The 55,178-nt window shown below is 67.6% G+C and carries 58 protein-coding genes and 1 pseudogene (1 of these 59 cut by a window edge); 29 read left to right on the top strand and 30 right to left on the bottom strand.

All coding sequences use genetic code 11. The features are described from left to right. The 3 genes in view from RHA1_RS18700 to RHA1_RS18710 are tightly spaced (at most 21 nt apart) and all read right to left on the bottom strand, a layout consistent with a single transcriptional unit that may run on beyond the window. Positions 1-337, bottom strand: partial view of a carbon-nitrogen family hydrolase gene (locus RHA1_RS18700; RefSeq protein WP_007296223.1) — the 5' portion only. The gene continues 476 nt to the left of window position 1, outside the view; only the first 337 of its 813 coding nucleotides appear in the window; the start codon lies at positions 335-337; its stop codon lies off the left edge, out of view. A 17-nt stretch (positions 338-354) separates the two neighbouring features. Continuing rightward, positions 355-999, bottom strand: coding sequence for a GntR family transcriptional regulator (locus RHA1_RS18705; RefSeq protein ID WP_011596402.1), 645 nt, complete (start codon positions 997-999; stop codon positions 355-357). A 21-nt stretch (positions 1,000-1,020) separates the two neighbouring features. Then, positions 1,021-2,388 (bottom strand): MFS transporter, encoded by a 1,368-nt coding sequence (locus RHA1_RS18710; RefSeq protein WP_011596403.1) that lies wholly within the window; start codon positions 2,386-2,388, stop codon positions 1,021-1,023. 328 nt (positions 2,389-2,716) lie between these two features. Between RHA1_RS18710 and RHA1_RS18715 the strand changes: the two genes are divergently transcribed. Continuing rightward, positions 2,717-4,330, top strand: coding sequence for an amidohydrolase (locus RHA1_RS18715; protein ID WP_050787327.1), 1,614 nt, complete (start codon positions 2,717-2,719; stop codon positions 4,328-4,330). A gap of 9 nt (positions 4,331-4,339) precedes the next feature. On the opposite strand, the gene RHA1_RS18720 is transcribed toward RHA1_RS18715, so the two are convergent. Further along, positions 4,340-4,969: a TetR/AcrR family transcriptional regulator gene (locus RHA1_RS18720; protein ID WP_007296219.1), complete on the bottom strand. Its 630-nt coding sequence runs from the start codon at positions 4,967-4,969 to the stop codon at positions 4,340-4,342. Positions 4,970-5,132: 163 nt separating this feature from the next. Here RHA1_RS18720 and RHA1_RS18725 point away from each other — a divergent pair, with 163 nt between their 5' ends. Further along, a complete protein-coding gene (locus RHA1_RS18725) occupies positions 5,133-6,638 on the top strand; it encodes an APC family permease (protein ID WP_011596405.1) in 1,506 nt (501 codons plus the stop codon). Here RHA1_RS18725 and RHA1_RS51200 read toward each other — a convergent pair. Next, a complete protein-coding gene (locus RHA1_RS51200; protein WP_192815106.1) occupies positions 6,635-6,940 on the bottom strand; it encodes a hypothetical protein in 306 nt (101 codons plus the stop codon). The two genes, RHA1_RS18725 and RHA1_RS51200, sit on opposite strands and share 4 nt — an antisense overlap. A 47-nt stretch (positions 6,941-6,987) precedes the next feature. On the opposite strand from RHA1_RS51200, the gene RHA1_RS18735 reads away from it, so the two are divergent. From RHA1_RS18735 to RHA1_RS18745, 3 genes are all read left to right on the top strand, one after another. Beyond that, positions 6,988-7,539 carry a TetR/AcrR family transcriptional regulator gene (locus RHA1_RS18735; protein ID WP_039950637.1) on the top strand — a complete coding sequence of 184 codons (552 nt, stop codon included), beginning with the start codon at positions 6,988-6,990 and terminating at the stop codon, positions 7,537-7,539. A gap of 125 nt (positions 7,540-7,664) precedes the next feature. Continuing rightward, positions 7,665-9,254 carry a GMC oxidoreductase gene (locus RHA1_RS18740; protein WP_011596408.1) on the top strand — a complete coding sequence of 530 codons (1,590 nt, stop codon included), beginning with the start codon at positions 7,665-7,667 and terminating at the stop codon, positions 9,252-9,254. 2 nt (positions 9,255-9,256) lie between these two features. Continuing rightward, complete coding sequence (locus tag RHA1_RS18745; protein WP_011596409.1) at positions 9,257-9,517, top strand: hypothetical protein; 261 nt, start codon at positions 9,257-9,259, stop codon at positions 9,515-9,517. A gap of 309 nt (positions 9,518-9,826) precedes the next feature. Here RHA1_RS18745 and RHA1_RS18750 read toward each other — a convergent pair whose 3' ends face one another. After that, the gene (locus tag RHA1_RS18750) at positions 9,827-10,909 is read right to left on the bottom strand and encodes a VOC family protein (protein WP_009476949.1); all 1,083 of its coding nucleotides are present in this window, start codon (positions 10,907-10,909) and stop codon (positions 9,827-9,829) included. Positions 10,910-11,131: 222 nt separating this feature from the next. Between RHA1_RS18750 and RHA1_RS18755 the strand changes: the two genes are divergently transcribed. The 5 genes from RHA1_RS18755 to RHA1_RS18775 all read left to right on the top strand — a co-directional run bounded on the left by RHA1_RS18755 (position 11,132) and on the right by RHA1_RS18775 (position 15,808). Next, positions 11,132-12,010 (top strand): acetaldehyde dehydrogenase (acetylating), encoded by an 879-nt coding sequence (locus RHA1_RS18755; protein ID WP_011596410.1) that lies wholly within the window; start codon positions 11,132-11,134, stop codon positions 12,008-12,010. Then, positions 12,007-13,038, top strand: coding sequence for a 4-hydroxy-2-oxovalerate aldolase (gene dmpG, locus RHA1_RS18760; protein WP_011596411.1), 1,032 nt, complete (start codon positions 12,007-12,009; stop codon positions 13,036-13,038). Before RHA1_RS18755 ends, dmpG begins: the two co-directional genes overlap by 4 nt. A 15-nt stretch (positions 13,039-13,053) precedes the next feature. After that, positions 13,054-14,532 carry an aldehyde dehydrogenase gene (locus RHA1_RS18765; protein ID WP_011596412.1) on the top strand — a complete coding sequence of 493 codons (1,479 nt, stop codon included), beginning with the start codon at positions 13,054-13,056 and terminating at the stop codon, positions 14,530-14,532. Positions 14,533-14,609: 77 nt separating this feature from the next. Beyond that, positions 14,610-15,362 carry an SDR family NAD(P)-dependent oxidoreductase gene (locus RHA1_RS18770; RefSeq protein WP_011596413.1) on the top strand — a complete coding sequence of 251 codons (753 nt, stop codon included), beginning with the start codon at positions 14,610-14,612 and terminating at the stop codon, positions 15,360-15,362. A 26-nt stretch (positions 15,363-15,388) separates the two neighbouring features. Continuing rightward, positions 15,389-15,808 carry a tautomerase family protein gene (locus RHA1_RS18775; RefSeq protein WP_011596414.1) on the top strand — a complete coding sequence of 140 codons (420 nt, stop codon included), beginning with the start codon at positions 15,389-15,391 and terminating at the stop codon, positions 15,806-15,808. Positions 15,809-15,874: 66 nt separating this feature from the next. Here RHA1_RS18775 and nphA read toward each other — a convergent pair whose 3' ends face one another. Further along, positions 15,875-16,405, bottom strand: a complete 531-nt coding sequence (gene nphA, locus RHA1_RS18780) for an NADH-dependent flavin reductase (RefSeq protein WP_011596415.1) — start codon at positions 16,403-16,405, stop codon at positions 15,875-15,877. A gap of 27 nt (positions 16,406-16,432) precedes the next feature. Beyond that, positions 16,433-17,995, bottom strand: a complete 1,563-nt coding sequence (locus RHA1_RS18785) for a 4-hydroxyphenylacetate 3-hydroxylase family protein (protein WP_009476953.1) — start codon at positions 17,993-17,995, stop codon at positions 16,433-16,435. A 165-nt stretch (positions 17,996-18,160) separates the two neighbouring features. Between RHA1_RS18785 and RHA1_RS18790 the strand changes: the two genes are divergently transcribed. After that, positions 18,161-19,168, top strand: coding sequence for an AraC family transcriptional regulator (locus RHA1_RS18790; RefSeq protein ID WP_011596416.1), 1,008 nt, complete (start codon positions 18,161-18,163; stop codon positions 19,166-19,168). A 22-nt stretch (positions 19,169-19,190) separates the two neighbouring features. On the opposite strand, the gene RHA1_RS18795 is transcribed toward RHA1_RS18790, so the two are convergent. The 3 genes from RHA1_RS18795 to RHA1_RS18805 are packed head-to-tail and all read right to left on the bottom strand — an operon-like array spanning position 19,191 to position 21,796. Then, positions 19,191-19,553: an EthD family reductase gene (locus RHA1_RS18795; RefSeq protein WP_011596417.1), complete on the bottom strand. Its 363-nt coding sequence runs from the start codon at positions 19,551-19,553 to the stop codon at positions 19,191-19,193. Continuing rightward, positions 19,550-20,578, bottom strand: a complete 1,029-nt coding sequence (locus RHA1_RS18800) for an NADH:ubiquinone reductase (Na(+)-transporting) subunit F (protein WP_011596418.1) — start codon at positions 20,576-20,578, stop codon at positions 19,550-19,552. The genes RHA1_RS18795 and RHA1_RS18800 overlap by 4 nt, the downstream gene beginning before the upstream one ends. Positions 20,579-20,581: 3 nt before the next feature. Next, complete coding sequence (locus RHA1_RS18805) at positions 20,582-21,796, bottom strand: cytochrome P450 (protein WP_011596419.1); 1,215 nt, start codon at positions 21,794-21,796, stop codon at positions 20,582-20,584. A gap of 124 nt (positions 21,797-21,920) precedes the next feature. Between RHA1_RS18805 and RHA1_RS18810 the strand changes: the two genes are divergently transcribed. Then, positions 21,921-22,943, top strand: coding sequence for an AraC family transcriptional regulator (locus RHA1_RS18810; protein ID WP_011596420.1), 1,023 nt, complete (start codon positions 21,921-21,923; stop codon positions 22,941-22,943). A 12-nt stretch (positions 22,944-22,955) separates the two neighbouring features. Here RHA1_RS18810 and RHA1_RS18815 read toward each other — a convergent pair whose 3' ends face one another. The 6 genes and pseudogenes from RHA1_RS18815 to RHA1_RS18840 all read right to left on the bottom strand — a co-directional run. Then, positions 22,956-24,224, bottom strand: coding sequence for an acyl-CoA dehydrogenase family protein (locus tag RHA1_RS18815; RefSeq protein WP_041811697.1), 1,269 nt, complete (start codon positions 24,222-24,224; stop codon positions 22,956-22,958). A gap of 90 nt (positions 24,225-24,314) precedes the next feature. Next, on the bottom strand, positions 24,315-24,551 hold the full coding sequence (locus RHA1_RS18820) for a tautomerase family protein (RefSeq protein ID WP_005572660.1): 237 nt from the start codon (positions 24,549-24,551) through the stop codon (positions 24,315-24,317). Beyond that, a complete protein-coding gene (locus tag RHA1_RS18825) occupies positions 24,551-25,342 on the bottom strand; it encodes a 2-keto-4-pentenoate hydratase (protein WP_009476962.1) in 792 nt (263 codons plus the stop codon). Before RHA1_RS18825 ends, RHA1_RS18820 begins: the two co-directional genes overlap by 1 nt. Further along, positions 25,342-26,136 (bottom strand): 2-keto-4-pentenoate hydratase, encoded by a 795-nt coding sequence (locus RHA1_RS18830; RefSeq protein WP_016884579.1) that lies wholly within the window; start codon positions 26,134-26,136, stop codon positions 25,342-25,344. Before RHA1_RS18830 ends, RHA1_RS18825 begins: the two co-directional genes overlap by 1 nt. Positions 26,137-26,184: 48 nt before the next feature. Further along, positions 26,185-27,000, bottom strand: coding sequence for an IclR family transcriptional regulator (locus RHA1_RS18835; protein WP_011596423.1), 816 nt, complete (start codon positions 26,998-27,000; stop codon positions 26,185-26,187). Between the two features lie 188 nt (positions 27,001-27,188). Next, a pseudogene (locus RHA1_RS18840) lies at positions 27,189-27,452 on the bottom strand (exodeoxyribonuclease III); the annotation flags it as partial. 13 nt (positions 27,453-27,465) lie between these two features. Here RHA1_RS18840 and RHA1_RS49500 point away from each other — a divergent pair. Next, positions 27,466-27,690, top strand: coding sequence for a hypothetical protein (locus tag RHA1_RS49500; RefSeq protein ID WP_011596425.1), 225 nt, complete (start codon positions 27,466-27,468; stop codon positions 27,688-27,690). Positions 27,691-27,754: 64 nt separating this feature from the next. Continuing rightward, a complete protein-coding gene (locus RHA1_RS18850; RefSeq protein ID WP_050787328.1) occupies positions 27,755-28,426 on the top strand; it encodes a nucleoside/nucleotide kinase family protein in 672 nt (223 codons plus the stop codon). Between the two features lie 6 nt (positions 28,427-28,432). Here the strand turns inward: RHA1_RS18850 and RHA1_RS18855 are convergent, their stop codons facing one another. Genes RHA1_RS18855 through RHA1_RS18870 form a run of 4 tightly spaced genes read right to left on the bottom strand, consistent with a single transcriptional unit; the run spans position 28,433 to position 32,444 of the window. Continuing rightward, the gene (locus RHA1_RS18855; protein ID WP_011596427.1) at positions 28,433-29,434 is read right to left on the bottom strand and encodes a Gfo/Idh/MocA family protein; all 1,002 of its coding nucleotides are present in this window, start codon (positions 29,432-29,434) and stop codon (positions 28,433-28,435) included. Position 29,435: 1 nt separating this feature from the next. After that, complete coding sequence (locus tag RHA1_RS18860) at positions 29,436-30,620, bottom strand: Gfo/Idh/MocA family protein (protein WP_011596428.1); 1,185 nt, start codon at positions 30,618-30,620, stop codon at positions 29,436-29,438. A gap of 8 nt (positions 30,621-30,628) precedes the next feature. Further along, positions 30,629-30,988, bottom strand: coding sequence for a universal stress protein (locus tag RHA1_RS18865; protein ID WP_011596429.1), 360 nt, complete (start codon positions 30,986-30,988; stop codon positions 30,629-30,631). 37 nt (positions 30,989-31,025) lie between these two features. Next, complete coding sequence (locus RHA1_RS18870; protein WP_011596430.1) at positions 31,026-32,444, bottom strand: sugar porter family MFS transporter; 1,419 nt, start codon at positions 32,442-32,444, stop codon at positions 31,026-31,028. Positions 32,445-32,621: 177 nt separating this feature from the next. On the opposite strand from RHA1_RS18870, the gene RHA1_RS18875 reads away from it, so the two are divergent. Further along, positions 32,622-33,260, top strand: coding sequence for a TetR family transcriptional regulator (locus tag RHA1_RS18875; RefSeq protein WP_011596431.1), 639 nt, complete (start codon positions 32,622-32,624; stop codon positions 33,258-33,260). Further along, positions 33,257-33,919, top strand: a complete 663-nt coding sequence (locus tag RHA1_RS18880) for an enoyl-CoA hydratase-related protein (RefSeq protein WP_011596432.1) — start codon at positions 33,257-33,259, stop codon at positions 33,917-33,919. The genes RHA1_RS18875 and RHA1_RS18880 overlap by 4 nt, the downstream gene beginning before the upstream one ends. A 36-nt stretch (positions 33,920-33,955) precedes the next feature. On the opposite strand, the gene RHA1_RS18885 is transcribed toward RHA1_RS18880, so the two are convergent. From RHA1_RS18885 to RHA1_RS18895, 3 genes are read right to left on the bottom strand one after another with little or no spacing between them, the layout of a single operon-like run. Continuing rightward, complete coding sequence (locus RHA1_RS18885; protein ID WP_011596433.1) at positions 33,956-35,155, bottom strand: acetyl-CoA C-acetyltransferase; 1,200 nt, start codon at positions 35,153-35,155, stop codon at positions 33,956-33,958. A gap of 32 nt (positions 35,156-35,187) precedes the next feature. Further along, positions 35,188-35,850, bottom strand: coding sequence for a 3-oxoacid CoA-transferase subunit B (locus RHA1_RS18890; RefSeq protein WP_011596434.1), 663 nt, complete (start codon positions 35,848-35,850; stop codon positions 35,188-35,190). Beyond that, positions 35,847-36,614: a CoA transferase subunit A gene (locus tag RHA1_RS18895; RefSeq protein ID WP_016884572.1), complete on the bottom strand. Its 768-nt coding sequence runs from the start codon at positions 36,612-36,614 to the stop codon at positions 35,847-35,849. The genes RHA1_RS18890 and RHA1_RS18895 overlap by 4 nt, the downstream gene beginning before the upstream one ends. Before the next feature lie 197 nt (positions 36,615-36,811). On the opposite strand from RHA1_RS18895, the gene RHA1_RS18900 reads away from it, so the two are divergent. Further along, positions 36,812-37,594, top strand: a complete 783-nt coding sequence (locus RHA1_RS18900; protein WP_011596436.1) for an IclR family transcriptional regulator — start codon at positions 36,812-36,814, stop codon at positions 37,592-37,594. 242 nt (positions 37,595-37,836) lie between these two features. On the opposite strand, the gene RHA1_RS18905 is transcribed toward RHA1_RS18900, so the two are convergent. The 4 genes from RHA1_RS18905 to RHA1_RS18920 form a co-directional block, all read right to left on the bottom strand. Next, complete coding sequence (locus tag RHA1_RS18905; RefSeq protein ID WP_005237803.1) at positions 37,837-38,076, bottom strand: DUF6400 family protein; 240 nt, start codon at positions 38,074-38,076, stop codon at positions 37,837-37,839. A 166-nt stretch (positions 38,077-38,242) separates the two neighbouring features. After that, a complete protein-coding gene (locus tag RHA1_RS18910; RefSeq protein ID WP_011596437.1) occupies positions 38,243-38,797 on the bottom strand; it encodes a YceI family protein in 555 nt (184 codons plus the stop codon). Between the two features lie 123 nt (positions 38,798-38,920). After that, on the bottom strand, positions 38,921-39,397 hold the full coding sequence (locus tag RHA1_RS18915) for a carboxymuconolactone decarboxylase family protein (RefSeq protein WP_011596438.1): 477 nt from the start codon (positions 39,395-39,397) through the stop codon (positions 38,921-38,923). 17 nt (positions 39,398-39,414) lie between these two features. Next, a complete protein-coding gene (locus RHA1_RS18920) occupies positions 39,415-39,876 on the bottom strand; it encodes a MarR family winged helix-turn-helix transcriptional regulator (protein ID WP_009476979.1) in 462 nt (153 codons plus the stop codon). A 100-nt stretch (positions 39,877-39,976) separates the two neighbouring features. Between RHA1_RS18920 and RHA1_RS18925 the strand changes: the two genes are divergently transcribed. Further along, positions 39,977-40,486, top strand: a complete 510-nt coding sequence (locus RHA1_RS18925; RefSeq protein WP_011596440.1) for a VOC family protein — start codon at positions 39,977-39,979, stop codon at positions 40,484-40,486. Positions 40,487-40,538: 52 nt separating this feature from the next. Further along, on the top strand, positions 40,539-41,327 hold the full coding sequence (locus RHA1_RS18930) for a pirin family protein (protein ID WP_011596441.1): 789 nt from the start codon (positions 40,539-40,541) through the stop codon (positions 41,325-41,327). Here RHA1_RS18930 and RHA1_RS18935 read toward each other — a convergent pair. Together RHA1_RS18935 and RHA1_RS18940 are read right to left on the bottom strand one after the other, a co-directional pair. Then, positions 41,290-43,998 (bottom strand): alpha-L-rhamnosidase, encoded by a 2,709-nt coding sequence (locus RHA1_RS18935; RefSeq protein WP_011596442.1) that lies wholly within the window; start codon positions 43,996-43,998, stop codon positions 41,290-41,292. The genes RHA1_RS18930 and RHA1_RS18935 overlap by 38 nt on opposite strands. Continuing rightward, a complete protein-coding gene (locus RHA1_RS18940) occupies positions 43,995-45,278 on the bottom strand; it encodes an MFS transporter (protein ID WP_011596443.1) in 1,284 nt (427 codons plus the stop codon). Before RHA1_RS18940 ends, RHA1_RS18935 begins: the two co-directional genes overlap by 4 nt. Positions 45,279-45,421: 143 nt before the next feature. Between RHA1_RS18940 and RHA1_RS18945 the strand changes: the two genes are divergently transcribed. From RHA1_RS18945 to RHA1_RS18990, 10 genes are all read left to right on the top strand, one after another. Continuing rightward, positions 45,422-46,096: a TetR/AcrR family transcriptional regulator gene (locus RHA1_RS18945; protein ID WP_050787329.1), complete on the top strand. Its 675-nt coding sequence runs from the start codon at positions 45,422-45,424 to the stop codon at positions 46,094-46,096. A gap of 73 nt (positions 46,097-46,169) precedes the next feature. After that, positions 46,170-47,114, top strand: a complete 945-nt coding sequence (locus tag RHA1_RS18950; RefSeq protein ID WP_011596445.1) for an alpha/beta hydrolase — start codon at positions 46,170-46,172, stop codon at positions 47,112-47,114. Further along, complete coding sequence (locus RHA1_RS18955; RefSeq protein WP_011596446.1) at positions 47,111-48,181, top strand: quercetin 2,3-dioxygenase; 1,071 nt, start codon at positions 47,111-47,113, stop codon at positions 48,179-48,181. The genes RHA1_RS18950 and RHA1_RS18955 overlap by 4 nt, the downstream gene beginning before the upstream one ends. 51 nt (positions 48,182-48,232) lie before the next feature. Beyond that, entirely contained in the window at positions 48,233-48,910 is a 678-nt protein-coding gene (locus RHA1_RS18960) for a FadR/GntR family transcriptional regulator (protein ID WP_011596447.1), read from the top strand. Between the two features lie 135 nt (positions 48,911-49,045). Next, on the top strand, positions 49,046-50,323 hold the full coding sequence (locus RHA1_RS18965) for an MFS transporter (RefSeq protein WP_011596448.1): 1,278 nt from the start codon (positions 49,046-49,048) through the stop codon (positions 50,321-50,323). Between the two features lie 41 nt (positions 50,324-50,364). Then, complete coding sequence (locus tag RHA1_RS18970) at positions 50,365-51,210, top strand: fumarylacetoacetate hydrolase family protein (RefSeq protein WP_011596449.1); 846 nt, start codon at positions 50,365-50,367, stop codon at positions 51,208-51,210. Beyond that, on the top strand, positions 51,207-52,841 hold the full coding sequence (locus RHA1_RS18975) for an FAD-dependent oxidoreductase (protein WP_011596450.1): 1,635 nt from the start codon (positions 51,207-51,209) through the stop codon (positions 52,839-52,841). Before RHA1_RS18970 ends, RHA1_RS18975 begins: the two co-directional genes overlap by 4 nt. A gap of 54 nt (positions 52,842-52,895) precedes the next feature. Beyond that, positions 52,896-54,029: a DUF3500 domain-containing protein gene (locus tag RHA1_RS18980; RefSeq protein ID WP_011596451.1), complete on the top strand. Its 1,134-nt coding sequence runs from the start codon at positions 52,896-52,898 to the stop codon at positions 54,027-54,029. A gap of 155 nt (positions 54,030-54,184) precedes the next feature. Then, positions 54,185-54,769, top strand: coding sequence for an Rv1733c family protein (locus RHA1_RS18985; protein ID WP_011596452.1), 585 nt, complete (start codon positions 54,185-54,187; stop codon positions 54,767-54,769). A 148-nt stretch (positions 54,770-54,917) separates the two neighbouring features. Continuing rightward, the gene (locus RHA1_RS18990) at positions 54,918-55,118 is read left to right on the top strand and encodes a hypothetical protein (protein WP_009476989.1); all 201 of its coding nucleotides are present in this window, start codon (positions 54,918-54,920) and stop codon (positions 55,116-55,118) included. The last annotated feature ends 60 nt before the right edge of the window (positions 55,119-55,178 follow it).

The raw sequence follows: 55,178 nt of genomic DNA on the forward strand, positions 1-55,178 counted from the left end.
CTTTGCTGTAGTGGTGGTGGATCTGTCCGTCCGGGCCGATCAGGACCGCCGTGTTGCGCAGTCTGCCCTCTTCACCCTGTTCGACGATGCTGCCGGCGTGGATGTAGCACTGCCGTTCGACGGCGACGGCTGCCAGAACCTGAACGGTACCGCCGCCGAGGGTTTCCGCAGCTGTCGAGTAGTCGTCGAAGTGGTTGTATCCGACGCGCCACAGCTCGGGCAGAACGATCAGGTCGACGCGCTCGGCGAGCCCGGTCAGGAGGTTGCGTACGCGCTCGAGTCGATGCGCGGGGGTCTCGGAATCGGGGCTCGCCAGTTGAGCCAGGGCTATCTTCATGGGTTTCCTTCGTGCCGTTAGATGTTCGGCCGTTTCATTGACCGCAGGGTGGTGTCGAGGTGTTCCCGCACCGCCTGTACCGCGGCCTGCGGATCACCTGCCGCGATCGCGTCGGCGATGGCGCGGTGCTCGACGAGAACCTGCTTCTTGCGGGTTTCATCGGCCATGACGATGCGGATACCCATCCGCATCTGACGGTCCCGCAGTGAGCTGTAGAAGTTGTTCATCAGTGGGTTGCCGGCCGCACGGATGATGGCCGTGTGGAATTCGAGGTCGTGCGCGATGAAGTCGACCGGGTCGGTGTCGTTCTCCTGGAGGTCCAGGAGAATCCGGAGCCGATCCGGTACCAGGCCCGGCTGGGGCGCCACTTCGGTGACCGACCATTCCTCGACCACCCGGCGGGCCTGCATGATGGCTTCGACGTCGCTGTCGGACAACGCCGGAATGAAGGCGCCCTTGTGGGGCACGCGCCGGATGAAGCCTTCGGCCTCGAGGCGTAACAGCGCCTCGCGCACCGGGGTTCGGGAAATTCCGGAGGACGCGGCGACCTGCGCCTCGGACAGAAACATCTCCTCGTCGCGGGGCAGGGTGATGATGGTGTTCTTCAGCCACTCGTAGGCCAGCTCCGGTGCCGTTGCCCCGGAGGTCTTCGATGTCGTCATGGCTTGCCCCTTCGAGGAGAGTCAGTGGTGGACGGACGCCGGCGTTTCCAGTGTCCGGGAGATCGCCTCGTCGCCCACGGCCGCGAGATCCACGGACTGCGTTTCCCGCGCGAGAAGTGAGGCGATCAGGGAGATGACTCCCATAGCTACGAGATAGGCACCGATGGCGTATCCGGTGCCGAACCGGGTGTAGAGCGCGATCGCGATGATCGGGGCCAGCGAGCCGGCAAGGACGGACGCGAGGTTGTAGGCCAGCGACACCCCGGAGTACCGGACCTCGGTGGGAAACAGTTCGGAGAAGAACGCGCCGATCACGGCGCTGTAGGCCGCGAAGATCAGCAGTCCCACCGCCACCGCGAGGGTGATCGCCGCCGGATTCTTCGTGTCCAGCAGAGCGAAGAACACGAACGCCCACACGATGGTGGCCGCGGACGCGCCGATGTAGATCGGTCGCCGGCCGATCCGGTCGGCGAGCACGGCGAACATCGGGATCGTCACCAGGGCGACGACCATGCCGATCATGACGGCGTTCAATCCGGTGCTGCGCTCGAGTTCGAGGATCTGGGTGATGTAGGTGATGACGAACAGCGAGAAGATGTAGAAGCCGGCGTTCTCGCCGAAGCGGGTGAAGGCCGCGAGGAGGATCTGGCGCCAGTGTCCCCGGACGGCCGCGGCGAGCGGCATGCCCTTCTTCTCGGCGGTCGCGGTGTCCCGGGACTGCTCGAAAAGCGGGGTCTCCGCGACGTACAGCCGCAGCACCAGACCGATGACCACCAGCAGTGCAGACAGCCCGAAGGCGATCCGCCATCCCCAGGACAGGAACGCGTCTTCCGACAGCGTGGAGCCGAGGACAGCCAGCACCCCGGCCGCCAGCAGGTTGCCCAGCGGCGGACCGAGATTGGGCCAGGCGGACCAGAACGCCCGCCTCTTCGAATCGCCGTGTTCGGAGACCAGCAGGACTGCGCCACCCCATTCGCCACCGAGGGCGAAGCCCTGCACCAGCCGCAGAAGCACGAGGATCAACGGTGCGGCGACGCCGATGGACGCGTACGTGGGCAGGAAGGCGATGAGGAAGGTCGACACGCCCATCAGCATCAGGCTGGCGATCAGGGTGGCCCGCCTGCCTTTGACGTCCCCGTAGTGCCCGAGTACCGCGGCGCCGAGGGGGCGCGCCACGAAGCCGACGGCGTAGGTGGCGAACGCGAGCATGGTGCCCACCAGGGGATCTTCGGTGGGGAAGAACAGCTTGTTGAACACCAGCGCCGCCGCTGTTCCGTACAGGAAGAAGTCGTACCACTCGACTGCGGTACCGGCGAGGCTCGAACCTGCAATGACGGGCAGACTGGTGTGGGGTCTGCGATTGATAGATTTGTTGTTGGCGGTTGCCATAGTCGACTCCTAGGTCGAATCGTCGCTACGTGACGAACTGCACGTCCTTGCGCCTACCTCCAAGTAGGCGACTCGAACGGTCGCGCAGATGGTGCTGCCTGGGCTCGGTGGCTGCTCCAACAGCTGCCGAGCCCGCTTTTTCTTGCCTTCATCCGACTGTGAAGCCGATCACGAAAAGGCTGTGCACCAGTTGTATACGACCGGTCTACGATTCGCAAGAGGGGCAGCTGAACTCCGGGTTTCCGCCCCGCGACCGGGCAACTCTTGACGCAGGCCCGGGCGCGGCCTAGCTTAATCGAATCATATTCGATTATTTGAAGGAGGTGCCGTGGACGCCGAACTGCTCGTCGTCGGAGGCACGGTGCGCACCGGTCATCCCGACAGTCCTGTCACCGACGCGCTCGCCGTGGCCGGCGGGCGCGTGGTCGCGCTGGGGGAGCGGGCTCGTGCCATGCAGTCGAGCCGCACCAAGTTGATCGACCTGCGTGGGGGCGCGTTGTTGCCGTCGTTCGGCGACGGGCACGTCCACCCGCTGATGGGCGGGCTCGGTCTGCGCGGCGCCTCGATCCGCGACTGCGGCAGCGTCGACGAGGTCCTGCGCGAGGTGCGCCGGTGGGCGGACGAGAATCCCGGAGCCGGTTGCGTATTCGGCGACGGGGTTTCTCCGACGCTCGCCGAGAGCGGGCGCTTCGAGGCCCGGTGGCTCGACAGTGTGGTGCCGGACCGGCCGGTGGTCCTGCGCACGATGGACCATCACACCGCGTGGGTCAACAGTGCGGCGCTGCGGTGTGCCGGACTGACCCGGGACACCCCGGATCCGGCAGGCGGAGAGATCGTGCGGACCGCCGACGGTGAGCTGCTCGGCACCCTGCGTGAATGGGGAGCGATCAATCCTGTTCTCGCGCTGGTGCCGGAGGTGACCCTCGACGATCGGGTCGATGCGCTGGCGACGGTGTCGAAGATGCTGGCCGCCGCGGGCATCACGTGGGTGCAGGACGCGTGGACCGAACTCGACGACGTCGAGGTCTGGTTGACCGCCGCGGACGGCGGGAGGCTGTCGACCCGTGCCAACCTCGCGTTTCGTGCCACCCCGGAGACCTGGGAGGCCGACTTGGAGGCGTTCGTCCTGGCGCGGCGGAAGGTCGAGGAACGGGGCGGCGACGCGATCAGGGCGGGAACGGTCAAGTTCTTCGCCGACGGGGTGATCGAGGCCGGTACGGCAGCGCTTCTCGCGCCCTACACGGACTGTCCGCACTCCCACGGCATCAGCAACTGGACGACGGACGAACTGTCTCGGGCTGCGGCCGAAGTGGACCGGCTCGGGTTCCAGATCCACATCCATGCCATCGGCGACGCCGGGGTGCGCATGGCGCTCGATGCGATCGAGCACGTCGACCGCAGCAACGGTCCGCGTGATCGGCGCGCCACGATCGCGCATCTGCAGTTGGTCGACGGTGACGACCTCGACCGGTTCACGTCCCTCGGGGCGGTCGCCAACTTCCAGCCGCTGTGGGCCCAGCTCGACGCCCTGATGACGGAATTGACGATTCCGCGGATCGGGGCCGAACGAAGCGCGCAGCAGTATCGCATCGGAACCCTCACCGAGCGAGGTGCACGGGTGGCCTTCGGCAGTGACTGGCCCATCACCGCCTACGAGCCGATCAAGGGAATTGCCACCGCGATTCACCGCCAGACCCCGTCCGGCGTACCGACCGAAGGATGGTTGCCGCGCGAACGCGTCGGCCTCGAACGGGCCCTCGCCGCATACTCGGCCGGCGTCGCCTATCAGGGATTCGAGGAGAACCTGTGGGGCTGCCTCCGGCCGGGAATGCGGGCCGACATGATTCAGCTGCCGGTCGACCCCTACGACCTGTCGTCCACGCAGGCGCTCAGTGAGCTTGCCGTGACCCGAACCTGGTTGGGCGGCACGCAGGTTCACTGAGGTTCGGCGCTACCGCTGCACCGCGCCGCATTCCTGCAGGAGGTGGTGAAAGCCCGCCAGCAGGGCCGCCAGGCCGAGTTCGAACGCCTGCTCGGCCCTCTCCGGGCCGCGGGGTGCGGCGGCAAGCGCCCGCGTCAGGGCGTCGTCGGTCGTCGTCGAATCCGCTTCGATCATGACCTCCGGCGCGGCCGCGTCCAGGGCGGCCCCGAGGAGAAAATTCTCCGCGGCGGTGATGACGGCCATGATGTGGTCGTCCGGGAAGCCGGCGCCGCGCAGTCCGGCCGCCGCCGAGTGGTACACCGAGAGCGAGCCGGGATCGCGCACCGTCTCGGTGGCCAGGAGGCGGATGGCGGTGGGGTGCCTGCTGAACGCTGCCCGATACGACCGGGCCCATTCGGAGAAGGCCTCATCCCAGGGCAGGCGCTCGAAGGCCGATCCGTCGATTTCCCGGACGACGCGGTGGCGAACCAGTTCGACGACGGCCGCGCGGCCTTTGGCATGGTGATAGATCGACGACACCTGCACGTTCAGGTGCCGGGCGAGGTCCGGCATTCTGAAGTCGCCGTCACGATCGACCAGTTCGAGCGCCGCCTCCGCGATGCGTTCGCGGTCCAGGCGTGCGACGCGAGGTCTGCCCATCGGTGCACCCACCTCTCCAATCGAAATTCATTCGATTATGCCCTTGTGGCGCCGGTCACAACGCTCTAGTCTAATCGAAACACATTCGATTAGAACCTCGTCGCGTATCCGCGCCCCCGGTTTCCCCGCCGCCGCGCCCTTGCCCTGACTGGAGAAGTCCCTCATGAAGAAATCCGCACCCGGACCCGCCTCCGGCACGCAGCTGGAAGGCGGCGCCCTCGGCACCTCCGGCATCGTGTTCTTCGTCGTGGCGGCCGCCGCGCCGTTGCTGGTGATGGCGGGGGTGGCTCCCCTGGCCCTGAACGTCGCGGGAATCGGGGCGCCCGGCGGGTACATCCTGGCCGGACTCGCGCTGGGCGTGTTCGCGATCGGCTTCACCGCGATGAGCAAGTACATCCACAACGCGGGAGCGTTCTACTCGTACATCTCGATCGGACTCGGCCCCCGCTGGGGCCTCGCGGCCGCGGTCCTCGCCCTCGTCTCCTACAACGCCCTCGAGATCGGGATCTTCGGCGCCCTCGGGTATTTCACCCAGTCCACCATGGCGGATCTGGTCGGACTGAATCTTCCGTGGGGACTGTGGTCGCTGATCGGCGTCGGGCTCGTCTGGTTCCTGGGGTCGCGGTCGGTCCATGTCGGCGCACGGTTCCTGATCCTGCTGCTCTCCGCTGAGACGGGGATCCTCGTCCTGCTCGCGGCCGCCGTCCTTCTCCGGGGCGGCGCCGAGGGGCTCGGCGCCGAGTCGTTCGCTCCCGCCCACGTCTTCAGCCCCGGCCTGGGTGGGGTGCTGACCCTGGCGTTCGCCGCGTTCATCGGGTTCGAAGCGACCGCCCTGTATCGGGAGGAAGCGAAAGATCCCTCCCGGACGATCCCCCGGGCGACCTACCTGGCGGTCGCATTCCTCGGCCTCTTCTACGCCTTCATGGTGTGGATCATCATCCAGGCCTACGGCCCGGATCAGGCGCTCGCGCTCGCAGCCTCCGATCCCGCCGCCATGTACTTCGACGCCATCGAGAACTACGTCGGCGGCTGGGCGAGCACGCTCATGGAACTGCTGATCATCACGAGCATCCTCGCCAGCCTGCTCGCTTTCCACAACGCGATCACCCGCTACGCCTTCGCGCTGTCGCGCGAGCACGTACTGCCCCGGGTCCTCGGCAGACTGCACCCGGTCTACAAGTCGCCGTACGTGGCGAGCGCCGTGCAAAGTCTGCTTGCGATGGTCGTGATCGTCGGATTCGCGCTCGCCGGCGCCGACCCCTACCTTCAGCTCCTGCTCTGGGTGAATTCGCCCGGCGTCGTCGGCATCGTCGTACTCCAGGCCATGGCAGCCGCAGCCGTACTCGCATTCTTCTGGCGGGATCGCCGCGGGCATTCGGTGTGGAGGGTGCGGGTAGCGCCGGCAGCAGCCCTCGCCATGTTGAGCTACGCGACGTGGTTGATCGTGGCCAAGATGGACTTGCTCACGGCCGCGGGACCCGCCGTGAACACCGTCCTCGTCGCCGTCACACCGGTAAGCCTGGCGATCGGGCTGGTGCTCGGTGCGCGGCTCGCGCGACGCGATCCCGATCTCTTTGCCCAGCTGGGCACCACCGACGTGGACGCCGAACTGTCGGTTCCGCCCGACGAAGTGAGCAACAGTCCGATCCAGCCCCGCAAGGCCACCTAGCCGTGCCTGCGCAGAAATCGGATCAGTTCGAGGTGGACGTCCGGCGTTACCGTCGGTGGCGCGATCGACGACGAGAAGCCGAACGACACCGCGCCCGGCAGCCGAGACCGGGCAAAGAGATCGACGACATCCTCGACTTCGCCCGGGCCTGGGCACCATTCGGCGGCCCCCCGGAGGAGGAGACCCTCGTCAACTTCGGGATGTGCCAAACTCGATTCACGGAACGGCTCTGGCAAGTCATCGGCCAATTCGGCTGCGGGCGAGCCGACGAGACCGAACTGAAAAGGGTCTATCCGCAGCACGAATAGCGACGGTGCGGGTCCACGGGATCGTGATCGATAATGGTCGCATGCGGTCGCGGAGGAAGATCTTGGACGCCACGCTCGACTTGATCGCGAGTGACGGCTTCGAGGGGGTCACCATCGCGGCGGCGGCGCAGGGTGCGGGCGTCACGCGACAGACCGTGTACTCCAACTTCGGGTCGCGCGAAGAGCTGGTGTCGCAGGCGATCGCCGGTCTCGCCGTCGAGGTGCTGGGCGGGATCCACTCGCGATCGAACGCCACCGACACCACGTGCGGGTACGTCGTCGAACTCATCGTCGCGGGCCGGGCCGCCGTGCGCGCGCATCCGGTGTTGGCTACCCTGCTCCAGGCGGAACGGGGAAACCCTGTCTTCGACACGGGCATGATGTCCCGCGCGAAACCCGTAGCGCGCGAACTGCTCGCGCCCCTCGTCGAGCGCGATCCCGGCGTGGAGTCGAGCCTGGACGACATCGTGGAGATCGCACTTCGGCTGGCGCTGTCGGTCGTCCTCTTCGACGACGACGCCGTTCACACCGACGACGACCTTCGCCGGTTTCTCACCCGCTGGCTGGCGCCGGCGATGCCGTCCAGCTCGTAACTGCAGTCACAGTTACTTCTTGACACATCTCGCTCAGAGTGTCTAGTTTGAGCTCGCCTAAGAGAAATGCTCCACGCTGATCTTTCGACATCTCGCCGAGTCCGTCTGTGATCTGGGGGAAATCTGTGTCTGCACTCAATCGCCGCTCCTTTCTGGCCGGGGCCGCTGCCGCGGGGGTCGCGTTGGCGAGTCCGCGCATCGCGCAGGCCGGGACCGGAGGCCGCCGGACTACCGTGCCGCTCACCCGCGAAGATCACCGAGTCATCGTCGTCGGGTCGGGGTTCGGCGGCGGCGTCGCGGCGCTCCGGCTCGCGGAGGCCGGCGTGCCTGTTCTGGTGCTCGAGCGTGGAATACGCTGGCCCACAGGGCCGGACGCGGACACCTTTCCCCGTGCGACCGCCCCGGACAAGCGCATCCTCTGGTACCGGTCCAGTCCGCAACTGTTCGGTGAGCCGGTGGCGCTGGAGCCGTACACCGGTCTGCTCGAGGCGGTGCCCGGCGACAACATGACCGCACTGTGTGCCGCCGGCGTCGGCGGTGGTTCCCTCGTCTACCAAGGGATGACGTTGCAACCGGCCGAGGCCGTCTTCAACACGCACCTGCCCGAAGCGCTCGACTGGGCCACCATGGACCGGGTTCACTACCCGCGGGTCGCGCGGATGTTGCGGCTCGCTGTCGCCCCCGACGAGTTGATCGACAGCCCGAATTACCAGGCCGCGAGGGTGTTCGCGCAGAACGTGCAGCGCGCCGGGCTCCCGGTGTCGAAGATCCCGATGCCGATCGACTGGAACTTCGCGCTCGACGAACTCCGCGGCCGGATGAAACCCTCGTACACCAACGGCGACGGCGCCCTCGGTGTCAACAACGGCGGCAAGCACTCGGTCGACGTCACCTACATTGCTGCCGCCGAAGACACCGGCCGGGTGACGGTGGAAACCCTGCACCAGGTCACCGATGTCGAGCGAGCCGCCGACGGCCGCTGGACGGTATACGTCGACCGGATCGATACGTCCGGCAACGTACTCGAGAACAAGATCCTCACCACGAATGCCCTCGTGATGGCCGCCGGAAGCGTGGGCACCACAAAGCTGCTGGTGCGTGCCGCGTCGACGGGCCGCATCCCGGATCTGCCGGACGAACTCGGAACCGGTTGGGGAACCAACGCCGACCGAATCTATGTCTGGACGAGCCTCGAAGAAGAATTCGGCGCTCCGCAGGGCGGCCCGGTCGTCTACGGCAGTTTGAACTGGGACGACCCCGCCACCGCCGTCACGGTCATCCAGGCGTCGATGCCACCACTGTCCCTCGACGCACGCAGCACCATGCTCGTCGGTTACGGCGTCAGTGAAGGCCGTGGGAGTTTCGTGTACGACTCGGCCACCGACGACGCGGTACTGCGCTGGCCGCGGGAAGGCGACACCGTCATCCAGAACGGCCGCATCGACCCGATGGTGCGGAAGATCGCCGGGCCGGGATCCATACTCACGGACACTAATTCGCTCTTCCCCTCAACCTGGCATCCGCTCGGCGGGGCATCGATTGGCTCGGTCTGCGATCTCGAGGGCCGGGTGCTCGGCCAGCGCGGACTGTATGTGCTCGACGGTGCCCTGATGCCCGGCAACACCGCGGCATGCAACCCGTCGATGACCATCGCCGCGGTCGCCGAACGCGCCCTGGACCACCTGGTCGCCCGAGACGTCGGCACGGTGATCTGACCATGCACACCACCCCTTCTCGTCTTCGCCGCTCGCACACACCGCACGCTGTCCGGGTCGCCGTCCTCACCGTCGTCAGCTGCATAGCCGCCGTGGTCGCGCTCACTGCCGGCGCTCATCCTGCACACGCCGCCCCCGGCGACGACGTCTACACTCCGCCAGCCGAATTCGCGTCGGCTCCGGGGTCGATCATCCGCACCGAACCGATGCCGTTGTTCGCCTCGGTGCCCGGAACGGACGGCACCTGGCCGGGCAGCGGGTGATGTACACGTCGCGGCTGCAGGACGGTTCCCCGACAGCGGTCACCGGGACCTTCATCGACGCCCCGCACCAACGACCTTCCGCCCACCGCACCGGGCACCACCATCCCCAACCACTTCGGCCCCGAACTCATCGACGGCTACGACACCAACGGCGCCGTGTCCTACATCGTCGACCGGTTGAACGACACCCCGATCGCCGAGGGCTGCAGAGTGAACGGACACCGGTGGGTCTTCGATCGCGAAGACGACGCGACGCCAGGGTGGTCACGGCACGAGGCCGCGACCACCCTGGCGCTCACCGAGGGTGCGTCAGAGCGACGCGTCGGCGACAGCGCGGGAGTGCTCCAACTCGTCGGGGACGGAGAGTTCCGCCGCGAGGGCGTCGGGATCGGGGGCACCGGGCCCGAAGTGGGCGTACTTTTCGATGTGCTGGTCCAGGGACAGCGGGCTCGGGGTGCCATAGGTGAAATACGACTCCCACGGCAGCTTGGCGCCTCCGACGGCCAGTCCGGTGTCGATGTCGGACATCTGCCAGGTCTTGGTCTCGGCGTCCGGGTCCAAGTGCAGGTAGCCGGCCTCGCCGAACAGCTCGATGCGGTTGCCGCCCGGTTCGAAGACGTACAGGAACTGGCTCTGCGTGATGCCGTGCTTGTCGGGGCCGGCTTCGATCTGAATGTCGTAGTCGCGGAACATCTCCACGGCGTCGATGTTGTGCTGCCCGGTGCCGTAGAAGAACGCGAGGTGGTGCAGCTTGCCGTGCCCGCCGGTCATGTCGCGCATGCAGGCGACCTCGTGACCGAGCAGGTTCGAGCTCATCCAAGCCCCGATCTCGACGTTGCCGTCGACGACCCGCTCGGTGGTCCGGAATCCGAGGTGCCGTTCGAAGGAGTCCTTCACCGCGGTCACGTCGGACGACATCAGGTTGAGGTGGTCGATGCGCTTGACGGGGATACCCTGCAGCGGCTTCTTGGACGGCCGGGTGAGGATCTTGCTCCGCAGTTCCGGGGGAGCGACGTACTTCTCGGCTTCCCACAACAGCTGCAGATTGTGCCCGTCGGGTGACTGGTACTCGAAGGTCTTGCCGTACCCGAACTGGTCTTCGCTCCACGTGCCGTCGACGTTGCCGTCTGTCAGTGACTTGGCCCGTCGCTCGAGTGCTTCGGGAGAACTCGTCCGCATCGCGGCGTGGCCCATCCCGGCCTCGGGTGCTTCGGTGATCTTCAGGCTCCACGGATACGGGTCCTCGTATCCGCGCAGGTACACCGACTGCCCTTCCCTGTGGGTCACGTACATCCCGAGGAACTTCGTGAAGAAGTCCAGCGTCTCCTGCGGTTTGGGGCTGAACAGTTCGGCACGGGCGAGGTGCGCGATGTCGAAACGAGCGTCACTCATGGCTTCTCCTGGTTTCCGACGTCCGGGCCTGCTGCACCGGTTGTGGTCGATGTCACGAGCGTGGCGGACGGGGTCCGGGGCGGTCAGCGCTTTTCGTGATAGCCGAACAGTGGTCGCGTGATGGCGCTCGCTGTCCGGCACAGCCGAATCGCCGGTCCCGGACCTGCGAATTCTTCCTAGCGTCGACCGCATCACCCCGCCTGCCCAGGGAAGGCCTAGAAGATGAGTCGATTGAAAGCCGCGATCGTCGGATCCGGGAACATCGGTACGGATCTGATGTACAAGCTGCTGCGGTCCGAGCACGTCGAACCCGTGTGCATGGTGGGCATCGACCCCGACAGCGAGGGATTGGCCCGGGCCCGCCAGGAGGGCCTCGAAGCCTCCGCCGGCGGACTCGACTGGCTGCTCGCTCAGCCGGAACTGCCGGACTTCGTCTTCGAAGCGACCTCGGCGAAGATCCACGCCGCCGCGGCGCCGCGCTACGCCGACGCCGGAATCACCGCCATCGACCTCACCCCGGCCTCGGTCGGCCCGTACGTCGTCCCCGCGGTCAACCTCGACGCGCACCTGAGCGCACCCAACGTGAACATGGTCAGCTGCGCCGGCCAGGCCACCATTCCGATCCTCTACGCCATCAACGAGGTCGCCGACGCCTCCTACGGCGAGATCGTCGCCGCCATCGCCTCCCACAGTGCCGGCCCCGGCACCCGGCAGAACCTCAGCGAATTCAGCGAGAAGACCGGCCGCGCCCTCGCCCAGGTCGCCGGCGCCGACCGCGCCAAGGCGATCTCGGTGATCAACCCGGCCGAACCGCCGATGAACATGCGCGACACCGTCTACGCCAAGGTCCGCAACCCCGACCCGGCCGCCATCGAACGCGCCGTGGTCGACATGGTCGCCAAGGTCCAGCGGTACGTCCCCGGTTACTCGCTGCGCCTGGTCGACGTCGACGGCGACCTGGTCACCGTGATGCTCGAGGTCGTCGGCGCCGGCGACTTCCTGCCTACCTACGCCGGCAACCTCGACATCATCACCGCCGCCGCCGTCCAGGTGGCCGACGTCATGGCCCAGCAGAACCTCGTCCAGGGAGCAGCACAGTGAGTAAGAAGATCACGATCGTCGACACCACCCTGCGGGACGGCATGTCGTCCGTGTCGCACCAGTTCACCCCGCAGAACGTCGCCGACATCGCGCGCGGCCTCGACAAGGCCGGCGTGCCGACCATCGAGGTCGCGCACGGCATCGGACTCGGCGCCTCCTCGATCCAGTACGGGTTCGCCGCCGCCACCGACCCCGACTACGTGCGCGCCGCGGTCGACGCCGTCGAGAACGCCGACATCGCCGCCCTCTACGTGCCCGGCATCGCGACCCTCGCCGAACTGCAGCAGGCCATCGACGCCGGCATCAAAACGGTCCGCGTCGCGGTGCACTGCACCGAGGCCGACTGCGGGCAGCAGCCGGTCGAGTGGGCCAAGGAGCACGGCCTGACGGTGATGACGTTCCTGATGATGAGCCACAAGCTCGACCCCCAACCCCTCGCCGAGCAGGCCGCCAAACTCGACTCGTACGGTGCCGACGTCGTCTACGTCGTCGACTCCGCCGGCGCCATGGTTCCCCGGCACGCCGGTGAACGGGTCGCCGCCCTGAGGCAGGCCATCACCGCCGACATCGGGTTCCACGCCCACAACAACCTCGGTGTCGGGATCGCCAACGCGCTGACCGCCGCGGAGAACGGGGCCACGTTCATCGACGGGTCCCTGCGCGGTCTCGGCGCCAGCGCCGGCAACGCGCAGACCGAGGTCCTCGCCGCCGCGTTCGAACGCGCCGGCTGGGACACCGGGGTCGACCTTTTCCCGCTCATCGACACCGCCGAACACGTCGTCGCACCGCTGATGAAGGAACCGCAGATCGTCGACGAGACCGCACTGGTCCTCGGCTACGCCGGTGTGTACTCCACGTTCTTCCACCCCACCAAGCGGGCCGCGAAGAAGTTCGGGGTGCCCGCCCGCGACATCCTCATGGAACTCGGTCGTCGCGGTGTCATCGGTGGTCAGGAAGACATGATCATCGACGTCGCCTCCGAACTCGCAGGCCGCACCTACGAGACCCCGGCCCCGGCCGGGGTCTGACAGGCAAGGAGCACCATGACCACGACGGAATCCGTACCCGGGGTGACCGAGGTTCGTCACCTCATCGGTGGCGACTGGGCGGCCGCCTCGGACGGGGCGACCTTCGAAACCCGTGATCCGCACGACGGTTCACTGCTCGCGACGGTCCCCCGCGGAACCGCCGACGACGGCGAGGCCGCGATCACCGCGGCCCGCACCGCATTCGATGACGGTCCGTGGCCGCGGATGTCGCCGAAGGAGCGTGCGAAGATCCTGCACGCAGTAGCCGACAAGGTCGACGAACACCGTGAGGAACTCGCGCTGATCGAGACCCGTGACGGCGGCAAGAGCATCAACCAGTCCCTGCACGCCGAGATCCCGCGGGTGGCACACAATCTGCGGTTCTTCGCCGACTATGTGTCGATGGCCGCCAACGAGGCCTACCCGGACGGCGACCTGCTCTCCTACGTTTTGTACCCACCCGCCGGGGTGGTGTCGGCGATCAGCCCGTGGAACGCGCCGCTGATGCTCGCGACGTGGAAGATCGCCCCCGCATTGGCCTTCGGCAACACCACCGTTCTCAAACCCGCGCCGCAGACGCCGCTCACCGCGCACCGGTTCGCGCAACTCGCCCTCGAGGCCGGCCTTCCCGAAGGCGTGCTCAACGTGGTCCACGGATTCGGGGGCGAGGCCGTCGCCGGTCCGCTCACCGCGGACCCGAGGGTCGACCGGATCACGTTCACCGGTTCGAGCGCCACCGGCGTGCGGATCCTCCAGGCCGCCGCGGTGAACCACACCCCGGTCTCGGCGGAGATGGGCGGCAAGTCCGCGAACATCGTCTTCGGCGACGCCGACCTCGACGTCGCTGTTCCGATGTCGATCCGGGCGATCTTCGGCGGCAACGGGCAGGTGTGCCTGTCCGGGTCGCGCCTGCTGGTGCAGAATTCGATCATGGGCGAGTTCCTCGACCGGTTCACCGAGGAGGCGAAGAAACTCACCGTGGGCGACCCGAAGGACCCGTCGAATTTCCTCGGCCCGCTGATCGAGCAAAGACACCTCGAGAAGGTGCACGGCTACGTCGAACTGGCCCAGGAGGAGGGCGGCAAGGTCGTGACCGGTGGGTCGCGGCTCACCGACGATGCGCGGGCGAAAGGCTTCTACTACCCGCCCACGGTGATCACCGGGCTCACCAACGACTCGCGCACCGCGCGTGAGGAGATCTTCGGGCCCGTCGAGACCGTCCTCGGGTTCGACACCGAGGACGAGGCGCTGCGCATCGCGAACGACTCGCCGTACGGGTTGGCAGGGATTCTGTTCACCGACAACCTCAACCGTGCGCACCGCATGGCCGCACGGTGGAAGGCCGGCACGGTGTGGATCAACACCTTCTTCGAGCGCGACCTCCGACTGCCGTTCGGTGGCGAAGGCAGCAGCGGCCTCGGACGCGAGGGCGGCCAGTACTCCCGCGAATTCTTCACCGAGCCCCGAGCGGTCACCATCCGCCTGCGGAGCTGATCGAACTCGTCCACCAGTGGCCGGGGCGGTACCCACCGTCCCGGCCATCGTCTTCCCGAACCGAGGAGAACTGTACTGTGACTACACCCGACCTCTGTGTCGTCGTCGGTGCGACCGGTGCGATGGGCACCGAAATCACCCTGCGACTGGCCCGCCGCGGGCTGCGAGTGCTGGCCGTGGCCCGCAGAGGCGACGAACTCGAGAAGCTCGCGATCTCCGACGACCTGATCACGCCGTGCGTGGCCGACATCGCCGACGACACTGCAATCGACACGATCTCTGCGTGTATCGACTCGCCCGTTCGGATGGCGCTGTTCGCCGCCGGCCTCCCGGTGCGGGGTTCCGTCGACACGATTCCACCAGGCGATCTGGCCGTGGCGACGAACATCAAGGTGGGCGGGCTCGTCCGCCTCCTGCACGCCGTCCGCGACCATCTCGTCGACGGCTCCCGCTTCGTCACCATCGCCGGCTCCCTCGGTCTCGAACCGGGTCCGCTCGATGCGGCGCCCGGCACGGCGAACGCGGCGGTCTTCAACCTCATGCGCCAACTCAGTGCCCTCTACGGGCCGAAGGGTGTCACCACCCACACGATCGCTCCCGGACCGGTTGTCACTCCGAGGCTGCGTGCCTTCGTCGAAACCGAATCCGCCGAAACCGGGCAGGATCCGGAGAAGATCTGGAACCGCTACCGCGCCAAGACCAGCCTCGGTCGGCTGCCGACGCTCCAGGAGATCGGCTGGATCGTCGAGACCCTGCTCGCTCCGGAGGCCGCGGTGCTGCACGGCTCGGTGATCAACGTCGATGCCGGAACCCGCCACGGAATCCACTGACCGACTCCCGAAAAGGATTGTCACCTATGCCTGTCGCCCATTTCCACCTCGTTGACGGTGCCTACACCGCCGAGCAGCACCGAGAACTGCTCACCGCCGCGAGTCGGTGCTACTCCGAGGTTCTCGACTCACCGATGGACCGCGTAAGGGCGTTCATCGTGCGATACCGGCCCGACGATGTCGCCGTCGCGAGAACCACCGTTACAGATGGCGCGCCCGCGGCGCCCTATTTCACGGCGATCGTGCTCGCCGGACGCCCCGCCTCGCAACGTCAGGAACTTGCGGCGCGGTTCACCGATCTGATCGTCGACATCCTCGGTGCGCAGCGTGCGCTCGTGCGCGGACAGATCATCGAAGTCGACCCGGCGAACTGGACGATCGCGGGGACCGCGGCCGCCACGACTCGTGCCGGTGAGATCGCGGCTCGTGCCCAGGCCGTGCCCTGAGTGCACCACACATACGTATGGGCGGCCGCGACATTCGTCACGGCCGCCCAGCCGTCGGCACTCGGTTCAGAACCCCCAGGGCTCGTCGCGCCCGAGGAGTTCCAGCGACCGGAAACTGCCGGTGTAGAAGACGAGCGGGTGCCCGTCGTCGTACCAGAGTTGCTCGACCCGGCCCACGTGCAGCGTGTGGTCGCCCGCGGGGTGCGAGGCGACCACGGTGCACGCGAGATGCACCAGAGCGCCTTCGAGGAGCGGCACGCCCCTGCGCCACACGAACCGAACCCGATCCGGTTCGTGTGCCGCGCCCGCGAAGTGCAACGACACAGGTTCCTGGTCTCCGGCGAGAATCGAAACGCCGTACGTCCCGGTCTCTCTGATCTTCGTGTCCATCTTCGCGCGTGTGGAGATGGACACGAGCACCAGCGGTGGGTCCAGCGACACCGAGGTGAACGCATTGGCGGTCATCCCGTGCACCGAGTCCTCGTCCTCACACTCGGCGGTGGTCACGATGGTGACACCGCTGGCGAACCGTCCCAGCGCCTTCCGCAGGTGTAGCGGCGTCACCTCGGGATCGAGTTCGCCCACTGTCACGGTCATGGCTGCGCTCCTCGTCGTCGGTTCCACTCAGCCCCGGACGATCCTCAGATCGTCGTTGCCGATCAGGTCGGGCCGGGTCCAGCCGTCCACGTCGTACTCGGACATGCACTGTTCGGCGAATCCCTTGAGCGCCAGATCCTGTCCGGTCGCCTGGTAGGCGAACAACGTCTGGAAGCGGACGGCCTCGTGATCGCCGCCGTAATTGCGCTCGTAGAGTTCGTGCCGCCCACCGAACTCGGTGCCGACGGCGTCCCACAGCAACTTGAGCAACTGGACGCGGTCGATCGCGGCGACGCCGTTCGATCCGCGGACATACTGGTCGAGGTAGGGACGCATGGCCGGGTTCGCCCAGTCGCTCGCATGGGAGTTCAGGTAGATCAGCCCGCTGCCCAGCACCTGCTGGATGATCTCCTTGACCCGCGGGTACCCCACACCCATGAAGGTGCGATAGGCGAGACCGTAGTTCAGGTTCGGTTGGACGGCGCCGTTCACCCACTGTTCGGGTGACTTGGCCATCGCGTCGGACAGCCCCCAGAACATGTCGCGCCAGTTGAGGATCTCCCCGATCTGCATCTGCACACCGCGGAATCCCGCGGAGCCGGTCATTTCCACACCCTTCATCACACAGCCGGCGATGAAGTCGAGCTTCACCGCGAGCCGAGCGCATCCGTGGAACATGAAGCGGGAGAGAAATCCCGACTTCATGACGAAGCCGTTCGCGGTGTCGGTGTCGTAGGCGAAGACGTTCTCCCACGGCACCAGCACCCGGTCGAACACCATGATCGCGTCGTTCTCGTCGAACCTGCTCGACAACGGATAGTCGAACGGCGTGCCCATCACCGCAGCGTTCATCTCGTAGGAGGTGCGGCAGAACAACTTCAGTCCTGGCGAATCCATCGGCACCGTGAAGATCAGGCCGTATTCCTTCTTGCGCAGCGGCAGTCCGTAGTGGGCGATGAAATTCGCGTTAGTGATCGCCGATCCCGTCGCGACGACCTTCGCGCCGGACACGATCAGACCCGCATCGGTCTCCTCGACGACGTGCACGCACACGTCGGCGGTTTCGTCGGCCGGCTTGTCGCGGTCGATCGGCGGATTGACGATGGCGTGGTTGAGGTAGAGCATCCGCTCCTGCGCGTGCTTGTACCAGCGCAGGGCGTTGTCGCGGTACGGGCCGTAGAAGTCGGCGTTGGCTCCCAGCGTGCCGAGGAACGAGGCCTTGTAGTCGGGCGACCGGCCCAGCCAGCCGTACACCTCACGCTGCCAGGCCACGATCGCGTCACGGGAGAGCACCAGGTCGTCCGCACTACGAGCGGTCTTGAAGAAGGGGTGCGTGAAGCCGCCGTTTCCGGTATCGGTGGGCACCGCCAGCACGCCCTTCGCCTCCGGCTGGTGCAGTGCGTCATACATCCGCGCCACCGACCGCGCCGAGTTACGGAAAGCCGGATGGGTGGTGACGTCGTCGACGCGCTCCCCGCGGAAGTAGACCTCACGGCCGTCGCGCAGCGACTCGAGGTACTCGTCGCCCGTCATGGGCCGGACGTCGTTCGGAACTCCGACGCGATCGTCGACGAATGCTGATGTGGTCATGGAGTCACTCCTGGTCTCGTTGGGCAGGAACCTGTTTCGGAAGGCGAGGACGTCGGCGCGCCTCGGTCACCGCTGTCGGTGTCGTACTCGACGGGGTGGGGTATATTGACCCGAACGCCAAGTTCCTGTGATCTGGAACACTATTAGGCGGAGGTGTGGTGGAACATGGCTGAGCGCGAACAATCGAATGACTCCGCGCGCACCGACGTGCCCGCGATCGTCTCTCTGCGAACACGGGAGCTCGATACCGGGGAGGGCCGTATGCAGTGGGCGAGCACGCTGGAGCGGCTCTACTGCGAGACGGACGTGGCGTGGCCGGAGCCTCGGCGTCACTTCGACGCGGAGTGGGGCGGGCGGCCGTTCGGTGATCTGCATGTCAGCACGATCCGGGCCGACGCGCACACCGTCGTCCGATCGCCGGCGATGATCCAGTCCGATTCGGGGGAGGGATATTTGGTCTGCCTCGTCACGGACGGAAGCGTGGAGGTCCGGCAGTCCGGCCGGGCCACGGTGGTGGAGCCGGGTTCCTTCGCGCTCCTCGACTGCGCCGCACCGTTCGTGTTCCACTCACCCGCCCCGTTCCGACAGGTCGTGGTTCGATCCCCCCGCGAGGTGCTCACGTCGCGCCTTCCGGGACGAATCGTCGAACACGGCACGGCGCGCTCGATTCACGGCGACACCGGGGCTGGCGGACTGGTCGGTCGGTTGTTCGTCGATATCGCGGACATGGACGCGCCGATGTCGCAAGGTGCTGCCGTGTCCTTCGCATCCTCCGCCGTCGACATGCTTGCCACGGCCCTGACCGAGGGCCTGTTGGCGACCAGCGCTGCAGACCTGCACCGCACGGAGGACCTCAGGCGAGTTCAGCGGGTGATCGAACAGAATCTCCACGACGCCGACATCACGCTGTCGGACATCGCCGCGGCAGCGGGTATGTCGCTGCGCACCGTGCACAAGTTGTTCAATGCGGAAGGCACCACGACGCGGGCCTGGCTGTACCAGGCCCGCCTCGAGGCTGCGCGAAAGTACCTGCTCACCACGGATCTGTCCGTTGCCGACGTCAGCGAGTGCGCCGGCTTCCGCGACGTGTCCCATTTCAGTCGGTTGTTCCGCAGCACCTTCGGCTCGAGCCCCGGCCTGTACCGGAAGGAGCACGCGCGCAGAGTTTCGTGATGTGCTGCGCCAACAAGTACGGTCAGGGAAGAACGGTGTCCTCGTTGCTGAATAGCATCGTGACACCACCGGTGGCGAAGTTCGCGAGATCTCCGGCGGCCGTCTGCCCAGCAGGTGACGACAGAGCCTGCGCGGCGGCATCCTTGGAGTCGAAGAACAACTCGGCGAGCGCGTACGCCGCGGGAGTAGTGCCGTCGAGGGTCTCACACTTGCCGGCGGCGAATCGGACGACCCCGGGCACCTGCCGGACCAGCGGCAGGTGTTTTGTGGCGTAGTACTCGTCGAATTCCGCCGGGTCGGTCGGCGGGTTGTAAATGATGCTCACTCGGTACATGAGATTCCTGTTCTCGGCGTCGTAGGTCGGGTTGGGGGACAGTGGGATCACACGGCCTCGGCCGCCGGCCGCGGAGCGTTCACGGTGAACTCCTCCTTGAAGATCAACCGCGGCGACATGCGGCGGCGTTTCAAGGCCTTGACGGCGGCGACGACCATCGCGGGCGGTCCGCACAGGTATGCGCTGTGGCCACGGCAACTGGCGAAGTCACCCAGCACGGCGTCGGTGACCATTCCCGTTGCCCCGTCCCAGTTCTCCTCACTGAGGACCGGATGATAGTGGAATCGGGAATCGGTCGCCTCCATCGCGCGGAAGCACTCGACGTCGTAGAGGTCGGCTTCCCGGCGACCACCGTGGTAGAGGTGAATCGCCGGTAGCAGATCGTGGTCCAGTGCATGCCGGACAATCGATTTGAGCGGTGCGAGCCCGGTGCCTCCGCCGATCAGGATGGCCGGCTCCTCCCGGGGTTCGACGACACCGAACTGGCCGAGCGGTCCACGCATATCGATGCGGTCACCCACCGCGAGTGAGTCGAAGATCCAGCCCTCGGTGGCGAGGCCGCCCGCCGTATTCCGGACGTGGAACTCGAGCAGCCGTTGCTCGGACGGCGGGTTCGCCATCGAATACTGGCGCGCGACACCGGAGCCCGGCACGATCAGTTCGGCGTACTGACCGGCGTCGAACTCCATCGGTTCGTCGAGTTCGACGACGAGCCTGCGGGTCTGCCGAGCGATGTCGGACAGTTCCCGTACTGTGCCTGTGTAGTCGCGGAGGGGGTGCATCGGCCGGCCGGGGTCGGCGTCGTTCACGGGGGCGATGGTCAGGTCTCCGTGCGGTTTCGACTGGCAGGCCAGCGCGAGTCCCGACGAGCGTTCGTCGGCGGAGAGGATGGTCTCGTCGGCGGCGCCGTGGTCGACCTCCCCGCAGAGAACCCGGATCTTGCACGTGCCACAGGTCCCTTGTGAACAGGCGTGCGGAAGCCAGCGATTCGCCCGCAAGGCGGCTTCCAGGACCGACGTGCCGGGTGCGACCGGGAACGCCCCGTCCTGCCCCGACACCGTCACCATACGGTCCATCGGTCAGACCTCCCAGGTGACGTGCAGGCCCTGCGGTCCGCGGAACGTCCATCCCCAGAACTGCGGGGCGCGGTCGGGATCGGGCTCGATGTTCGGGATCGTCTCGAACAGTGCCTCGAGTGCGATCCGCACGATCGCGGTACCGAGATACGTTCCGGCGCAAGCATGGTTTCCCGCTCCGAACGCCAGATGCGGCATGATGGGCCGGTCGATCTCGTAGGCCTCCGCGTTCTCCCAGACGGACTCGTCTCGATTGGCCGAACCGTATGCCAGCATGACCGGTGTTCCCGTCGGCAGGTCGATGCCGCCGATGGTGACATCGCGGCCCGCGACCTTCACCGCGGCACTCCAGATCGGGGCCACCCAGCGCGCGCCCTCGTTGACGGCGCGCGGAATGAGTGTGGGGTCGTCGATGACGCGTTCGAGCTGGTCGGGGTGCTGGAATAGCCCTGCCAGGGTGGTCGTCATGACGTGCCCGGGCTCCTGAAGGGCGCCGAGCAGGAACACGTAGATGTTCGGGTAGATCTCGGACCGGTCGCGGACCTGGCCGTCGGGCATCCCGTCGTGCAGCCAGTGCGAGATCAGGGTGTGGTCGGGATGTTCGGTCCAGTGGTCGAGCATCGGGCCGACAGCGGCGACGATCTCGGCCTTCACCCGGTCACCGGCCTCGAACGGCCCGGGATTGGCGAAGTTTCCGTTCTCGTCGACTTCCGCGTTCCCGTACGACTGCGCCAGCGTCTCGAACCAGCGCACCAATGTCTCCGAAGGGATTTCGGTGAGACCCATCAGGTCCCCAACCGAACGCACACTGATCGGCGCGAAGTAGGCCTCCTGGATGTCTGCGGCACCCAGATCCTCGATCCCTTCCAGGAGGCTGCGCGCCTGCGGCCGGACCAGCGCTTCTACATAGGAGTCCACTGCACTGGGCCGCAATTGGGGATCGATCCATTCACGAATTTTCTCGTGCTGTTCACCGTTGGCGGCGAGTACGGTACCTTTCCCGAAGGTTCGTCCACCCGAGGGCGCGATCACCGTGGACCAGGTCTCGGAATCCTGCGCGATCTGCAGACAGAGGTCGCGCGACGCCACGACGTGCATCCCTACCGCGGGTACGAACGCAACCGGGGCCTCGCGCCGGAGCCGGTCGTAGATCGGGTTCGGATCGCGGTCGAGTTCCTCCATGGTGATCGATTCGATCCACGTGGTGCTGGTGGTCATGGCGCTGTCTCCTCTGAAGTCGTTCGCAAGATTCGAAGTGAGCGCGGCCCGGAGCCTTTCGGGGATCGTCCGCGCGGGGAGTGCCTGTGATCTGGAACACTATGATGCGGAGGTGCGATCGAACATGACCGACAGTGCACAGAAGGATGACTCCGCCTGCACCGACAGCGCCGCGTCGATGGTGCTGAGTACGCGCGAGCTGGAGTCGACCGAAGGGCGCGTGCGCTGGGCGGACACCCTCGACTCCACCTACTGCGAGATGGACGTCGACTGGCCCGACAGACACGCCCGGTTCGCCGCGGAATTGACGGTGCGGCCCTTCGGGGACCTGACCGTGAGTGTGGTGCACGCAGACCCGCACACGGTCGTGCGCACGCCCGAGATGATCCGGTCCGACCCCAACGACGACTACCTGCTGTGTCTGATCACTCGGGGGACGGCCACCCTCCAGCAGCATTCGCGGAGTGCGACCCTCGAGCAGGGAGCATTCGGGATCCTCGACTCGGCCGCACCCTTCGTCGTGGACGGCCGGACGGAATTCGAGCAGGTCGTCCTGCGTGCACCCCGCCAACTATTGATCTCCCGGCTTTCCGCCGAGGCCATGGAGGGCGTCGCCGGGCTGGGGATCTCCGGGCAGACCGGGATGGGCGGCCTCGTCTCCCGTTTTCTCGTCGACATGGCAACGACCGACGCCCGGTTGTCGGTGGGGTCTTCGGCATCCGTGGCCGCGTCCGCGGTCGAGCTGCTCACCTCTGTCCTCACCGAGCAGGCGCGCCCCCTGACCGCGACGAAACGGGTCCACCACGACGACCTCCGGACGGTGCAGCAGACGATGACGCGGTATCTGCACGACCCCGACCACTCGACGGCCGAGATCGGTGTCGAACTCGGAATGTCCCTGCGCTACATCCACAAACTGTTCAGCTTGACCGGCACCACCCCACGCACATGGCTGTACCAATTGCGCCTCGACCGCGCCCGAGGGCAGCTCCTCGACACCGACTCGACCGTCGCCGAGATCAGCGACCGTGTCGGTTACCGCGACGTCTCACACTTCAGCCGCGCATTCCGCAAGCGGTTCGGCGTCAGCCCCGCGCATTTCCGTGAACAGAACAGCGGGAAAGGCGGTTCACGTACGGACCGTTAGGTTTTCTTCGCTCTAGCCGGTGTGGTCGCGCCCGAAGATCTGACGCGCCAGCACCCACCGTTGGATCTCGTTGGCTCCCTCGTAGATCTCGCCGATCTTGCTGTCGCGGTAGATGGCCTCCACCGGACCCTCGGTGTCGTCGGCGCCGAGCGACCGGACGAAGCCGAGTCCGCCGAAGGCCTGCACGGCATCTCGGGCGATCCGCGCGGCCAGGTCCGTGCCCCGCAGTTTCGCCATCACCGCCTCGGGTTCGGGGAATCGCTCGCCGGCGTCGAGCCGCAGTGCCGCTTTGAGATACAGGCTGCGGGCGGACTCCAGATCCGCGGCGTAGTCAGCCATCACGAACTGCCAGTGCTGTTTCGAGGCGAGCGAACCCCCGAAGGCGTGCCGCGACTTCAGATGGGCGACAGTCCGATCGAATGCGGCCTGCGCCATTCCGACGCCCGCGGCACCGATCCCGATGCGCCCGTAGGTGAGGGTCTGCAGCGCGAGGCGCAGTCCACCCCCGACCCGTCCGAGCACCGAATCCGGCCCGAGGCGGACGTCGTCGAGATTGACATCGGCGGTGATCTGCCCGCGGTTCCCCAGTTTTCGGTCGGGGGTTCCGATCGTGACGCCCGACGCGTTGGTGGGCACGATGAAGGTCGTGAGGTCGTCACCGGTGCGTGCGAGCACCACCACCACACAAGCGACGACGGAGTTGGTGATCCACCGTTTCCGGCCGCGGAGGATCCAGCCGTCACCGTCCGGGGTCGCTTCGGTGGACACGGCGTCGGGGGACAGGTCGCTGGACGCACCCGGTTCGCTGGTCGCGAAGGCTCCCACGATCTCCCCCTCGACGAGGGGCCGCAGCCAGCGGCGTCGCTGCTCGTCGGTGCCCTGGTCGAGCGCGGTGCCCGCCAGGATGCAGTGCACGTCGTAGATGGCCGCGACGCTGTTGGAGTAATACGCCAATTCCTCCACCGCGACTGCGGTCGCGGTGGCGCGATGCGACAGACCGTCGCCGCCGACGTCGGGCGGGAACGGGATCCGGAACAGTCCCTCCGCCGCCATCGATTCGAACGCGTCACGTGGGAAGCCGTCGAGCCGCTCGTCGCCGCCGGCGATGCGATGCGCGACGGGCTCGATCGCCCGGGTGGCGAAGTCGCGCACCCGCAGACGAAGGTCGCGAACCTCGTTCGGGGACAACAGGTCATGATACAACTCGTCGGACATGCGCGCGACGGCGGGCGAGGCGGGCGCTGCCTCCGCGACGAGGGTGACGGGACTGTTGGGGGGCATCGGATCTCCTGAGACGGACGGCATGCGTGCCTTCCCTGTGTAACCCGGGTCCGGTTTTCGCCTCGACGTCGAATCGCAATGCCCGACTCCTCAGGTGCCGACGTCGGCGGCCGTTCCGGATACCCGGATGTTCGCCGCTTCCTCCCGCTCGGCGAGCGTGACGTCGCCGGCCGCGAAGTGCGTCTTCGGTGTCTCGCGCAGGATCACACGGACGTTCGCGACGGGCGTCCCCACCGCCCGGTGAGCGGCGTGGGTGAGCTCGTGGATCAGCAGGCGCAGTTCCTCGGGGCTGCGGCCCTCGGCGATGGTGACCTCGATGATCGGCATCAGCGACCTCCCGCCACGGTGATCGTGCCCAGATTCGTGAAGTGCGCCGCAATCCGCGCGCCCGGCTCCACCGGCACCGCGTCGGTCATCCCTCCCGTGAGCACCACCCAGCCGGCCTCGATGGCGTGGCCCCGTTCGGCGAGCGTGTTGGCGGCGAACGCCAGCGCTTCGGCCGGATGTCCGTGTACCGCAGCACCGGTCGCCGAATCGACGATTTCGCCGTCGACCTCGAGCAGGCACGCCTCGAGCGCAAGGTCGAGATCTTCGGGCCGCCGGCTGATCGGCCCGGTGACGTAGCGTCCGGACGAGTTGTTGTCGGCCACCGCGTCCATCATCGAGAACTTGTAGCCCGAGAACCGGCTGTCGATGATCTCGATCGCGCCCACGACGTGATCCACGGCGGCCAAGGCGGTCGCTGCGCTGATGCCCGGACCTTCGAGTCGGCGTCCCATGACGAACGCGATCTCCGGTTCGGCCCGCGCCTGGATCAGGCGGTCGCGGGGCACGGTCTCCCCGATCGGGAGGATCATCCGGTCGGTCAGCCACGCGGTCGACGGTGCGTCGACACCGACCTGACGCTGCTTGGCCTTCGAGGTGACCCCCAGTTTCACACCGGTGACCTTCTCACCGCGCGCCACCCGGATGCCGAGGGCGATGTCCTGCGCGGCGTAGGCCGTTGCGAGGTCGAGGCTCTCCCACTCAGCTTTGATGGACGTCTGGGCCGTGGCACTTTCTTCCGCCTGTAAAAGTCGCTCCGCCACGAGTGCTGCGCTCCATGCGTCGGTACCCATCACTGTTCCTCCTTGGTGCCGAGGACGGCTGTCACACTGCCGAGCCCACTGATCTGCGCGACGATCGAATCGCCCGGATTCACCGGAAATGCCTTGGTCATCGAGCCGGGAAGCACGACATGGCCCGGTTCGAGTGTCACGCCCATCGGGCCGACAGTGTTCGCCAGCCAGACGAGCGCGTTGAGCGGCGAGCCGAGAACGGCACCGCCCGCGCCGGTCGCGACGAGTTCACCGCCGATGTGGAGGGTGCACCCCGCCAGTTGCAGGTCCGCCGCGTCGAGCGCGACCGGTCGGCTGCCCAGGATGACGCCGCCCGACGACGCATTGTCGGCGATGGTGTCGAAGATGCCGATCTTCCAGTCCCGGATCCGCGAGTCGACGATCTCCAGTGCGGGAAGGACGAAGTCGACCGCCCGGACCGCCTCGGCGACGGTGACACCCGGTCCGGACAGAGGCCGGCCCAGCACGAACGCGATCTCGGGCTCGATCCGCGGCTGGAGGAACCGCCCCGCCGGTATGGGCTGGTGCTCGAGATGGAACATGCTCGCAGTCAGATGTCCGAAGTCGGGTTGGTTCACCCCCATCTGCCGCTGAATGGCCCGCGACGCGAGGCCCACCTTGTGCCCCTTCACGACGTCGCCGCCGAGCGTCCACTCCTCGACCTGCACTTGCTGAATGCGATAAGCGAGTTCGATCGACGCGTCGGGATGCTCCGGGGTCAGCGGGTCGATCGGTTCGCCCGTCCGGTACACCTCCAGCAACCGGTCGGCGGCCTTACGTGCGACGGTATCCATGGCACCTCTGCTCTGTGTCATTCGGTTCGGACTTCGGGTGACGGGACGTCAGGAGGCCAGCGCAGGCCGGCCCGATTCGGGAACGTCCCTGGTCGTGGTGGGTGTGGCGTGGTTCGTGTTCGCGACCGCGTGCGAGACGTCGCGGGCTGCCGCCATGACGGCACGGGTGAACTCGACGCGGCGGGGCACGAAACGGCTGACCGGGATGCTCATGCTCACCGCGGCCACCACGGAACCCATGTCGTCACGCACCGGCGCGGCGACGCAGTGGACCTCCGAGACGGCTTCACCGAGGTCGTAGGCGTGGCCGGCAGACCGCGCCACCGACAACGCGTCGAGCAGCGCCCCGGCATTCGTGATCGTCGACGGCGTGTGCCTGCGCAACTGGCGACCGGCCAGGTACCGGTGCAGTTCGTTCTCCTCGAGGCTCGCCAGGAGGACCTTGCCCACCGCTGTGCAGTGTGCTTCGAGACGGGCGCCGACGCGTGCACCCTGCACGGTGATGTTGTGCGTACCGACCACCTTGTCGACGTACAGCACGTGCCACCGTTCCATCACCGCGAGGTGACTGGTTTCGCCGTACCGCTCGACGAGGTTCTCGATGACCGGCGCGGCGCAGGACCGCACGTCGACGGTGCCCCGCAGGGTTTCGCCGAGTTCGATCACCCGCCACCCGATCCGGTAGCGACCACGCGTGCGGCACTGGAGCAGTCCGGTCTCGACGAGACTCGACAGCAAGGCGTGCGCACTCGATCGGGGGACGTCGATGGCAGCGGCGACCTCGGAGACCCCCCATTCCGGTTGCGCTGCGGTGAACAGGTCCAGCACCGGCCCGATCTTCTGGACCGTCTGCAGTGTCGCCACGGTGTCCGTCCTTTCTTCCCACGGCTCCGCGGGAAGCGAACGTGCACCTCGCTGAGCGTCTGTGATCTGAAACACTAGGAAGAACGCGGCCACCACACCATGACCACCAGCGCATGAATGGATGACTGCACGCGCACCACCCGCGATGGGGCGGTTAGCCAAATTCCCGAACCCGGGAATCTCCCCGATCAGAGGTCGTAGTCAACGACGACCGGAGCGTGATCACTCATCCGCCGGTCGGCCGCGGGCTCCCGGTCGGTGCCGGCCGCGACCGCAGCCTGTGCCAGGCGCGGCGTCGCGAGGTGGTAGTCGATGCGCCACCCGGTGTCGTTCACGAACCCCTGCCCCAGCCACGACCACCACGAGTACGGACCGTCGACGCCAGGATGGTGCTGCCGGACCACGCCGACGAGAGCGCGCGGCGACAGGATGGAGTCGAACCACTCACGCTCCAGGTCGTCCACGGTGAGGACATCCGCCGGCCGTTGGGGCCGCTGCTACCCGCGGGAGGCCGTCGTCAGATCGCTGCGCCTGCAGACCCGAACCCCGGCGTCCTTCGGCGGGGTCAAGGAATTCGTGGCCGGTGTCCGGCTGACGGCAGAGGACGACGAACTTGACGGCTGGCGTGGACGTGAGGCCAGTGCCGCTCGCCCCATGTCACAACAGTTCAATCTGATTGCTCGGCGGTGACATTGGGCGACGGGCGACAGGCGGAGGGCACCGAGGTCCACGTCGCCTGAGCTACGGTCTGCGTATGGGCGACGAGCACGCAGTGGGCACGACCGGCGGTCCGGTGCGGTATGAAGGTGGACTGCCGGGACTGACCGCGCGCGCCCGCGTGCTCGCCGACTCGGGTCAGCGCCGCATTCTCGGTATCGCCGGACCGCCCGGCTCGGGTAAGAGCACCGTCGCCGCGGCGGTGCTCGCGGCGCTGGGACCGTCCGCGGTGGTGGTGCCGATGGACGGATTCCACCTGGCGGGTGCGGAACTGGTCCGCCTCGGCCGGGCCGGGCGCAAGGGCGCACCCGACACGTTCGACGCCGCCGGCTACGTGGCGCTGCTGCGCCGGCTACGTGAACCCGACGGCGAGACGGTGTACGCCCCGGAGTTCCACCGCGACGTCGAGGAGTCCTACGCCGGGTCGATCGCCGTCCCGCCGGACGTGCCGCTGGTGATCACCGAGGGAAACTACCTGCTCCTCGACGAGCAGCCGTGGGCGAGGGTGCGCGACCTGCTCGACGAGGCATGGTTCCTCGCCCCGGACGACGAGGAGCGCGTCGCCCGGCTCGTCGAACGGCACATCCGGTTCGGCAAGTCGCCCGGCGACGCGCGAGAGTGGGTGCGGCGCAGCGACGAACGCAATACCGCGTTGGTCGCGCCCGGCCGTGCCCGCGCCGACGTCGTCGTGCTCGGTGACCCCGTGTGATCGGTCTCAGGCCGGGTACTCGATCGGTTCCATCCGGCCGCTGGTGAGTGACCGGGTCGCGGCCTCGGCGATCGCCTGCGCCTTCAACCCCTCCGCCAGGGTCGGGCCGATCGCGGCACCGTTCTCCAGTGCGTCGACGAAGTGGTCGAGCGCGGTGCGGTAGCTGCCTCTGATCCGTTCGAACCATCCCGCGTGCAAGCCGTCGTCGACCACGCGGCCCGCGCTGTACCGGGAGACGGATCCGGCGCGCTGCCGTCGCGCCTCGACCATGCCCGTCGAACCGAGCACCTCGATGCGTTCGTCGTAGCCGTAGCCGATCCTCCGGGTGCAGTCGATCTGGACGAGCGCGCCGCCGGGCAGACGCAGGGTGACCGCCGACGTGTCGACGTCGCCGTACTCGGCGAGGCGGGGTTCGGCGAGCGTGGAACCGGTCGCGAAGACGGACTCGGGGTCGAGCCCGGAGATCCACCGGGCCAGGTCGAAGAAGTGGACGGTCTGGTCACGCATCTGCCCGCCCGAGACCGCGATGTACTCGAGCGGCGGCATCGCCGGACCGCGGCTGGTCATCTGGATCAGCTCGACCGAACCGATCTCGCCGGACGCGACCACCCGCTGCAGTTCGGCGTAGTCGCGGTCGAAGCGGCGGTTGAAATCGACCATCGCCCGCAACGATCGGGTCTCGGCGAAGCGCACGATGTCGACGGCGTGCGCGAGATCGAGATCGATCGGCTTCTCGCACAGGGCCGGGATCCCCGCCGTCGCCGCGGCGCGAAGGTGCTCGGCGTGCGTGTTGCTGGACGACGCGATGAAAACGGCGTCGATTGCCGTGGGATCGAAGACTTCCGCGAGATCGGTGGTCGCACGGCTGCCGTGCCGCTTGGCGAGGTCGGTCGCGCGAGCGAGGTCGATGTCGAAGACGAGGGCCAGGTCGACATCGGGGTGCGCGGCGAGGTTGTCGCCGTGCACTCCGCCGATGAATCCGGCGCCGATGAGGGCGAATCGTTGCATGTCAGATACCGACCTTGTCGTGTGCGAAAGCGGGAACGACCCAGGCGGAGTCGGCGGCGTGGGAGGCGGCCGTCGCCTCGACGAACTGGACGCCGATCAGCCCGTCGCGTCCGGTGGGGAAGGACAGATCGCGGAGGGTGGTGGGGGTGTCGTCGCGGCGGGCGCGGAGTTCGTCCGCGAGATCGCGGTAGAAGTTCGCGAACGCCTCGAGGAAGCCTTCGGGATGTCCCAGGCCGGGACGGGTGAGCCTGCCGGCGTCCTCGGTCAGCGTGCGCATGCCCTGCGCGAGGGTCGTCGTGCCGCCGTCGAGGTCGCGCACCGTCAGGTGGTGAGGGTCCTCGTGCCGCCACTCGATGCTCGCGGTGTCGCCGAACACCCGGATCCGCAGGCCGTGCTCGTTGCCGGTGGCGGCCATGCTCGCCCACAGTGTCGCGGGTGCCCCGTTGGAGAGGGTGAGGCGGACGGTGGCGTTGTCGAACACCCGCCGCCCGGGGACGAGGGTGTCCAGTTCGGCCGACACCCGGGTGGCTTCGAGTCCGGTGACGTACCGCAGGAGGTGGAAGGCGTGGGTGCCGAGATCGCCGACGACGCTGGGGAATCCCGCGACGCCCGGGTCGGTACGCCATCGTGCCTGCCGGTGCTCGCCGAGTTCGACGGGTGCCGCGGCCCACCCGGACGCGTGCTCGACCGCGGCGAATCGGATCCGGCCGAGGTCGCCGTCGCGCACCATCCGGGCCGCGTGCCGGACCATCGCGTACGCCGAATAGCAGTGTGGGACGGCGAGAATTGCACCGGAGGACTCGGCGATCGCGACCAGTTCCGCAGCCGACGCCGAGTCGGGCGTGAGGGGCTTCTCGCACACCACCGAGATGCCCGCCTCCAGGAATGTGCGCGCGATGTCGAAGTGGCTGTCGTTCGGCGTGGTCACGGCGACCACGTCGACGCCGTCCTCGCGGGCGGATTCCCGTTCTGCCATCTCCCGGTAGTCGCGATAGATGCGCTCGGCCGGCACACCGAGGCTCTCGGCGATCCGCGCCGACGATGCGCCGTCCCGCCCGAAGACCCCCGCGTGCAGGTCGTACCGGTCGTCGAGACGCATCGCGTAGCGGTGGGTCTTGCCGATGTCGGCGCCCTGCCCGCCGCCGACCATGCCCGCGACCAGTCGCAGGCTCCCTTGCTTGCTCAACTCGGCTCCTACTGAGGGGTTTTGACCGCGAGGACCGGGATCGGGGATTGCAGGATGAGGCGCTGGCTCACGCTGCCGAGAAGCGCCTTGCCGACCGCGCTGCGGCGTTTGACGCCGATCACGAGGCGTTCGATGTCGGGTCGTTCGTCGAGCAGGTCGAGCACGGCGGTCGCGGGATCGCGGTCTCCACGGCCGATCCGGTCGAGGACGGTCACGCCGTCGTCCGCGAGCGTGTGCACGTCTTCGGGTTCGGTGAGGGAGAGGTTCACCACCAGGAGCTCGGTACCCAGCATCGCGGCTTCCTTCTTGCCGGCGAGGAGGGCGTGTGATCCTTCGGAGGAGTCGGTCACGGCTACGAGCAATGTCATGGGTTCAACCTTTCAGGGGGACGTGGTGCGGCGACGGTCACGAGTAGTCGTGCCGGAACTGGTCTTCGAGTTCCTCGAGCGAGCGGCCGCGGGTTTCCGGAACCTGGGTTTTGATGAAGACGAGTGCCAGCACGCCGAGGCCGGCGAAGATGAAGAACGTCGCACCGATTCCCAGTGCGGTCACGACGGGCGGGAAGAGCAGCGCGACAACGGCGTTGGCGATCCACAGCGCGAAGATGCAGACGCCGATGGCGAAGCTGCGGATCTTCAGCGGGAAGATCTCCGACAGCATCAGCCACACCAGGGGACCGATCGTGGCCTGCATCGAGAAGACGAACAGCACCACGAACGTCAGGATCAGATAGGCCTTGAGGGTGCCGTCGGGCAGCAGGAACGCGGACAGGCCGACGAGCACGTGGAACGTGGTGGTGAGGGTGAAGCCGCCGATGAGCATCTTCCGACGGTCGATCCGGTTGATCAGGGCGACGCCGGTGAGGACGCCGAGCACACTGAACAGGCCGTTGAGGGTGTTCGCGACGATGGCGGCGTTCGAGGAGAATCCGGCGTCGCCGAGCAGCTGGGTGCCGTAGTACATCACCGAGTTGATGCCGGTGGCCTGCTGGAACACTCCGAGGCCGACGCCGATGAAGATGAGGCGGCGAATCCACTTCACCGACAGGTCGGCGGCCCCGCCGGTCTGTGAGAGCTTCTCTTCCTCGGCGAGCGCCCGGACTTCCTCCAGTTCGGCACGTGCCCGCTCCGGGGACCGAACCTGGAGAAGCACGGCGAGCGCTTCGTCGTGCCGATCCTGCGACATCAGCCAGCGCGGGCTCTCCGGCATCCGCAGCATTCCGGCGAACAGGAAGATGGCCGGAATGACGGCGACCAGAAGCATGAAACGCCAAACGTTCTCGTGCTCACCCCAGATGTTGAAGATGACGGCGTTGATCACGAATGCGGCGAACTGTCCGACGACGATCATGACTTCGTTGCGGGAGACCACGCTGCCGCGCCGTTCGGTGGGGGAGATCTCGGAGAGGTAGACGGGCACCGTCGCGGATGCGCCGCCGACGGCGAGGCCGAGTATGAAGCGGAACAGTGCGAGCACCTCCCACGTCGGGGACAGCACGCAGCCGATCGTCCCGATCATGAAGATGATCGCGAGCACCAGGATGTTGTGCCGGCGTCCGAACCGGTCGGACATCCTTCCGCCGACCAGGGCGCCGATCGCGGCACCGAAGATCAGGATGCTCACCACGAGGCCTTCGGTGAACGAGGTGAGGTGGAGGTCTTCCTCGAGCGGTTCGAGTGCGCCGTTGATGACTCCGGTGTCGTATCCGAAGAGCAGGCCGCCGAAGGTGGCGACCACGGCGATGATGCCGAGTCTGTGCGAGTGCCGCCCGGGGGCGTCGGCATGCTGGGACGGGGCGGTAGTTCGGGTGAGATCGCTGGCCATGAACATCTCCTCGACGTATTCCATGTACAGAACACGTAATGTATTTATGTCCGAACAAAGCTAACCCATTGTGACTCGGGGCACAACGGCAAGCCAATCATCGGGCGGTTCCCGCAGCGCGATCGGCGGCCCCCTACCCGCGAGTAATAGAACGCATGATCTGTTATTGTTCGCGATATGCCCAGGCCACGAGTCCACGACCTCGACGACGCGCTCGATGCCGCCGAGCGGCTGGCCGTGGAGGGCGGGCCGAGCGCGGTGACCCTGCGTGCGGTCGCCGCGGCCACGGAGATGTCGAACGGGGCCATCTACCACGCATTCGGCTCGCGGGGAGGGCTGGTCGGGCGCGCCTGGTTGCGGGCGGCGCACCGATTTCTCGACCTGCAACAGGAATCGGTCGAGGCGGCTCTGGGGCGCGGTCCCGTGGACGCCGTCGTCGCGGCCGCCGACACCCCGGCCGTCTTCGCCGAGCGGTTCCCGCGGTCGTCGCGGCTCCTTCTCACCGTCCGCCGCGACGAACTGCTCGGATCCGAGATCCCCGAGGGCGTCGCCGCCGAGTTGTCGCGCCTCGACTCCGTCCTCGTCGAACTGTTCGTCCGATTGGCCCGCGCGTTGTGGGGGCGCAAGGACGGTCGCGCGGTCGAAGTGATCGAAGCGTGCGTCGTCGGGCTCCCCACCGGTCTGCTGCTACACGCCCGGCGAAAACCGGACGACGCCATGCGCCTGCGCCTGGAGACGGCGGTCCGCGCCGTCCTCACACTCGACCCCCCGCCCCCGGGGAAACGTCACGACAGCAACACGAAAGGTTCCCGATGACCGCCACCCTGACCTACCGGGACACGATCGCCGTCCTCGACCTCGGCGACGACGAGAATCGTTTCTCCCCCGAGTGGCTCGACACCGTCGACCGGCTCCTCGACGACGCCCACGAACACGGCGCGCAGGCCCTGGTCACCACGGCCACCGGGAAGTTCTACTCCAACGGCCTCGACCTGGACTGGCTGATGGCCAACGGTGACCGTGGGGACTGGTACGTCGGGCGGGTACAGGCCCTGTTCAGCCGGATTCTGACGCTCCCGCTGCCGACGGTGGCCGCGGTCAACGGGCACGCGTTCGGCGCCGGTGCCATGCTCGGAATCGCCCACGACTACCGGGTGATGCGGTCCGACCGCGGGTACTACTGCTTCCCCGAGGTCGACATCCACATTCCGTTCACCCCGGGAATGGCCGCGCTGATCCAGGCCAAGCTGACACCACAGACCGCGATCACCGCCATGACCACCGGCCGCCGCTACGGCGGCCCCGACGCTCAGACGAGTGGGCTGGTCGACGGGACCGCCCCCGAAGGGGCGGTCCTCGGCGCCGCTGTCGACCTGATCGCGCCGCTCGCGGGGAAGGACGCCGGCACGCTCGGCGCGATCAAGTCCACCATGTTCGCGCCGGCCGTCGCCGCGCTCGCATCGGGCCGATCATGACCCGGTGACGCGAAACCTACTGTGCGAGAGTGGTGATCACTCGCCCGGGACGTGGAGAATCAGGGCGTCGCCCTGTCCGCCGCCGCCGCACAGAGCGGCGGCGCCGGTTCCACCGCCGCGTCGTTTCAGCTCGAGCGCGAGGTGCAGAACGACCCGTGCCCCCGACATGCCGAGCGGGTGCCCGATGGCGATGGCGCCGCCGTTCACGTTGACCTTCGACGGGTCGACTCCGAGTTGCCGGGTCGACTCGATGCCGACGGCGGCGAAGGCCTCGTTGATCTCGACGAGATCGAGCGCCGAGGGGTCGAGTCCCTCACGGGTGCAGGCCTTGTCGATGGCATTGGCGGGCTGCTGCTGGAGTGTCGAATCCGGTCCGGCGACGACGCCGTGGGCGCCGATCTCGGCGAGCCATTCGAGCCCCAGCTCCTCGGCCTTGGCCTTGCTCATCACCACGACGGCGGCCGCGCCGTCGGAGATCTGCGACGCCGAACCCGCGGTGACGGTGCCGTTCTTGCTGAACGCGGGCCGCAGCTTCGACAGCGACGCGGCGGTGGTGTCGGCGCGGACGCCCTCGTCCTCGGTGACCACGAGTGGCTCGCCCCGGCGCTGCGGGATGGTGACGGGTACGACCTCGTCGTCGAAGAGTCCGTTCTTCCACGCGGCCGCGGCGCGCTGATGCGAGGCGGCGGCGAAGGCGTCCTGCTCTTCGCGACCGATCTTGTCGGTGTTCGCGTTCCGGTCCTCGGTGAGCGCACCCATCGCCTGCTCGGTGAAGATGTCGTACAGGCCGTCGTAGGCGAGGTGGTCGACGAGGGTGGTGTCGCCGTACTTGAAACCGCTCCGCGAGTTCGGGAGAAGGTGCGGCGCCTGGGACATCGACTCCTGCCCCCCGGCGACGACGACGTCGAATTCGCCGGCGCGGATCAGCTGGTCGGCGAGCGCGATGGCGTCGAGACCCGACAGGCACACCTTGTTGACGGTCAAGGCGGGCACCGACATCGGGATGCCCGCGTTGACCGCGGCCTGCCGGGCCGGGATCTGACCGGCGCCGGCGGTGAGGACCTGCCCCATGATCACGTACTCCACCAGTTCGGGTGCCACCCCGGCCTTGTCGAGGGCGCCCTTGATGGCGATGCCACCGAGATCGGATCCGGAGAGTGACGCGAGCGAACCCGTCAGCCGGCCGACGGGGGTCCGGGCTCCGGCGACGATGACGGACCTGGCGGGAGAAGTCATGGGATTGTCCTTGGTGTCGTGACGAATGTTGCTCAGACAAGTTCGGATTCGCGGATCTCGAGGGGGGTTCCGGTGGCGGCGACGACCTCGTCGACGGTGACGCCGGGAGCGACCTCACGGAGAGCGAGGGTGCCGTCGCCGACCACGTCGATGACGGCGAGGTTGGTGATGATGCGGTTGACGACGCCCTGGCCGGTCAGCGGCAGGGTGCAGGCGTCGATGATCTTGGGATTGCCGTCCCGGTCGGTGTGTTCCATCAGAACGATGACGCGGCTCGCGCCGTGCACGAGGTCCATCGCGCCGCCCATGCCCTTGACCATCTTTCCGGGGACCATCCAGTTGGCGAGGTCGCCGGTGCGGGAGACCTGCATACCGCCGAGGACGGCGGTGTCGATGTGGCCGCCGCGGATCATGCCGAACGACAGCGCGGAGTCGAAGAATGCGGCACCGGCGTTGACGGTGACCGTTTCCTTGCCGGCGTTGATCAGGTCGGGGTCGACGTTCTCGTCGGTGGGATAGGGGCCGGTCCCGAGGATCCCGTTCTCCGAATGCAGGGTCACGGTGACGTCGGTGCCGAGGTATCCGGGAATGAGCGTCGGCAGCCCGATGCCGAGGTTGACGTATTCGCCGTCGACCATCTCCGCGGCCGCGCGAGCGGCCATCTGCTCACGTGTCCATCCGTTGGTGCCGGTCATCGAGTGGCTCCTTCCGTGCTGCTGACTGTCCGCTTCTCGATCCGCTTGTTCTGGGGGCCGGTCTCGACGATGCGTTGAACGAAGACTCCCGGCAGATGCACCTGGGCGGGATCGATGGTGCCTGCGGGGACGAGTTCCTCGACCTGCGCGATGGTCACCTTCCCGGCCATCGCCGCGAGGGGGTTGAAGTTCAGGGCCGACTTGTCGAATACCAGGTTGCCGGCGGTGTCGCCGCGCAGTGCGTGGACCAGGGCGAAGTCGGCGGTGATGCCGAGTTCGAGAACGTAGCGTTTGTCGCCGAACACGCGTGTTTCCTTCGGGGGCGACGCGAGGGCGACGGAACCGTCGGCGGCGTACCGCCACGGCAGTCCGCCGTCGGCGACGGGACTTCCCACACCGGCGGGGGTGAAGAACGCGGGGATGCCCGCACCACCCGCGCGGAGGCGTTCGGCCAGCGTGCCCTGCGGGGTCAGCTCCACCTCGAGTTCACCGGAGAGGTACTGACGGGCGAATTCCTTGTTCTCGCCGACGTACGACGCGGTGACACGCCGAATCTGGCGGGCGCCCAGCAGAATTCCGAGTCCGTGGTCGTCCACACCGCAATTGTTGGAGAAGACCTCGAGATTCCCGACACCGGAGTCGGCGAGCGCGCGGATCAGCGAGTCGGGGATTCCGCACAGGCCGAACCCGCCCACGGCGATCGATGCGCCGTCGGACACGTCCGCGACTGCTTCTTCCGGGGTGTCGAACACTCTCGATCCCATGTGCATCCTTTCTCCTGGCCGCCGTACCGGCGATACCGTCTTCCGCATCACATCGTCCACCTGGTGAACGTCTTCGTGCGATGAGCTCTGCTCCACTAAAAGGGGTAGCTGCATGCATTTCAAGTGGTTCGGGGACAGTGCTCGCGGTTTGGACGTCGCGCCGAAGAGCGTTCACTCAGTGAACGTATGCTGGGGTCATGGACGACGCGCAGCGGCCGCAGGTCATTCGGCGGGTGGGAGCCCTCTTCCGGGCCATCGCCGCCCTCGAATCGTCGGGAGCCTCGACGTCCGCCCTGGCGCGGGAGACGGGTCTCGCCCGCCCCACCGTGCATCGCCTCCTCGTCTCGCTGGCCGAGGAGGGGCTGGTGGACCGCGACCAGAAGTCGGGGAAATGGTCACTGGGACCCGAGCTGTATCTGCTCGGCTCGCTCGCGGCCAGCCGGTACGACATCACGGACCGCTCCCGCGACATCCTGCGCGATCTCGCCCGCGAGACCGGCGAGAGTGTCTTCCTGTCCGCCCGCCGCGGCGACGAAACGGTCTGCATCGCGAGCGAGGAGGGCAGCTTCCCGCTGCGCTCCCACGTGCTGTACGTCGGCATCCGCCTACCGCTCGGGGTGGCGTCGGCGGGTCTGGTCATCTTGTCCCACCTGCCGGACCGCGACATCGACGACTACCTGTCGCGCGCCGACGTCACCGGCGAGTGGGGAACGCAGCACCGGCGGGACGAGATCGCCGAGCGCATCGCGGAGACACGCCTGAACGGGTACGCCGTCAACCCCGGACTGCTCGTGGAGGGCAGCTGGGGGATGGGCGCCGCCGTCTTCGACGCCCAGGGAGCACCGGCCTGGGCGCTGAGCATCACGGGGGTGGAGAGCCGGTTCCGCGAGGAGCGCCGCCGCGAACTGGGAGAACTCCTCCTCCGCCAGGCGCACCGGCTCACCCAACTGCTCGCCGACAGGCCGCGGAGCCGGGGATGACCGAGCCGCGGGCCGGCGCCTACGCCGCCTTCCGCCGCCGCTGCGGTCGCCCGTGGCGGGTGTCGATACTCCACAGGTGGGTGCAGTCGGGGCACTGCAGATGGACGTTGGTTCCCTGATTGCTCAGCAGGTACTGCCAATGCCGGTCGCAATTGCGGCCGGACCCGCAGTCGTGGCAGTCCGAGCCGTGATCGCAGCCGGGGCAGGGCAACCAGGCGCGCCGGGAGAAGTCCGCGGTCGGATCAATCGGTAACACGGCCCACCGTCCGATCCGGGAGCACACCCGCCTGGACCAGCTCGTCGTAGATGCGCTGCTGCTCGGGGTCGAGACCGGAGTACAGCATGTCGTACGCCCGCTCCTCCTCCGCGAGCACGGCGACGGGGTCCCAGTCCTCGCCGATCGCCTCGAGAACAGCGGTGCGCCGCCGCGCCTCGTCCAGCGTGAGGTCGAGCGCGAACGAGAGTTCGGAGTCGCTACCCATGTGGTCACCTTCGTTTCGCAGTCGCCTACATCGAAGGGGCCAGGGTCACTCGAGCCCGCCCAAGATCACAATGACCTGGATCACGTCGAGCGAAAGTGTTGCGTCGCATTAACAACGAAACACCCCGTCATCCGGGTGGATGACGGGGCGTGTGGTGCGGGTGGGGTCAGGCCTGCAGGCCGGCCTCGATCTCGAGGGTGATGGTGATCTTGTCGCCGACGACGGCTCCGCCGCCTTCGAGGGGCATGTCGATGGTGATGCCGAAGTCCTTGCGGTTGAGGACGGTGGTGGCTTCGAAGCCGGCGACCGGTCCGTTGCCCATGCCGGGGTTGACGCCGTTGAACTCGAGGGCGAGCTCGACGGGGCGGGTGACGCCGTGGAGGGTGAATTCGCCCTCGACCACGTAGTCGTCGCCCTTGGCGCGGACGGCGGTGGAGGTGAAGGTGGCGGTGGGGTACTGCTCGGCGTCGAAGAAGTCGGCGGACTTGATGTGGGCGTCGCGGTCGGTGTTCTTGGTGTCGATGGACGCGACCTGGATTTCGGCGGTGACGGCGGCGGTGCCGTCCTCGGCGATGGTGATCGCGCCGGTGAAGTCGTTGAAGGTGCCGCGGACCTTGCTGACCATCAGGTGGCGGACGGAGAAGCCGACGGTGGAGTGGACGGTGTCGATGGCCCAGGTTCCGGCGGTGAGGTCGGGCAGGGTGGCGGTGGCGGTGGTCATGTGAACTCCTTGGGCTGTGGAACGGTCACTCGAAATCGAGGTAATTGAATCTGCAACTACTACGTTAGGCCGATGTCGTTGCGAAGTCAACTAAATTCTGCGAAACGCTGGTGAACGGCGGTATTACTGCTTCGGCCGGACCGGATGGCGGCTGACGATGGAGATTCGGTTGAAGGCGTTCATGGTGACGGCGATCCAGCTCACCGTGGAGATCTCCGGGTCGGAGAGGAACTGCCGCGCGAACGCGTAATCGGCCTCCTGGGTATGCGCGTCCGGGAGGGTCGTGATCGATTCGGCCAGGGTCAGCGCCGCGACCTCCCGGTCGGAGAACAGGGTCGTCTCCCGCCAGGCGGGCAGAACCGCGAGTCGCTGCTGGGTCTCGCCGGCCGCGAGTACTGCGGCCACGTGAACGTCCAGGCAGTACGCGCAGCGGTTGATCTGGGAGACACGCACGTTGATCAACTCGACGAATCGCCGGTCCATCCCGACCTCGGTGGTCGCATGACGGACGGCCTTGGCGACGGCGATCTGCGCCTGATAGACGGCCGGACTCTGCTTGTCGATGTGGACGTACTCGTTCTCGGGTGCCGTGCTGCTCATGGCCGACCTTTCCGGGCTCAGGGGTTTTCCAGCAGGTGGGTGCGCATTTCGCTGAAGTCGTGACCGAGGATGCCGACGTCGCGGGGGCTGAGCAGGTCGAACATGTTGCGGCGCACCTCCGCGACATGTCCGGGGCTGGCGGCGGCGAGCTTCTCGGCCCCGGCGTCGGTCAGCTCGGCCAATGTTCCCCGCTTGTCGTCCTCGCATTCGACGCGGCGCACCCAGCCGGTGTCGACCAGCCGGCTGATCGCCCTGGTCACACCGCTGCGGGTGGTGGTGACCGCGTCGGCGAGTTCGCGCATCCGCAATTGCCGCTGCGGCGCCTCCGACAGCACGACGAGCAGTTCGAAGTCCGTGAACGAGATGCCGGCGTCGCGGGTGAGCTGCCGATCGAGCGCCTGCAGGAGTAGGCGTGTGGCGTCCAGGTAGGCGCGCCAGGTGTTCTGTTCGTCGGCGCTGAGCCATCGGGTCGGTTCCACGGCACCAGCATAGCCCAAGTAGTTGACAGCGCAACGACTTGCTGTAATCTGAATTTAGTTGAAAGCGCAATCACTGCGCTCCGCGGAGAGGGGCAGGGCAATGGGCACCACAGACGAGCAGGAGCGTTCGCAGAGGTTCGCGGAGCAACGCGACCGGATCCGCGCCGAGCATCTGAAGCCGGTGGCGGCGAGGCCCGCGTCCTCGGCCCGCGGACTCCATCACACCGCGCTGATCAGCAGTGACGTCGAGCGCACCGTCCGGTTCTATCAAGACCTGCTCGAGTTTCCGCTCACCGAGCTGATCGAGAACCGGGACTACGCCGGTTCGTCGCACTTCTTCTTCGACATCGGCAACGGCAACCTGCTGGCGTTCTTCGACTTCCCCGGACTGGACGTCGGCCCGTACCAGGAGGTGCTCGGCGGACTCCACCACATCGCGATCAGCGTCGAACCCGACCGGTGGGAGCACCTGCGCACGAAATTGATCGACGCCAGCGTCGAACTCGTCGAACACAGTGAGGTGTCGATGTACTTCCGCGACCCCGACGGTGCCCGTCTCGAACTCATCGCCGACCCGCTCGGCGAAATGTACGGCTCACACGTTCTGTGAGAAGCCCGACTCTGAGAAACCTGGCTCTGAGAAACCTGGAAAGGATTCGCTCATGACTGCCGCCATCACCCCGCCCCGCTTCGACGTCCGCCGAGCCGACGACCGGTTCAAGACCGACGCCGGCTGGCTGGATTCCAAGCATTCGTTCTCGTTCAGCAGCCACTACGACCCGGCCAACACCCACCACGGGGTGCTGATGGTCAACAACGACGACATCGTCATCCCGGGTCAGGGCTTCGACACCCACCCCCACCAGGACATGGAGATCGTCACCTGGGTGCTCCAGGGTTCACTGGTGCACCAGGATTCGATGGGACACTCCGGCGTCATCTACCCCGGACTGGCTCAGCGCATGAGCGCCGGAACCGGAATCCTGCACTCGGAGAAGAACGACTCCTGGCGACTGGACGGCGTCAGCGGTGAGCACGCCGACGAGCACACCGATCCGGTCCACTTCATCCAGATGTGGGTCGTGCCCGACGAAGCCGGCATCACACCCGGTTACGAGCAACTCGAGATCGACCACGAGTTGCTCGCCGGGGGATTGGTGCCCGTCGCATCGGGCATGCCGCACTACGCGGACCACTCGGCGATCCGGATCAAGAACAAGTACGCCGCAATGCACGTCGCACGTCTGCAGCCCGGGCAAGCGCCGATCACCCTGCCCGACGCCCCGTTCCTCCACGTGTTCGTCGCGCGCGGCGAAGCGTCGATGGAAGGCGTCGGCATTCTCGCCGAGGGTGACGCCGTCCGGCTCAGCGGTGGCGGCGGCCAGCAGGTGACCACCGACACCGGCGCCGAGATCATCGTGTGGGAGATGCACGCGACGATCGCTGGGTGACGCGAGCCGCAGGGCAGGTGCGGGTGTAGGTCCCGGACCGGAGGAGTTCCGTGGTGTCGCCCAGCCGGAGTTCGCATTCGCTGCCCGACGGCACGGTCAGGCTCAGGGTGAACACGTCGTCGGCGATCGTCCAGCGCACCGCGATATTGCCGTAGGGGCTGCAGTGCTCGGCGTGGGCAGTATTGATGTCCCCGCCGGGTCGCGGATCGACGACGAATCGGCGATAGCCGACGGTGTGGGGGCCGGTGGTCTCGGCCGGGCGTAGGCCGGCGACGAACTGGTGGAGAAACGAGATGACCGCGCCCTTGGCGTAGTGATTCAGTGAGGCGGTGGCGCGGCCGTTCTCGTCGACTCCGTCCCATCGCTCCCAGATGGTGGTGGCGCCGCGGTCGATCATCTCCATCCAGGACGGATTGCCGGTGGACAGCAATACCCGGTAGGCGGTGTCGAGGTGCCCGTTGCGTGCGAGCGCGGGCAGCAGCATGCCGGTGGCCAGGAAACCGGTACCGAGGTGATAGTCGTTGTCGACGAGCAACTGTGCGAGTTCGTCGGCGAACCGCCGGCGACCTTCGGCCGGCACGAGGTCGAACTCCAGGGCGCGTACATAGTTCGCCTGGGTCGGGTGGGTCAGTGTGCCTTCGGGAGTGATGAATTCGCGTTGCCAGGCGCGGACGGCTCCCGCGGCGATCGCGGCATAACGGCACTCGTCCCGGTCGCGGCCGAGTACTCCGGCGATCTGCGCGAGCAGTTCGGCCGACCGCGCGAGGTACGCGGTGGCGACCACACTGTGATCGCGGGCGGGATCGGGGGCGGGAATCTCGTCGGGTTCGAGCCATTCACCCCAATGAAAACCGGTGTCCCACAGATATTCTTCGTGAGCGTCCGGTGTGGGACGCGCCCGCGCGCGGTCGGGATGGCGGCGGTCCCGGGCCGCGCCGGCGGCCCGCTCGACCCAGCGGGTCATGGAATCGTACTGGCGTTCCAGGACTTCGACGTCGCCGTACAGTCGCCACAGCTGCCAGGGGACGATGACGGCGGCGTCGCCCCATCCGGCCGAGCCGTTGGCGATGTCGGCGAAATGGTTCCCCGACGGCTGATTGCCTGCCGGGTTGGGCACGATGTTGGGAACCGTGCCGTCCGGCCACTGGTCGGCGGCGAGATCGCGCAGCCACTTGTCGCTGAAACCCGCGACATCGTGTGTGAAGGCGGCTGTTTCGACGTACACCTGCCAGTCGCCGGTGAAGCCCGACCGCTCGCGCTGGGGACAGTCGGTGGGGACGTCACAGGCGTTGCCGCGGAAACTCCACACCGCGGCGGCGTGGAGTTTTGCGAGACGATCGTTGTCGCATCCGAAACTCCCCACCTGTTCCAGGTCGGTGTGCACGACGGCGGCGGTGACCGAGCCGGGTCCCGGTTTGGTCGCGAGACCGTCGAACTGGACGTAGCGGAATCCGTGCGTGGTGTGGCGCGACTCGAATGCCTCGCCGGCGCGCCCGGACGACACGACGTGGTCGACCTGACCGGCGGGCAAACCGGTGCCGGTGGCGAACTCGAAGGCGCGCAGGTGATCCGTGTCGACGCTCCCGTCGGCGGCCAGGGACTCACCGTGGGTGAGGGTCGCGTGCGTCCCGGCCGGGCCGAGGTCGGCCGCGGTCACCCATCCGTTGACGTTCTGCCCGAAATCCACGACGTACGTTCCCGGTCGAGGCTCGGTGACGGCCACCGCCGCCAGGGTTTCGATCCGGCGCACCGGGGGCGCCACGCCGGTCGTCAACCGGGAACGATCGTCGTAGAGTCCACCACGAGCGACCACCGCGGGGTGGCGTACCTCCCCGGCGGGCACCCGCCGCAGATCCACCCGCTGGCCGTCCATCAGGTCGGCGGCGTCGATCTCGCTCGGTGTGCTGGTCCAGCCGTCGCCGGTGCCGAAGCGTTCCGACGTTCCGTCCGCATACCGGACGTGCAGTTCCGCGAGCGCGGCAACCCGATCACCGAAACTGTCGCCGTGGCGTTCGAACCCGTGCCGTCCACGGAACCACCCGTCGCTCAGCAGGATTCCCAGGTCGTTGTGTTCCGGGTGCAGTAGGTCGGTGACGTCGAAGTGCTGCACCTGCAGGTGTGCCCGGTAGGAGGTGAAGCCGGGGGTCAGCTCGTGATCACCGACCCGGACATCGTTGACGAAGAACTCGTAGATGCCGTGAGCGGTCGCGAACAGCGAGGCGTGGGCGATCTCCGCCCGCGGTCGCCAGGACGCGCGTAACCGGTATACGGGACGGTGACCGAGCGGGGGAACGTCCGGCTCGTACGGTTCGATCCAGTCGGCCGTGAGGTCGCCGCCGTGCAGAAGGCCGGTGACCCACGTCGCGGGCTCGGACCAGTCGCTCGGTCCGAGATCCGTCCAGCACCGCACCTGCCAGGTGCGTGCCTCGCCTGCGGTCGGCGCCGGATGCGTTGCCGTCCAGGGTCGTACGAGGACGTGGTCGCGACCTTCGATGATCTCGGTGGTGAACAGGGTGCTCGACGTGCGGTCGAAGGCGCCCGCGACCCGGACCTGGTAGGCCTGTTGACCTGTGCTTCCGGTGGGCAGCCGCCAGGACAGTCGTGGGTGGGTCGTGCCGCAGGGTTCGCCGGGCCGCAGGTGTTCGAGACGCAGGTGTGTCGGTGTCGTCATCGGATCGACCGCACGAAGAGAACGGCTGCCCCGGCGACGGCGGCGCAGGCGGCCAGGATGCAGAACAGAAGCGCATAGTTGTTGCCGGTGAGCGGGAGGAGCACGGCCCCGATGAGCGGGACGATTGCGTAGGGGAGTGTGGCCGCCACCTGGTACACGCTCATCGCCTTGGCCGTCTGCCGGACGTCGGGCACGACCGCGGCGGCGATCGCGATGTCGACCGTGAGGTAGCAGGCCTGACCGATCGTGAAGGCGACGAACGCCAGCAGGAACCCGCTGACGTGCGGGTTCACGGCCAGGTACACCAGTGCCCCGCCGGTGAGGAACGACGCGACGGCGACGAAGGCCTTGCGCCGGCCCAGCTTGTCGGAGAGGAATCCGGCGAGCAGGAACGACACGATCGAGATGGGCGTGGTGACGGCGGTGGCGTGGGCGTATTCGGCGGCCGCGTCCGTGATGCTCAGGGCCGCCGCGTCGACCAGGAAGTAGGTCGCGTAGGTGGTGAGCCCGACCATCGCGAGCCCGAACAGAAACCGGCTGATCCAGTTGAGCGCGAAGTCCGCGTGCCGGATCGGGTTGATCCAGTAGCTCGACGCGAACTCGCGAAAGCTGTAGGGCTGCAGCGTGGCCGGGTCCACACGCGAGTCGGCACCTCGGATGACCACGGCGACAACCGCCAGGCACACGACGGCGGCGATACCGGGGATGATCATCATCGGCACCGGGTGGTCGGCAAGGCGACTCCCGAGAGTGACGCCGGCGAGGACGGCGAACGCCGTGACGAAGCCGATCATGCCCGACAGCCGGGCGCGCAGATGGTCGGGGACGAAGTCGGGGATGAGCGCGACGAACCCGGCCAGCGCCGCGGAGTAACCCAATTGGGCGAGTGCCCAGCCCGCGGCGATCGCAGCGACGTTCGTTGCCAGCGCGATCACGGTGAGACCGGCCAACGCGACGAGAGCACCGCCGATCAGCCACGGGGTGCGTCGGCCGAGCCGGCTGGTCGTGCGATCGGACAGGGAGCCGAACAGCGGTATCGAGGCGAGCGCGACGAGGGCGCCGATCACCACGACCGTCGACAGCCCGAGCGTCTTGCCTTCGGCGTCCACGCCGAAGATGCGGATCGACAGCGTGATGATGGTCGGGGTCAGGCTGCCGAAGTACACCCCGAATGCGCCGACGACCATGGCTGGGACGACGTAGCGGGGACTTGGCGCGGTGACCGCGGAGGGGTGGCCGAGGTGTGCCGGGGACGGGTGTGTGGAGCGAACGGTAGCCATCGGCGTTCCGCCTTCCGTGAAGTGAAGATCCGCGCGGCGAGGTGGTGCGCAGCGGACGTCGCAATGTGATGCACAGCACCGTACACGAAAACCGGGTTCATCCGGTTTTCAATTCGAGAATTGTGCTGTCGTATCGTGGCGACATGGGAAAACGGGCGCGTGGCAGCTACTCGGTGGGCATCGAGCGGCGCACGCGAATCGTGGAGGCCGCCGCGGGGCGATTCTCGGCGGACGGGTACCACGCGACCACCATGACCAGCATCGCCGCCGACGCGGGGATCAGCGACAGCGGTCTGCTGCACCACTTTCCGACGAAGAAGCACCTGCTTCTGGCCGTTGCGCAGTACCGCCTCGACACGTCGGCGGAGTGGTGGGACACCCTCCCGGCCGAGGCGTCGGGTCTGGCGACTCTGGATGCGATGGTCGACGCGGCCCGGCGACTCGTCGGACAGCCGGGTCTCATCGAACTGTTCGTGCTGGTGAGCGCGGAGGCGGCCGATCCGAGCAGTCCCGCTCACACCGTCTTCGCGCAGCGCTACGACGGCGCCGTCGAGGCCCTCGCCGATCGCCTGCGTCAGGGGGCGCACCGAGACGGGCTGCCGGCTTCGCTGGATTACCCGGCGCTCGCGCGCGAATGCATTGCGGTGAGCGACGGCCTTCAGTTGCAGTGGGTGCTCAGCGACGGGGCCGTCGACATCGTCGAGGGTGTCCGCGGACATGCCGCCCGGCTGACCGCCGCGCTCACCGGCGCGGCAGAGGGAGAATCCGGGTCTTCCGTTCCGGTTGCCGAAGCTGTTACTGTGCCCGACAGACAGTGATCTAAGGAAGGGCCTTACAACCGCGCGAGCGGCGACCCAGGCCCGGGTCCTGCATCCGAAGGAGTTCAGTCCCTTGGACACGGCTTCGACCGTCGTCCGCCGATCCACCGTCGAGTACGCCCCCGATCTGCTACTCGATCTCGTCCGTCCCGCCGAAGCAGAGCATCCCTTGCCTGCGATCGTGTGGATTCACGGAGGTGGTTGGCGGCTTCAAGACCGCACTGCATGCCCAGATCTGGTGCAACACTTCGCACAGCACGGCTATGTCATGGTCAGCATCGACTACCGGCTCGCGCCCGGAACCTGCCACCCCGGCCAGCTCTTCGACGTCCGGCGGGCGGTGCGCTGGCTCCGTGCCAACGCCGCCGACCACGGCATCGACCCCGACCGGATCGGTGTGTGGGGCTCGTCCGCCGGTGGGCACCTCGCGGCATTGACCGGAGTGCACTCGGGCACAACACGATTGCCCGGTGAAGAACCCGCGACCGTCGACAGCTCGGTCCAGGCCGTCGTCGACGGTTACGGGCCCGGCGACCTACCCGGCCTCGTCGACCTCTCCGCGGAACGGACACCGGGGGAGGATCATTCCCCGGAGGCTTCGTTGCTCGGCGGCGCGATCCGCGACCGGCTGGACGCCGCGAGATCCGCGAGCCCCGCACTGCAGGTGGCGCCCGGAGCACCGCCGTTTCTGGTCATGCACGGGCTCGGCGACAACCTGGTGCCGTTCGCGCAGAGCGTCGCGTTGTACGACGCGCTCGTCGCTCACGGCAACGACGCCGTTCTCTACCTGATCGAGGGATTCGGGCACGGGTTCTTCAACCCGGGCCACGTCCTCGAACTCGGCCCCGACCAGACCCTCGACCAAGGCCGTCTCGAACGAGATCCGCAGGCGCCCGCCTCCACTCGCGCGGTGAGCGACGTCGGTCGCGCGCTGACCGAGAGGTACCCCTCCGCCTCGTTCGCCGCGGTCGAAGCCTTCTTCTCGCACACACTGAAACCAGGTACCGGCACACCATGACTACTTTCGACATTCCCGTCCTCGACGAGATCCACGCTGCCGCTCCGCAACTCGACGCCCTCCCCGGCCGCTGCGTGCCCTACGCCATGGCCGCCGGTGAAGGCGAGCGCCACGAACTCGGCGGGCAACTGATCACCGTCATCGCCCGGCCGGAAGACACCGGCGGGCAATTCGGTGCCGCATATGTGTACGGCGGCAAGGGAACCGAGACGCCGTTTCTCGCCCACGATCGCGAGCACCGCTTCCTGTACGTCACCGACGGACGGCTGCAGATCTGGTTGCCGGGCGAATCGCACCTGCTCGTGCCCGGTGACTCGGTCACCGTCCCGGCCGGGACGCCGTACGCCTACCGCATGCTCGCGCACCGGACGCGGTTCCTGAGCTGGCTCACCGTCGGCGACGGGCACCGGTGGTCGCAAGCCACCGGGCAGGCCACCCCATCACACGTCTTCGACGCCGAGGCTGCGCCGATGTCGGACGCGCGGCAATCCGAACTCGCGGACCGGTTCGGTGTCCGGGTCCACGATCTCGAGAAGACGGACCTGCCTGCGGTGACCGGCACGTCCTTGCCCGCCGCGGAGTCCCCCTACGTGCTGCAGGCGGGCGAAGGCGACCGCTGGGCGAGTCTCGACCAGCTGAACACCTATCTGGCACGGCCGCGGAACACCGGCGGAACGTATTTCGCGATGCACACCATGGGCGGCAAGAGTGCGTACATTCCCCGTCACTTCCACCGCGAGCACACCGAGAACTTCTTCTGCATCGAGGGCCGAATTCTCCTGCACGCCAACGGCCGGGAGATCATGCTGACCAAGGGCGATTTCCTCCATGCGCCTGCCGGAACGATCCACAGCTTCGCGTTCGACAGCCACGACACGCAGATGCTCGGCCTGTTGACCACGGGCGTGTTCGAGAAGTTCTTCGAGTACATGAACGTCCCGACGGACGCGCACGTCCACACCGAGGGCGGCGACATGCAGTTCCCGGCCGAAGGGTTCGCGCGGGCGCGTGCGGAGCTGGACCTCGAGGTCGTCGGGCCGCCGCCGGCACGCGGCGACGGACGGTGAGACCCGTCCGGCGCGCACACGTCCGGAGCGGCTGAGCTCTACACTCGTGCCATGGCGATCCAGAGCACCGTCACCCGGGCAGAGTCCCTGGTCGCCCACATCCAGGACCGGATCGCCGCGGGTGAACTCGCGCCCGGTGATCGGGTGGGCACCCGTAAGGAACTCCAGGCGGAGTCGGGGATGGCCCGCGGAACGGTCATCGAGGCCGTCCGGCTCCTGCAGGATCGGGGGGTCATCACCGTCCGGCCCGGGCCCGGCGGTGGCCTATTCGTCGCCGAACCGTCCTCGGTGGTCCGGCTCGGCCGCACCCTGCTGACCGTCGAGGGCGACGCGGCGGGAGTCGCCGACGCGATCGCCGTCCGGGAAGAACTGGAACCCCTCGTGACGGAGCTGGCCGCCCGGCACCGGACCGATGCCGACGTCGCCGACCTGCGGCAGGTGATGACCGTCCTCGAGGATTCGGCCGGTGACCCCGAGGCGTTCATCCGTGCCGTGTGGGATCTGCACCGCCGGATCGTGGCGATCGGCCCCAACCAGGTGTTGCGCGAAACCTATCTGAGCCTGGAAACCTATGTGGAGCAGCACGCGACGCGCGCGAGCCGCGAACGAAGCGCCACCAATAGCGAGTACTTCGCGCGACGGATCGACGTGCACCGTGCGCTGGTCGATGCGATCGAGTCCGGCGACGCGACCCGAGCCCGCGCGGCCGCTCAGGCGCACGCTCACTGAGCGATCACTTCTCGCAGTCTTTCTCGATTCCCGTGCTTGACAGGGGGCAGTGGTCTGTGGCTACCATCACACATAACGGTTATAACCGTTTATTGGAGGAGTCGATCCTCCCCTCACCGACCAGGAGTGTTCCGCATGAATTTCTCCACGTCCTCACCCGGCGGCCGCGGCAGAGTGCTCGTGCCCGTCCTCTGCTGGGCTGCCCTCCTCAGCGACGGATACGACCTGTTCGTCTACGGCGCCACCCTGCCCGCCCTGATCGGACACGCCCCGTGGTTCATTACGGCGGGGGCGGCAGGCACCGTGGGCAGCGCTGCCCTGGTCGGAGTCCTCGTCGGCTCGCTGACGGCCGGGACGCTCACCGACATCCTGGGCCGTCGCCGCCTGTTCCTCGCGTGCCTGACACTCTTCTCGACGGCAACCCTGGTCACCGCGATCGCCCCGACCTTCGAGATCTTCGCCGCCACCCGGCTGGTGGCCGGCCTGGGGATCGGCGGGTTGATGCCCACCGCCATCGCGATGGCGGCGGAGTTCGCGTCCCCGGCCTACCGGTCCCGGATCCTCGGCATGGTGCTCACCGGACCGGCGTTCGGCGGCGTCCTCGCATCGACGGCGTCCCTGGTGCTGCTCGAGGAGTTCGGTTTCCGTCCGGTCTACGCACTCGGTGCGGTTCCGCTGATCACGTTGTTGCCGTTGGCGTTCGCGTTTCTACCGGAGTCGCGGGCGTTCGTCGCCGAACGATCCTCCGAGGAACGGGCGTCGAAGTCGCCGGTCGCCAAACTCTTCGGTGACGGGATGGGGCGGGCCACGGTCGGCATCTGGTTCGTCGCGATCTGCAGCATGCTCACCATGTTCGGGGTGACAACCTGGCTGCCGCAGATCATGCGCAATGCCGGTTACCCGATCGGTTCGGCGGTGACGTTCCTGCTCGTCTACAGCGCCGGCGCCATCGTCGGAACGCTGCTCGCCTCCGTGCTGGCCGAACGGTTCGGGTCCAAGCCGCTGGTCCTGACCGGGTTCTCCACGGCCGCAGTCTCTCTCGCGCTGTTGGGCACGCACCCGCCGACCGCCGTCCTGATGCTGCTGGTGGCGCTGGCCGGATTCGGCGGCCTCGGCACCCAGAACATGCTCAACGATCACATCGCGACGTTCTACCCGGCCCGGTTCAGGGCAACCGGGCTCGGGTGGGCGCTCGGAATCGGACGGGCAGGCGCGATCGCGGGCCCCACGTACGGCGCGTTCTTCGTCGCCGGTGGCGGTGCCGTCATCGTCAGCTCACTGGCGTTCGCCGTGCCCGCGCTGATCGGCGGCGTCGTGATGGCGACCCTCCCACGACGCCCCCGCGCCACCCCCGCCGCCGCGAACAACCATTTCGAAGCAACCACCGCGCGCAGCACCGAAGTTTCCCGCTAGAACTCGTCACCGAACGGTGGCGGACGAAAAGGATGAAATAGATGAAGATTGTCGGCTACCGCAAGAAGGATCAGGACGCCGTGACCGTGGGTGTCCTCCGCGACGGCTTCGTTCGACCGCTCGCCTCGCTCGAGGAGTTCTGGAGCGACGCCGCCGGCTGGGTGGCACGAGCGGAACACCTCGAATCGCCGGAGATCGACGTCACGCTCGTGAGCGTGGTGCCGCCGGTGCCCGACTCCGCCCGCGTCATCTGCGTCGGCCTCAACTACAAGGCCCACGCCGCCGAGGGCGGCTTCACCCCGCCGCCCTACCCCACGTTGTTCGGGCGGTGGACCCCGTCGCTGAGCGTCGACGGAGCCCCGACGCCGGTGCCGGCCAACGAGGCGGGCCTCGACTGGGAGGGTGAGGTGGCCGCGTTCATCGGCACCCGGCTCGAAAGCGTCGACGCGGCCACCGGCCAGGCCGGGGTGCTCGGCTACGCCTGCTTCAACGACCTCACCGCCCGCAAGGCGCAGAAGCTGACCGCGCAATGGACACTCGGCAAGAACGGCGACCGGTCCGGCCCCCTCGGACCGCTGGTTCCCGCCGGTGAGGTCGGGGATCTGTCCGACGGTCTGCGGGTGCAGACCCGCGTCAACGGAACGGTCGTGCAGGACGGCAACACCCGGGACCTGATCTTCTCGGTCGGCGAGATCATCGCCCTCGTCAGCGAGACGTTCACCCTGCACCCCGGCGACATCATCGCCACCGGCACCCCGGAGGGCGTCGGCTACGTGCGGAACCCACCATGGCTGCTCGGGCCCGGCGATATCGTCGAGGTGGAGATCGACAAGCTCGGCGTCCTGCGGACCCCGATCGTCGATGCCAGCGGAAGGAAGGGCGCATGACCGACGTCGCGTCCGGTGTCGACCGGATACCGGTACTGATCGTCGGCGGCGGGCCGTCCGGGCTCGCGGCCGCGCTCGAGCTGGCCCACCACGGGGTGGCAAGCCTGGTCGTCGAACCGAGGGTCGACGTCGACTCCGAACGCCCGCGCGCCAAGACCACCAACGCCCGCACCATGACGCACCTGCGGCGGTGGGGACTGGCCGACGAGGTGCGTGCCGCGTCGCCTCTTCCCGTCGAGTGGGCGCAGGACATCGTGTTCTGCTCGACTCTGCTGGGCCACGAGATCACCCGGTTCGAGAACGGCTTCCAGCTCGACGTCGCCACCCCGACGCTGGCGCCCGAACGCGGCCAGCAGGCACCACAACCTGTCGTGGAAACCGTGCTTCGGGAGGTGGTGCAGCGCAGCGAATTCGCCACCCTGCAACTCGGGGCGCGGGTCACGTCGCTCGAGGAACTCGCCGACGGCACCGTCCGTGCCACGGTGGAGGGTCCGGGGCAGACCCGAACGGTCGTGGCGGACTACGTCCTCGGGTGCGACGGCGGCGCGAGCATCGTGCGCGAGTCCATCGGCGCCCGGTTCGAGGGCACGTCGGGCGAGCGCCCCAACCTCAGCATCCTGTTCCGTGCGCCGGGCCTCGCCGAGCGGGTGCCGTTCGACGGGGCCGTCCACCACTGGGTGATGGCACCCGGGGCGGCGGGCATAGTGGGCCGGCTCGACCTATCGGACACCTGGTGGGCGATCGTACAGGGCGTCGACGTCCGGGACGAGGAGGTCGACGCCACCGCGCTCGTGCACAGCCTCATCGGAGAGCCGGTCCCGGTCGAGATCATCGCCACCGACCCGTGGGTGGCACGAATGTTGCTGTCCGACAGCTACCGCAAGGGTCGGGTGTTCCTCGTCGGCGACGCCGCGCATCTCAATCCGCCGTGGGGCGGGCACGGGTACAACACGTGCATCGGTGACGCCGTCAACATCGCGTGGAAGCTCGCGGCGACGCTGCGCGGCTGGGCCGGGCCGCAACTGCTCGACAGTTACGAAGCCGAACGCCGGCCCGTCGCCGCCCGCACCATCGCCGAAGCCGGAGCGCAGGAAAAGGCTCTGGCGCACCACTTCTCCACTGTCGAGATCGGTCAGGACGGCCCCGCGGCAGACGAGGCGCGCCGCCGCACTGCAGAGGCGCTCGCCGTGAAGAAGAGCGAATTCCACTCGCTCGGACTCGTTCTCGGCTACGCCTACACCGACTCACCCGTCATCGTGCCCGACGGTTCGACGCCGCCGGCGGAAGATCCCGTCGAGTACGTGCCCACCTCGTGCCCCGGAGCGCTACTGCCGCACGCGTGGTTGGGCGACGGCCGTTCGCTCTACGACGCGCTCGGCCCGGAGTACACCCTCGTCGTGCTGGACGACGTGGGATCCTCGCGGCGCACCGCCGAACTCGACGCGCCGACGGCGAAGGCCGCGGAACTCGGCGTCCCTCTGACGGTGCTGCGGCTGTCCGACACCGGTGGATCTCTGGGCAGTCTCCTCGGCGCCCCCTTCGTCCTCGTCCGACCCGACCAGCACGTGGCGTGGCGGGGCGGCGACCTCGCGGGCGCCGAGAAGGCGATCGACCTCGCGGCGGGATGGTGAGAACACCTCCCCTCGCCGGACGCTCCACCTCCACACTCGAGAAGGAAGATTCACGTGTCTGCTCTCCATGAGGCGCCCCAGACGGCGACCAAGCTGCTCGTGACCGCCATGGGTTTGATCGATACGTTCGACCCCCGGCAACGGGCGACCGCGATCATCGACGATTTCGACGACCCGCGGCGGCTGAACTGGGACATCATCCCCAAACCGGACCGCACCGGCATCCCGCTCCACCAGTTGGACCGTCACCAGAAGGTGCTGGTGTGGGATCTGATCCGGTTGGCAGTGCCGCTGCGCACCTTCACGAAGGTGCTCTCGATTCCGCAACTCGAGCACGTGCTCCGGGACTACGAGCAGGACTTCCTCGGACCGGCACTGCAGACGTGGCGCACCTCGGATTCGTACTTCCTGACGTTCTTCGGCAGGCCGGGATTCGAGGACACCTGGACGCTGCGTTTCCTCGGTCACCACGTCTGCCTCAACCTGACCATCGTCGACGAGCGGTGGATCTCCGCCACCCCGGTCGCGCTGGGCGCCCAGCCCACCGAGTACGACGGGGTGCTCAAGCCCCTCGCCGACGACGAGGGCCTGGCCTTCGACCTGCTGGCCTCCCTGGACGACGAGCAACGCGGCCACGCCGTCATCCACGACGTCGCCCCCGCCGACTTCGTGACCCGGCAGGTGCCGCGGATCGGGGCCTACGAATACCCCGACCATTACGACCTCGGCATGCCCGGGTACACCATCACCGACGCCGACCGGGTCGCCCTGAAGTTCGTCCGCGACCGGCCGTCCGGGATCAGCGGCGCGAAGCTGTCCGGTGACCAGCAGCACACGCTGCTGGGGATCGTGGACTGCTATCTCGAGCGACTGCCCGAGGAAGCCGGCGACCGCCACCGGCAGGCGCTGCGAGAGGGGGGCATCGACCGGGTGTTCTTCGCGTGGGCCGGTGCGCAGAAGCGCGGCGCACCGCACTACTTCCGCGTCCACACCGACCGGTACCTCATCGAAGCGGTCAACTCCGTCGGCGGCGGAAACCACCTGCACACCGTGCTGCGGGACTTCGACAACGACTTCGGGCACGACCTGCTCGCACTCCACGCCGGGACCGACTCGAAGTGGGGCGGCGGGCACCTGAGCAGCCGGACGGTGTCCAGCGAACAGTCCGATCCGCACCTCGAACCCTGAACGCCGCTCGGCCCCGCACAGCGCTGAGCGGGGCCGACTCCGGCCCGCGGAGTGTGAGACTCGTCAAGTTTGTCCATTTCGGTTTCCCTGTTGCCTGATCAGTGGCGACACTGGTGAAGCTGATATTTAACGTGGACGAAACAATGAGGTGGATTGTGTTGGGGCGCTCGAAGGCAACCGTGGTGTACTCGGTGTCGGGTCGACCGTCCAACCCGTTCGCGCGACCCGTCGATCGCTTCGCGGCCACCCTGAAATCCGTCATCGTCACCCTCGGGGGTCTCGCGATCGTGCTCGCCGCCGTGATCGGCACCTGGGAGTACCACCAGGAGAGTGCGCGGGCCGCGCAACAACGCGCCACCACAACCCTCGTCGAGGCCGTCACCAGCGCCGACGCCCCGATCACCCTGTCGCCCGGCGGCTCGGTCCGGACCACCCCGATGGTGAAGGCGACGTGGGCCTGGGGCTCCGAGTCCCGCACCGACAGCATCGAGGTCCCCTCGGGGACCCCGGCGGGCACCTCGAAGACCATCGCCGTCGGCGACGACGGAAGCTGGGCCGGCCCGCGGATCACGACCTCCGACGTCGTCAGCGCCGCGGTCGCGGCAGTGCTCGTCACCCTCGCCGCGAGCGCGCTGATCCTGGGTGCGGTGTGGGCGATGTGCTCACGCGCGGTCGAACGCCGCCGCCAGCAGTACTGGGACGAGAGCATCCGCAGGCTGTTCGCGACCTACAGTCGCTGATCCTCCCGCAGGCCGGTTCGACAGGCCTCGCACCTCACCTCCGGCGGAGCTGAATCCGCTTCGGACGACACCCGATCGCGTTGTGCCGTGTCGGTTTCGGTGGACTCACTCCGGGTTATTCAGGTGATGCCGAGGAAAGGTGGGAGCCATGTCCGACCGGGATGCTTCTATATTCGAAAGCGAACGCGAGCTCGACGAAGAGTCCGTCCGTAAGGCGCAGCGGACCGTCGCCCACCACTCGATCGATGCCGAAGACTGCCGGATGCTACTCGCTGCCCTCGGCATCCCCCTCGTGCGCGACCTCGAGAACGAATCACTCTCCGGCACGGCCGGCGCCGAATCTCTCTGACCGGCGCGTCTCGCGAGACGCCCCACGGGACCGCTGCTGGGCGACAGGCGTTCACAGCGA

Origin of the sequence: Rhodococcus jostii RHA1 (genome assembly GCF_000014565.1) — a bacterium.
Classification (GTDB): domain Bacteria; phylum Actinomycetota; class Actinomycetes; order Mycobacteriales; family Mycobacteriaceae; genus Rhodococcus_F; species Rhodococcus_F jostii_A.

What these genes read in the sequence shown, in the direction of transcription:
- RHA1_RS18705 (WP_011596402.1), bottom strand. Translation starts at nt 999, where the DNA reads ATGACGACATCGAAGACCTCCGGGGCAACGGCACCGGAGCTGGCCTAC.
- RHA1_RS18710 (WP_011596403.1), bottom strand. Translation starts at nt 2,388, where the DNA reads ATGGCAACCGCCAACAACAAATCTATCAATCGCAGACCCCACACCAGT.
- RHA1_RS18720 (WP_007296219.1), bottom strand. Translation starts at nt 4,969, where the DNA reads ATGGGCAGACCTCGCGTCGCACGCCTGGACCGCGAACGCATCGCGGAG.
- RHA1_RS18725 (WP_011596405.1), top strand. Translation starts at nt 5,133, where the DNA reads ATGAAGAAATCCGCACCCGGACCCGCCTCCGGCACGCAGCTGGAAGGC.
- RHA1_RS18735 (WP_039950637.1), top strand. Translation starts at nt 6,988, where the DNA reads ATGCGGTCGCGGAGGAAGATCTTGGACGCCACGCTCGACTTGATCGCG.
- RHA1_RS18745 (WP_011596409.1), top strand. Translation starts at nt 9,257, where the DNA reads ATGCACACCACCCCTTCTCGTCTTCGCCGCTCGCACACACCGCACGCT.
- RHA1_RS18750 (WP_009476949.1), bottom strand. Translation starts at nt 10,909, where the DNA reads ATGAGTGACGCTCGTTTCGACATCGCGCACCTCGCCCGTGCCGAACTG.
- RHA1_RS18755 (WP_011596410.1), top strand. Translation starts at nt 11,132, where the DNA reads ATGAGTCGATTGAAAGCCGCGATCGTCGGATCCGGGAACATCGGTACG.
- RHA1_RS18765 (WP_011596412.1), top strand. Translation starts at nt 13,054, where the DNA reads ATGACCACGACGGAATCCGTACCCGGGGTGACCGAGGTTCGTCACCTC.
- RHA1_RS18775 (WP_011596414.1), top strand. Translation starts at nt 15,389, where the DNA reads ATGCCTGTCGCCCATTTCCACCTCGTTGACGGTGCCTACACCGCCGAG.
- nphA (WP_011596415.1), bottom strand. Translation starts at nt 16,405, where the DNA reads ATGACCGTGACAGTGGGCGAACTCGATCCCGAGGTGACGCCGCTACAC.
- RHA1_RS18785 (WP_009476953.1), bottom strand. Translation starts at nt 17,995, where the DNA reads ATGACCACATCAGCATTCGTCGACGATCGCGTCGGAGTTCCGAACGAC.
- RHA1_RS18790 (WP_011596416.1), top strand. Translation starts at nt 18,161, where the DNA reads ATGGCTGAGCGCGAACAATCGAATGACTCCGCGCGCACCGACGTGCCC.
- RHA1_RS18800 (WP_011596418.1), bottom strand. Translation starts at nt 20,578, where the DNA reads ATGGACCGTATGGTGACGGTGTCGGGGCAGGACGGGGCGTTCCCGGTC.
- RHA1_RS18805 (WP_011596419.1), bottom strand. Translation starts at nt 21,796, where the DNA reads ATGACCACCAGCACCACGTGGATCGAATCGATCACCATGGAGGAACTC.
- RHA1_RS18810 (WP_011596420.1), top strand. Translation starts at nt 21,921, where the DNA reads ATGACCGACAGTGCACAGAAGGATGACTCCGCCTGCACCGACAGCGCC.
- RHA1_RS18815 (WP_041811697.1), bottom strand. Translation starts at nt 24,224, where the DNA reads ATGCCCCCCAACAGTCCCGTCACCCTCGTCGCGGAGGCAGCGCCCGCC.
- RHA1_RS18820 (WP_005572660.1), bottom strand. Translation starts at nt 24,551, where the DNA reads ATGCCGATCATCGAGGTCACCATCGCCGAGGGCCGCAGCCCCGAGGAA.
- RHA1_RS18825 (WP_009476962.1), bottom strand. Translation starts at nt 25,342, where the DNA reads ATGGGTACCGACGCATGGAGCGCAGCACTCGTGGCGGAGCGACTTTTA.
- RHA1_RS18830 (WP_016884579.1), bottom strand. Translation starts at nt 26,136, where the DNA reads ATGGATACCGTCGCACGTAAGGCCGCCGACCGGTTGCTGGAGGTGTAC.
- RHA1_RS18850 (WP_050787328.1), top strand. Translation starts at nt 27,755, where the DNA reads ATGGGCGACGAGCACGCAGTGGGCACGACCGGCGGTCCGGTGCGGTAT.
- RHA1_RS18855 (WP_011596427.1), bottom strand. Translation starts at nt 29,434, where the DNA reads ATGCAACGATTCGCCCTCATCGGCGCCGGATTCATCGGCGGAGTGCAC.
- RHA1_RS18865 (WP_011596429.1), bottom strand. Translation starts at nt 30,988, where the DNA reads ATGACATTGCTCGTAGCCGTGACCGACTCCTCCGAAGGATCACACGCC.
- RHA1_RS18870 (WP_011596430.1), bottom strand. Translation starts at nt 32,444, where the DNA reads ATGGCCAGCGATCTCACCCGAACTACCGCCCCGTCCCAGCATGCCGAC.
- RHA1_RS18875 (WP_011596431.1), top strand. Translation starts at nt 32,622, where the DNA reads ATGCCCAGGCCACGAGTCCACGACCTCGACGACGCGCTCGATGCCGCC.
- RHA1_RS18880 (WP_011596432.1), top strand. Translation starts at nt 33,257, where the DNA reads ATGACCGCCACCCTGACCTACCGGGACACGATCGCCGTCCTCGACCTC.
- RHA1_RS18885 (WP_011596433.1), bottom strand. Translation starts at nt 35,155, where the DNA reads ATGACTTCTCCCGCCAGGTCCGTCATCGTCGCCGGAGCCCGGACCCCC.
- RHA1_RS18890 (WP_011596434.1), bottom strand. Translation starts at nt 35,850, where the DNA reads ATGACCGGCACCAACGGATGGACACGTGAGCAGATGGCCGCTCGCGCG.
- RHA1_RS18895 (WP_016884572.1), bottom strand. Translation starts at nt 36,614, where the DNA reads ATGGGATCGAGAGTGTTCGACACCCCGGAAGAAGCAGTCGCGGACGTG.
- RHA1_RS18900 (WP_011596436.1), top strand. Translation starts at nt 36,812, where the DNA reads ATGGACGACGCGCAGCGGCCGCAGGTCATTCGGCGGGTGGGAGCCCTC.
- RHA1_RS18905 (WP_005237803.1), bottom strand. Translation starts at nt 38,076, where the DNA reads ATGGGTAGCGACTCCGAACTCTCGTTCGCGCTCGACCTCACGCTGGAC.
- RHA1_RS18910 (WP_011596437.1), bottom strand. Translation starts at nt 38,797, where the DNA reads ATGACCACCGCCACCGCCACCCTGCCCGACCTCACCGCCGGAACCTGG.
- RHA1_RS18915 (WP_011596438.1), bottom strand. Translation starts at nt 39,397, where the DNA reads ATGAGCAGCACGGCACCCGAGAACGAGTACGTCCACATCGACAAGCAG.
- RHA1_RS18925 (WP_011596440.1), top strand. Translation starts at nt 39,977, where the DNA reads ATGGGCACCACAGACGAGCAGGAGCGTTCGCAGAGGTTCGCGGAGCAA.
- RHA1_RS18930 (WP_011596441.1), top strand. Translation starts at nt 40,539, where the DNA reads ATGACTGCCGCCATCACCCCGCCCCGCTTCGACGTCCGCCGAGCCGAC.
- RHA1_RS18935 (WP_011596442.1), bottom strand. Translation starts at nt 43,998, where the DNA reads ATGACGACACCGACACACCTGCGTCTCGAACACCTGCGGCCCGGCGAA.
- RHA1_RS18940 (WP_011596443.1), bottom strand. Translation starts at nt 45,278, where the DNA reads ATGGCTACCGTTCGCTCCACACACCCGTCCCCGGCACACCTCGGCCAC.
- RHA1_RS18945 (WP_050787329.1), top strand. Translation starts at nt 45,422, where the DNA reads ATGGGAAAACGGGCGCGTGGCAGCTACTCGGTGGGCATCGAGCGGCGC.
- RHA1_RS18955 (WP_011596446.1), top strand. Translation starts at nt 47,111, where the DNA reads ATGACTACTTTCGACATTCCCGTCCTCGACGAGATCCACGCTGCCGCT.
- RHA1_RS18960 (WP_011596447.1), top strand. Translation starts at nt 48,233, where the DNA reads ATGGCGATCCAGAGCACCGTCACCCGGGCAGAGTCCCTGGTCGCCCAC.
- RHA1_RS18965 (WP_011596448.1), top strand. Translation starts at nt 49,046, where the DNA reads ATGAATTTCTCCACGTCCTCACCCGGCGGCCGCGGCAGAGTGCTCGTG.
- RHA1_RS18970 (WP_011596449.1), top strand. Translation starts at nt 50,365, where the DNA reads ATGAAGATTGTCGGCTACCGCAAGAAGGATCAGGACGCCGTGACCGTG.
- RHA1_RS18975 (WP_011596450.1), top strand. Translation starts at nt 51,207, where the DNA reads ATGACCGACGTCGCGTCCGGTGTCGACCGGATACCGGTACTGATCGTC.
- RHA1_RS18990 (WP_009476989.1), top strand. Translation starts at nt 54,918, where the DNA reads ATGTCCGACCGGGATGCTTCTATATTCGAAAGCGAACGCGAGCTCGAC.